A 56,561-nucleotide genomic window follows, 5' to 3' on the forward strand; every position below is an offset into this window, starting at 1 on the left:
CTTGCGGCTGGACCCCCGCCACACCCGCACCCTCGCCCGCCCGCTGCGGGGCCCGCGCCAGATCCCCACCCACACCAGCCAGCCGCTGGACCCCCGCCACACCCGCACCCTCACCGCGCCCCGCCGACCGCCGCGCGTCCGCCGGCTTCGCCGTCGCGGACGGCAGCCGGGCCGCCCGCGGCGCGGCCTCCGCCCTCCCGGCGCCCCCCGCCCAGCGCGGATCCACGGCCCGCGCACGCGCCCAGCGCCGGTCGGCCGCGGCCGGGCTCGCGTCCGGGCCGGGACGGGACGCCGTGACGTCGGCCGTGGTCTCCACCGGTTCGCCGTCCACGGCCCACACCGAGCCGTCGTCGGCGTAGAGGCGGGCCGTGACCTGGTGGGTGCCGGGCGGCACGAGACGGGCCGGCAGCCGGTACTCGGGGGTGCGCAGCCGGGCGACGAGGCGGCCGTCGACGTAGAGGTGGGCCAGGCCGCGCCCGGCGACCGCCCGCGCCGGCGACCCGGGCGGCGAGAAGCGGAAGCCGCGTACGGTCAGGCGCACGTTCCAGCCGCCGCCCGCGTCGGGCTGCACCTCGACGCCGACGTCGGGGGCGCCCTCGCGCCCGACCTCGCGGTAGGGCCGCCCGTCCTTGTCCCGGTCCTCCAGGAGACTGCCCACGGGTGAGGGCGACGCCTCGCCGCCCGGGGCGTCGCCGGAGCCGCAGCCCGCGGTTCCGGCCAGAGACAGGACACAGGCCGCGAGCACGGCGACAGGTCCGCGTGTCCACGACATGCCGGGGAGCCTAGAACACACGTCCGGCCCGGCGGATCGTCCTCAAGTCGGGTTCCGGTCATCCCACGAGAGGAGGGCCGCGTCCCTCTTGCGCCGGGGTAACCGCAATCCTACGGTGATACATAGGAATCGAACGCAAGGGAGCAGTGGACATGGGCGATGGGGGTACCTCCCGCACGAGCGGGTCCGAGCCGGGGGAAGCGCGGAAGACCGCCGAAGGGCTCACCTATCTCTCCGGCTTCGGCAACGAGCACAGCTCCGAGGCCGTCCCGGGCGCGCTGCCCGAGGGCCGCAACTCGCCCCAGCGGGCCCCGCTGGGGCTGTACGCGGAGCAGCTGAGCGGCACGGCCTTCACCGAACCGCGGGCCCACAACCGCCGCTCGTGGCTGTACCGGATCCGCCCCTCGGCCGCACACCCGGCGTTCACCCGCACCCACAACGGCACACTGCGCACCGCCCCCTTCACCCAGACCGTGCCCGACCCCAACCGCCTGCGCTGGAACCCTTTGCCCGACCCGGCGCCCGAGACGGACTTCCTCGCGGGCCTGTGGACCCTCGGAGGCAACGGGGACGCCACCCAGCGCACCGGCATCGCCATCCACCTCTACACCGCCAACGCCTCCATGGAGCGGGTGTTCAGCGACGCCGACGGCGAGCTGCTGATCGTCCCGGAGCGCGGCGGACTGCTGCTGCGTACGGAGTTCGGTCTGCTCCATGTGGAGCCGGGACACATGGCGCTGATCCCCCGTGGTGTCCGCTTCCGTGTGGAACTGCTCGACGGGTCCGCCCGCGGCTATGTGTGCGAGAACTACGGCGCGCCCTTCCGCCTCCCCGACCTGGGCCCGATCGGCGCCAACGGCCTCGCCAACCCGCGGGACTTCCGGGCACCGGTCGCCGCCTACGAGGACGTCGAGGGCCCGGTGGAGGTGGTGAACAAGTTCTGCGGCAACCTGTGGACCGCCACCTACGACCACTCTCCCCTCGACGTCGTCGCCTGGCACGGCAACCACGTGCCGTACGTCTACGACCTGCGCCGGTTCAACGTGATCGGCAGCATCACCTACGACCACCCGGACCCGTCGATCTTCACCGTGCTGACCTCCCCCTCGGACACCCCGGGCCTGGCCGGTGTCGACTTCGTGGTGTTCGCGCCGCGCTGGCTGGTGGGCGAGGACACCTTCCGGCCGCCGTACTTCCACCGGAACGTGATGAGCGAGTACATGGGCCTGATCGAGGGCGCCTACGACGCCAAGGCCGAGGGCTTCGTGCCGGGCGGCGGCTCGCTGCACAACATGATGTCGGCGCACGGCCCCGACCGGGAGACCTTCGACCGGGCGAGCGCCGCCGAGCTGAAGCCGCACAAGATCGACGACGGCCTGGCCTTCATGTTCGAGACCCGCTGGCCGGTGACCCTCACCCCGCACGCGGCCCGGGCCGAGCACCTGCAGGAACGCTACGACGACGTGTGGCAGGGCCTGCAGCGGCACTTCCGCCCCTTGCACTGATCATTTCCTGACGGTACGGATGGCCCGTGACCTCCTTCGCCCCGGACTCGATCGTCCTGAACCGCAAGCTGCCGCTCTGGTACCAGGTGTCGCAGTCGCTGCGCGCCTCGATCCTCGGCCGCTCGCCCCGGGACCCGCTGCGCCTGCCCACCGAGGAGCAGCTGGCCGGGCACTACGGCGTGAGCGTGCTGACCATGCGGCAGGCCCTGAAGGAGCTGGAGGACGAAGGGCTGATCTCGCGCCACCGGCGCCGGGGCACGTTCATCGAGCCGGACGCGCTGCGGGGTGCGCCGGTGCGGCTGCTCGGCTCGGTGGACGCGATCGTGGCCCAGCAGTCCGGCATGACGACCCGGCTGCTGGACCACGGCACGGCGCCCGTGCCGGGTGAACTCGCCGAGTTCTTCCCGGACCTGGCGCAGGTCGCCACGTACCACCGGCTGCGCAGCGACGAGAAGACCGGCGAACCGACCAACCACGCCCGCAACTACGTGCGTCCCGAAGTGGCCGCGCGGATCGACCTGGACGATCTGGTGCGGTGGCCGATGACCAAGGTGCTGCGGGACGTGGTGGGCGTGGACATCAGCCGCATCACGGACACGGTGGAGGCGCGGCTGGCCGACCCGGAGACGGCCCGGCTGCTGGAGGTCCCCCTGCTGAGCCCGATCCTGCACTACACGGGCGTCACCTACGACGCCGAGGGGCGCCCCCTGGACGTGGCCGTCATCCACTACCGCGGCGACCGTTTCTCGTTCACGGTGACCCTGGAGGCGACGTGAGCGCAGCGCGCCGGCGGGGTCCCCTCACGCCGTTCCCCACGCCCCTGGGCAGTCCGGGACACGTCGTACGATGCGGGGCGTGACGCACGACGACGCTCCGCTGCTGGCGGACCTCATGCCGTGGTCCGTCGCACCGCCGCGGCTCGGCCGGGGCTGGCCGGCGGGACCCGACGCGGCGTCCCTGAAGGCCCGCTGGGACGCCCTGGTGAAGGCCGAGGGACCCGACCGCGAGGCCCTGTTCGAGCCGAGCCGCTCGCGCACGCTGCACACCGCGGTCGGCCAGCTGCCCGGCCGGGCGGACAGCGGCACCCAGAAGCTGGCCCGCGCCTCGGGGCCGTGCCCGGAGCCGGTGCGGGTGCTGTCCGCGCCCTTCGACGAGCAGTGGCTCATCCCCGACCAGCGGCTGATCGACGCGGCCCGCCCGGAGTTGTGGCGGGTGGCGGACGAGCGTCAGGTCTTCCTGGTGGAGGCGCCGGAAGCCCTCCTGGCCACCTCGCTGCTCCCTCTGGTCCGCCCCGGCCGCGTCCGCCCGCTGTTCCGGCGCCCCGGCGGGCTGGAGCCCAATCTGGCCCCGGGTCTCCTGGAGCACCTGGGCACTCGCCTGGGCGGCGTCCCGGCACCGCTCGACGTCCTGGCCTGGATCACCGCGAGGGCCCGCCCGGACCTCACCGTCCCGCTCACCGGGGACGCCGGGGCGTGGCAGCGGGGTGTGGAGCACGGCCACCGGCTGCTGTGGCTGATGCGCCGCGACGGCGAGCGCCCGAAGCTCCCCGGCGGCCGCCGCCCCTACGTCCGCGCCCCGCTGCCCGCCCGGCCCGTCGCCCTGCGCTACGACCGGGACGAAGAGGCCCTGCTGCTGGACGAGGGCCGCATCTCCCCGGTGCCGCCCGAGGCGTGGGACCACGAGGTGGGCGGCGTGCGCGTCCTGGAGCAGTGGTTCGCGGCCCGTGTCGCCCCCGCCGAGCCGGGCACGCTGGCGGCGATCCGCCCCGCGACCTGGCCGCAGGCCTGGACCTCGGAACTCCTGGAGCTGATCACGGTCCTGGCCCTCCTGGCGGACGTGCGGACACCGGAGGAGCCGGAGGTCCCCGACCCGGTCACGGTGGCGCACCTGCGCACGGCGGGCGTACTCCCGGTGCCCGCGACGGCCCGCCGCCCCGCCTCCGTCCTGGCCGGCCCGGAGGAAGGCCCCGAGGGGCAGCTGGCGCTGCTCTAGTGAGGTGCGACTGGCGCCGCTCCAGCAAGGAGGAGGGCGCACCGAGCGGGGCTGGTCCGCGGACGGGCCGGGGCCGTCGGGCTGTCCCTGTCGTTCCGCCGCGCGTGCGCCTGGGCCGGGATCCACCCCGGCCCGCTCACCCGGAGTGAGGACGCGGGCGGTGAACTCGGCCGGGTGCCCGACGGGGCGGTCTGGCCGGTGGCCCTCCCGGTCACCGGGGCACTGCTGTGGTGCGCCGTACTGCTGGGGGTGATCGTGGCCCTGGCCGTGCGTCGGTACGCGCACGGCGAGCGACGGGCGGTCGGTTCGGGCACCGGAACCGCGCGGAAGCCCCCGGTCACTGCCGGGCGGGGTCGGGACACCGACAGGGGGCGTACCGCGCTCGGCCCCTACCTGCTGCCGAAGAGCGAACGGCGCAGCCGGCGCAGCGGCGCGAAGAGCGAGACGCGACGCACGCGCGCGCCCCTGCCACTGCGGTCGTGCGGCTGACGCGCGGTCAGTTCACGCATCAGCGAGGTCGCCTCGACCGTCTCCCGCTGGGGGACGGCGGGGCCGCCCAGCACCGAGAGGTGGCGGTCGAGGCGCGAACTGGTCGCGCTGCTCCCGCAGGTGATCGCAGGGACCCTGGCCCTGCTGCGCACTGTTATCTGTTCCATGTCACTCCCCACCCGTACGAGTCCACCCGGCCCGGGCAGGTTAACCCTATCGCCCCGTCCGGGCACACGTGTATCGCGGTCACAGGATTCACCTTCCCCATAAGGGGGTTGACGATGTATCCCCGGTCACTCTCCGAATCCGACAGATTTCAGGGCGAGTTGGACGATCGGCTGCGTAGTGGGCTGCGGCGATCCGCCCGCGGGCTCGACGGTCACCGCCAGTGACGTCGCCGAGGTGCCCAGACCCGTCGCGACCAGCGGCGTGTCGCCCTCGAAGAGGCCCAGGGAGCGTGGTTGCGCGCCCGGGCGCATGAGCCACAACTGGTGTACTCGGCCGCCCGCCGGGGCGCCGTATCCGCCGAGGGTGACCACCGCGCTCCCCTCCGTGGCGGAAGCGATCACTCCGATGGTGCGGCCCCGGCCGTCCCGGCCGCTGCTCGTACGGGCGTCCGGAGCAGCGAGAACGTGGGCGATCTCACGTGCCCGGTCGCGCTCGGCGGCCAGTTCGTCGCGGGTCCGGTCGGCCTGCACGGCGAACAGCGAGGCGACGACGAGGGCGGCGGCGGCCGTGGCCGTGGCGAAGGGCACGAACAGCGGGATCCGGCGCCGGGCGCGCTGCCGGGGCGGCGGCTGGGCGCCCCACACGTGCGGCGGCAGCTGCGGTGCCCGTGCGCGGGCCGTCTCGCGCGTCTCCTGCGGCGGCGGGTCCTGCGGGGTCGTCCGGACGGCCGCCATCACCCGGTCGCGCAGCGCGGCCGGGGCCGGGGCGGCGGTGGACCAGGCGAGCCGGACGGCGTCCTCGGACAGGGCGCGCACCTCGGCGGCGCAGCGCTCGCAGTCCTTGAGGTGCTTCTCGAAGCGGATCCGCTCGGGAGGTTCGAGAGCGTCCAGGGCGTAGGGCGCGGCGAGCGAGTGCAGGTCCTCGCGGCGGAACAGGCTCATGCCGCGCCTCCCAGGCACTCGCGCATCCGGGTCAGCCCGTCGCGCATCCGCGTCTTGACCGTGCCGAGCGGCAGGGAGAGCTGCTCGGCCACCTCACGGTAGGTGTAGCCCTCGTAGTAGGCGAGGGTGACGGACTGGCGCTGCAGGACCGTGAGCCGGTCCAGGCAGCGGCGCACCCACTCGCGTTCCAGGCCCGCCTCGACCTCCTCGGTGACGTGGTCGAAGGCCGGCTGGCCGGAGCGCAGTGCCTCGCGCTGCTCGCGCTCCCCGGCCGCGCGGGCGCTGCGCACCCGGTCGACGGCCCGGCGATGCGCCAGGGTGAGGACCCAGGACATGGCGCTGCCGCGCCCCGGGTCGAACTTCGCGGCGGACCGCCACAGTTCGAGCAGCACCTCCTGAGCCACCTCCTCCGACTGGGCGGGGTCGCGCACCACACGCCGTACGAGCCCGAACACCGGGCCGGACACCAGTCCGTACAAATCATCGAACGCCCTCTGATCCCCGCTCGCCACGAGCAGCAGCAGTTCGTCCGCCTCCACTCGGTCCCCCTCTCCGAGGCCGCACCGGGCCTGTCCCCTCACTCGAGGCATTCGCAACGCACACACCTCCGGATGGGGTTACGGATCAGCGCGCCGAAAACGCGGGTCGCCGGCGATGAAACAACTTTTCAGACGCGCCGTAAGAACGTTTGAGATTCGACCAATCCGCTTCGCCGACCGCTCCGAAGGGTGTGTGTCAGGCAAGTTGGCACGGAGGACGGACGGCATGACACCTATCTCCAGGACCGGTGCGGGACGCAGGAGCATCGCGACCGCGATCTGCGGTGCGCTGGCCGCCGGCGGGCTCGCGGCCGCCGGCGTGACCGCGCTGGAACCTGAGGCGGCCTCCGCCTCCAGTCACCGGGAGGCCCCGCTGATCTCGGGGACCCCGCAGTACGACAACACGGACGTGTACGCTTTCGTCAGCCCGGACAAGCCGGACACGACGACCATCGTCGCCAACTGGATCCCCTTCGAGGAACCGGCCGGCGGCCCCAACTTCTTCACCTTCGCCGAGGACGCGCAGTACGACCTGCGCATCGACAGCGACGGGGACGCGCAGGAAGACCTGCTGTTCCGCTACACCTTCAAGACGCACACCAAGAACGACAAGACGTTCCTCTACAACACCGGCCCCGTCGAGAGCCTCGACGACCCGGATCTCAACATCACGCAGACGTACGACCTCGAACTGATCAAGCTGCGCCACCTGAAGGCGGTGTCGAAGACCAAGGTCGCCGACGACGTGCCGGTGGCGCCGTCGAACGTCGGCAAGGCGTCGATGCCCGACTACGCCGCCCTGCGCAAGCAGGCGGTGCACAAGCTCGCCGGCGGCGCCCAGACGTTCGCCGGTCAGGCCGACGACCCGTTCTTCCTGGACCTGCGCGTCTTCGACCTGCTGTACGGCGGGAACCTCTCCGAGGTCGGCAACGACACCCTCAAGGGCTACAACGTCAATTCCATAGCCCTGCAGGTCCCCAACAGCTTCCTCACCACATCGCACGACCAGCCGGTCGTCGGCATCTGGTCCACCACGCAGCGCAAGAACGCGCGCGGCTACTTCTCGCAGGTCTCGCGCCTGGGCAACCCGCTGGTCAACGAGGTCGTCAACCCGCTGAAGGACAAGGACACGTTCAACGCGTCCGCGCCGCGCGACGACGCCCAGTTCCTGAAGAACGTCACCAACCCGGAGCTGCCGAAGCTCATCGAGGCCATCTACAAGATCCCGGCCCCGGACGAGCCGCGCAACGACCTGGTCGACGTCTTCCTCAAGGGCGTCAAGGACCTCAACCAGCCGCCGCACGTGACGCCGTCGGAGCAGCTGCGGCTCAACACGTCCATCAAGCCGGCCGCCGAGCCCAAGCGGCTGGGTGTCCTGGACGGTGACAACGCGGGCTTCCCGAACGGCCGCCGCCTCACCGACGACGTGATCGACGCCTCGCTCCAGGTCGTCGAGGGCGAGCTGCTGGGCGCGAAGAACGACCTGGGCGACGCGGTCGACAAGAACGACAAGGAGTTCGAGAAGTCCTTCCCGTACGTCGCGCTCCCCACGGAGGGTTCGCGCGGCCCGCTCGCCAAGGGCGTGGACGGCGGCAACGACGTCCGCAGCCAGCTGGGCGACGCGCTGCAGCCGGCCGGTGCGCAGGGCTCGGACGACATGCGCCTGATCGCCGCGTCCGCCGGTGCGGGCGCGGGCGGCATCGTCCTGATCGGCGCGGCCCTGATGTGGTGGCGCCGGATGCGGAACCGGGCGTACTGACCCGCTCCGCCGACGACCGGCGCGGCCCGTTCCCCGTTTCCCCACTTCCCCCGCGGCACGGGCCGCGCCTCCCCCTCCCCGCATCCCACCCGCACTTCCGACCGAGGAGAGGTCATGCCTCCGCGTACGACCGACAGCACACCCGGCAGGCGCGACGACCGGCCGCCGTCGCCGGACCCGGACACCGGGACCGGCGGACGGGGCCTGGGCGGCACGGGGTCTGCGGAACGGGCCGGGGACGCCGCTGACGGGACGTCGGATGCGGACGCGGGGAGGGCGACGGCACCCTGCACCGACGGCACGGACGGCACGGACGGCACCGACAGCACCGGCAGCACCGGCAGCACCGGCAGCTCCGGCAGCGGCCCCGACAGGACCGGCGGCACCGGCAGCCCCGGCAGCCCCGACAGGACCGGCAGCACCGGCGACATCGAAAGCCCCGGCGACGGCGCCGACGCCGGCCGGCGGGTGGCCGTGCTGCGGCGGGCCGCCGAGCGCGGGCGGCGCTGGCGGGCGGCCCACCTGGCCGGCTGCGCCGCGCTGCTGGCCGTCGCGCTCACCGGCGGGGCCGTGGCCTTCGGCGGCGCGGGGGACGAGGACGGCGGGGTCGCCGCCGTCTCCGCCGCCGGGGCCCTGTCGCCCGGCGATCTCGCCCGGGGCGACCTCGACTCGGGCATCGCGTCCCTGCAGCGCCATCTGCGGGCCCAGCCCCGGGACTTCGTCGGCTGGGCCACCCTCGGCGTCGCCTACGTCGAGCAGGCCCGCACCAAGGGCGACCCCTCGCGCTACCCGCAGGCCGAACGCGCGCTGCGGCGCTCCCTCGCCCTCTCGCCCGGCAACGACCAGGCCCTCGCCGGCCGGGCCGCCCTGGCCGCGGCCCGGCACGACTTCCCCGGCGCCCTGGCCCACGCGGACCGGGCCCTGGAGCAGAACCCCTACAACGAACGCGCCCTGTGCACCCGAATCGACGCGCTCGTCGAACTCGGCCGGTACGACGACGCCGCCGACGCCGCCCGGGACGCCGACGACCGGCGCCCCGGTGTGCCGGTCTTCACGCGGTACGCGTACGTGCACGAGCTGCGCGGCGACGTCCGCACGGCCCGCGAGGTGCTCCGGCGCGCCCTGGACGCCGCGAGCGCCCCCGCCGACGTCGCGTACGTGGCCACCGCACTCGGCCAGCTGGACTGGAACCAGGGCGCGTACGAGTCGGCCCTCGGCCACTACGCCCGCGCCCTCGCCGCCGACGACGAGTACCTCCCCGCCCTGGAGGGCCGGGCCCGCGCCCAAGCCGCGCGGGGCGACCGGGCGGCCGCCGTACGAGGACTGGAGCAGGTGGTCGCGCGCGCCCCGCTGCCCGGCCCGCTCGTCGCGCTCGGCGAGCTGTACGAGGACCGCGGCGGCGACGGGGACCGGGCCAGGGCCGGCGACCAGTACGCCCTCGTGGACGCCTGGACGTCCCTCGCCCGGGCGGGCGGTGTCAACGCCGACCTCGACGCGGCCCTGGCCGCCGCCGACCACGGCGACCGGAAGGCGGCCCTGCGCGCCGCACGCGCCGAGTGGGACCGCCGCCGCAGCGTGCACACCGCCGACGCCCTCGCCTGGGCCCTGCACGTCAACGGCCGGGACGAGGAGGCCCTGCCGTACGCCCGCCGGGCCACCGCCACCGGCTACCGCAACGCGGCCTTCCTGTACCACCGCGGGATCATCGAACGCGCCACCGGCAACGAACGCGCGGCCCGCGCGCACCTGAAGGCCGCGCTCGACCTGAACCCCGGCTTCTCGCCCCTCGGCGCGCGCGAGGCCCGCACCGCACTCGACGACCTGGAGGGGAACCGGTGACCGTGCGCCGGCTGTTCGCGTCCGTCGCCGCCGCCCTGACGGCCGCCTGCGCGCTCACCCTGCTGCCCGCCGCCACGGCGAGCGCCCACCCGCTGGGCAACTTCACCGTCAACCGCTACGACGGCCTGGTCGCCGCGCCCGGTGAACTGCGCGTCCGGCACGTCGAGGACCTCGCGGAGATCCCGGCGACCCAGGCGAAGCCGGAGATCGAGCGCCTCGGCATGGCGATGTGGGCCCGGGAGCGGTGCGCCGCGGCCACCGGGGACAGCCGCGTCACCGTCGACGGCCGCGCGGTTCCCCTGACCGCCGAGCGCAGCCGCGCGCGCGTGCGGCCCGGGCAGGCGGGACTCGACACGCTGCGCCTGGAGTGCGCGCTGACCGCTCCCCTCCCCCCGGACCGGGAGTCCGTGTCGCTCGGCTTCCGCGGCGCGGGCGCCTCGTCCGGGCCGGGCTGGCGGGAGATCACCGCCCGCGGCGACCGTATGACGCTCACCGCGTCGGACGTGCCGAGGACCTCCGTGTCCCACGAACTGACCCGCTACCCGGAGGAGTTGCTGTCCTCCCCGGCCGACACCGCCACCGCCGCGCTGCGGATCCGCCCCGGCGGCCCGGCCCTGGCAGGTGCGGAGTCCGATGCTCCGGCCGCCTCGGTGCTGCCGCGCGGCGCCGACCGCTTCACACGCGCCCTGGACGAGCTGGTCGCCCGGCACGACCTCACGCCGGGCTTCGCCGCCCTGGCCCTCGCCATCGCCGTGGTGCTGGGTGCGATGCACGCCCTCGCCCCGGGCCACGGCAAGACCATCATGGCCGCGACGGCGGCGGCCCGGGGCGGCCGGGCCCGGATGAAGGACGTCCTGCCGATGGCCGCCTCGGTGACGGTCACCCACACGCTCGGCGTGGTCGCCCTCGGCCTGCTCGTCACGGCCGGTTCGGCCGCCGCCCCGTCGGTGATCGCCTGGCTCGGCGTGGCCAGCGGCATCCTGGTCACCCTGGCGGGCGCGAGCCTGCTCCGCCGCGCCCTGCGCAACCGCGCTCACCCCCACACGCACGCCCCCGAGCAGGGGCACCAGCATGGGCACGAGCACGGGCCCGACGGGCACCACGACCCTGACCACGACCACGACCACGACCACGACCACAGCAGCCACCATCACCACGGCCACGGCCACGGCCACGGCCACGGCCACGACCACACCCACCCGCACGACCACACCCACCCCCACTCCCACCCCCACACGGTCGAGCACACCCACGGCGGGTTCACCCACAGCCACCCCGTCGCCCCCACCCTGCGCGGCACGATCCTCATGGGCTTCGCGGGCGGGCTCGTGCCCAGCCCCTCGGCCGTGGTCGTGCTGGTCGGCGCCGCCGCGCTCGGGCAGGCCTGGTTCGGCCTGCTGCTCGTCGTGGCCTACGGCGTGGGCCTGGCCCTGACCCTCACCGCCGCCGGGTACGCCGTCGTCAAGGCCGGCAGCGGCATGACCCGGCTGCTGGACCGGCGCCCCCGCTGGACGGCGGGTCCGGCGGCGGCCCTGGTGCGCCGGACCGCCCCGCTCGGCTCGGCCTTCGCCGTGGTCGTTCTCGGGGCAGGACTCGTGTTCAAGGGGGCGGCATCCGCACTGGGCTGAGTTACGTTCGTGAGGAGATCCGACGTTCTGGGGAAGACGGACCCCAGGGAGATTCCGCCCGGCAGCGAATGGGGGCGCCGTGTCCGAAGAACCGGGCCATGAGCGGGTGATCGCGGGCCGCTACCGGCTGCTGGCACCGCTCGGTGAGGGCGGCATGGGCACGGTCTGGCGCGCCCGCGACGAGCTGCTGCACCGCGAGGTCGCCGTCAAGGAGGTGCGCGCCCCGGCCGGTCTCGGGGGCGACGACGTGCAGCGGATGTACGCGCGGCTGGAGCGGGAGGCGTGGGCGGCGGCCCGGGTCACCAACCGGAACGTGGTCACGGTGTACGACGTGGCGACGGACGAGGGCCGGCCGTGGGTCGTCATGGAGCTGGTGCGGGGGCTGTCCCTGGCCGAGGTCCTGGACGCCGAGGGCCCGCTCCCGCCGCAGCGGGCCGCGCACATCGGCGCCGAGGTGCTGTCCGCGCTGCGGGCCGCGCACGCGGCCGGGGTGCTGCACCGGGACGTGAAGCCGGCCAACGTGCTCATCGCCAACGACGGCCGGATCGTGCTCACCGACTTCGGTATCGCCATGGTGGAGGGCAGCTCCGCGCTGACCATGACCGGGGAGGTGATCGGCTCGCCCGAATTCCTCGCCCCGGAGCGGGCGCTGGGGCGCACGCCGGGCCCCGAGTCCGACCTGTGGTCGCTCGGTGTGCTGCTGTACGCGGCGGTGGAGGGCCACTCCCCGTTCCGCCACGACACCCCGCTGAGCACGCTGCGCGCGATCGTGGACGAGGAGCTGCCGCCGCCGTACCGGGCCGGTCCGCTCGCCCCGGTGATCGAGGGGCTGTTGCGCAAGGATCCCGAGCAGCGGCTGCCGGCCGAGCGGGCCGAGCAGGAACTGCGGGTGATCGGCGCGGGCGGCACACCCCGCGCGGACACCGTCCGGGCGGTCCCGTTCCCGCCGACCGTGGCGGCCCACCCGGAGCCCTCCCCCACTCCGCCGATGCCCTTCCCCGGGCGGCCGGCCGCGTCCGGCTCCGGTGCGGCGACGACGGCCACCCGGCAGGACCGCGACCGGCGGGCGGGCCGGGTGCTGGTCGCGGGCGTGGTCGCGCTGGCGCTCGCGGTGGGCGGGCTGACGTACGCGCTGCTGAACGGCGGGGGCGACGACGGGGAGGGCGACCGGGGCGCGGGGGCGAGTTCGCCCGCCGAGACGAAGAACCCGCCGCGCAACACGGGCAGCGGGAAGTCCAGCCCTTCCCCGTCCCCGACGCCCAGCGAGAGCGAGAGCGAGCGGAGCAGTCCGCCGCCGCAGTCGGTGCGGGTCGCGCTGGAGGGCTCGCGCACGGACTACGCGGGCCCGTGTCCGCCGCCGGGCGCGCAGGCGCCGAGGTTCACGGCGACGCTCACGGTGGGGCGGCTGCCGGCCGAGGTGCGCTACCGCTGGGTGACGGGGGACGGCTCGGTGCTGGAAGGCGGGTGGAAGACGCTGTCGTTCCCGGAGGGCGGCGGCCGGGCGAAGCAGGACGCGGTGACGGTCACGACCCGGGCGGAGTCCGGCACGATCGAGAACGAGATCGCCGTCGAGGTGCAGGAGCCGGTGCGGACGACGTCCGAGTCGGTGCCGTTCTCGATCACGTGTGAGACGGAGACCCCGACGGGCGGGGCCTCCTCTCCCTCCGGCACGCAGGAGGACCCGGACGAGGGGTCCGGGTCCGGCTGAGCGGTCAGTCGTTGGCGTTGAGCACGGGCAGGTAGCCACCGGACTGGCCGGGGGCCTTCGGGTGGTAGGACTCGCCGATGCTGAGCCAGTTGACGCTGTGCAGCCACGAGTCCCCGGAGCAGATCTCGTGGCCGGTGAAGGTGGAGCGGACGTCGCCGAAGACGAAGCCGTGGTTCGCGGCGCGCTTGCCGATGGCGGTGTTCAGGTGGTCGGAGGCGTCGTTGATGGCCTTGCGCTTGGCCTCGGACAGACCGAGGCACGTGGTGCCGAGCTGGTAGAAGCGGGGGTAGCCGAGGACGACGACCCGGGCGCTCGGCGCCTTGGAGCGGATCGCCGAGTACACGCTGTCGAGCTTGCCGGGCAGCGTGGAGTCGACGTACGCGCGGGCGGTGTTGATGCGGGACAGGCAGGCACTGTCGGACTGGGTCACACAGGTCGTCATGACGTCGGCGAACCCGGCGTCGTTGCCGCCGACGCTGACGGAGACGAGGGTGGTGGCGGAGCTGAGCGGGCCGAGCTGTCCGGACAGAACATCACCCGTTCGGGCGCCGGAACAGGCCGTGAAATCGAAGGACGAGGGTGCGTTGGCGGCGGCCCAGAGGTAGGGATAGGCCTTCGTGCTGCGCTTGCAGTCGCCACTGGAGCTGATGTAGCTGCCGGCTCCGACTCCGGAGGAATAGGAGTCACCGAGGGCCACATAGCCGCCAGTTGCGGCCGGTGAGGACGCCTGCGCCGTGGCAGCCCCGGTGAGGGCGGTGCCGGCGGCGAGGAGGAGCGAGCTCACGAGGACGACAAATCGGGAACGTCTCATGGAACCTCCCTTTAGCAGGATCTCTGCCACAACCGTCGTAGCAGCTACGCGTGTTGACAGGAAGTGTCCATGCCAAGTCTTTCGGCCCTTTTCACGACACATGGCGTGTTCACTGCGCCTGTGGCCACGTATCCGGCCACTCGTGTTGCGTGTTCATGTCAGATTTGTTGATGGCTGTTCAACTCCCTTGTCCTCCCCCGGTAGATGGTCGACGCTTTACCTCGGCCGGGAGCGGAACGCGACGCTCCCCCGGCCGTGTGCGCGAGCACGCGCACTCCCCCACATGACGCGCGCCCCACCCAGGCGCGCGCCGCCTAGAGGAGGACCCCCTCGTAATGGCACAACTGCGTAGCAAGAGACTCGGACTGGCCGCCATCACTCTGTCGGCGACCGCCGCCCTCGTCGGCGGGCTCACCGCCCTCCCCGCCCAGGCCGCCCCGGCCGAGGGCCGGGTGCTCGCCGCGGACTCCCCGGCCGCGATCAAGGACAGCTACATCGTCACGCTCAAGAAGAGCGCAGGGCTGAAGGCGTCCTCGGCCGCGGGCAAGGGCCTCGTCAAGGAGTACGGCGGCACGGTCGAGAAGACGTTCGGCACGGCTCTGAACGGCTACTCCGCCGAGCTCTCCGCCGCCGAGGCCCGGCGACTGGCCGCCGACCCGGCCGTGGCCTCCGTCGAGCAGAACCAGCGCGTGTCCCTCTCGGCCACCCAGACCAACGCCCCCTGGGGCCTGGACCGCATCGACCAGCCTTCGCTCCCGCTCTCCGGCACCTACACCTACCCGGACAGCGCGGGCAGCGGCGTGACGGTCTACGTGATCGACACCGGTGTGCGCATCACCCACCAGCAGATCAGCGGCCGTGCGGCGCACGGCTACGACGCCGTCGACGGCGACACCAACGCCTCCGACGGCAACGGCCACGGCACCCATGTGGCCACCACGATCGCGGGCTCGACCTACGGCGTCGCCAAGAAGGCGAGGATCGTGGGCGTGCGGGTGCTGAACAACAGCGGCTCCGGCACCACGGCCGGCGTGATCGCGGGCATCGACTGGGTGACGCGGAACCACTCCGGCCCCTCGGTCGCCAACATGTCGCTCGGCGGTGGCGCCTCCACCAGCCTCGACACGGCCGTCCGCAACTCCATAGCCAGCGGCGTCACCTACGCCGTCGCCGCGGGCAACAGCAGCACCACCGCCTCCTCGTCCTCCCCGGCCCGCGTCGCCGAGGCGATCACGGTGGGCGCCACCACCAGCACGGACGCCAAGGCCAGCTACTCCAACTACGGCTCGGCCCTGGACATCTTCGCGCCCGGCTCGTCCATCACGGCCGGCTGGCACACCAGCGACACCGCCACCAACACCATCTCCGGCACCTCGATGGCGACCCCGCACGTCGCGGGCGCGGCGGCGGTCTACCTGGCGGGCCACACCGCCTCCACCCCGGCCCAGGTCGCCTCGGCCCTGGTGGGCGGCGCCGTCACCGGCAAGGTCACGAGCGCGGGTTCGGGTTCGCCGAACCGGCTGCTGCAGCTCGCGCCGTAAGCACGAACACCTGAACGATCGTTCCCCGGCAGGCATGACACGCCTGCCGGGGAACGGCCGTTTATGGGGCGGGAACCTGTCAACTTGCGCCCCACAAAGCGCCTGACGCAACGACCAAACCAACAAAAACGTGAGCGGCCGTTCCAGGTCTTGCCATACGGGTTCAATCGTCAATACCGTCATACATCTCACCCGCATCGGTCCGTCAGTAAGCGGCTCTAGGGGAGGGCTCAAGGACCGCGACGTACCGGCGCGGGGCGCGGTAGGGGGGTGCCGTGCTCGGTGACCGCACCGGTCTCCGGGCCGTGCCGCGCGGTCGGCTGCCGTTTTCCGGGGCCGGCCAGCTTTGCCAGCTCACCCGGCGTGCCGAAGCTCCATGTCGGCGTGCCCCCGGGTGAGAACCCCCCTTTCGAACCGGACTGGATCCGGACTGCCCTGGGGGGGCGGTCCACCGGACGAGAGGGACCAGACTCATGAGTTCAGTTCTGCAGCCGGCCGTGACGGACGAGCATCCGCCGACCGCTGCCAAGTACCGGCCCGTCTCCTCGCACCTGGCGATAGCCCCGCCGGTGAGCGTGGTCATCCCGGCCATGAACGAGGCGGAGAACCTTCCGTACGTCTTCAAGACACTGCCCGGCTGGATCCACGAGGTGGTCCTGGTCGACGGCAACTCCACCGACGACACCGTCGAGGTGGCCCGCGCGCTGTGGCCCGAGGTGAAGGTGGTCGGGCAGCGCGGCAAGGGCAAGGGCGACGCCCTGATCACCGGCTTCCAGGCCTGCACCGGCGACATCATCGTGATGGTCGACGCGGACGGCTCGGCCGACGGCGGCGAAATCCTCTCCTACGTCTCCGCCCTGGTCTCGGGCGCCGACTTCGCCAAGGGCTCCCGTTTCGCCAACGGCGGCGGCACCGACGACATGACCTTCATCCGCAAGATGGGCAACCGGGCGCTGTGCGCGGTCGTCAACCGCAAGTTCGGCGCCCGCTACACCGACCTGTGCTACGGCTACAACGCCTTCTGGCGGCACTGCCTCGACAAGATCGACCTGGACTGCACCGGCTTCGAGGTCGAGACCCTGATGAACATCCGGGTGGTCAAGGCCGGTCTCAAGGTGCAGGAGATCCCGAGCCACGAGTACCTGCGCATCCACGGCACCAGCAACCTGCGGGCCGTGCGGGACGGGCTGCGCGTGCTGAAGGTGATCCTGCGGGAGCGCTCCAACCGCCGCGCGCTGCGCCGCCGTTCCACCCCGTCGCCGATGCTCGACGCCGTCCGGGGAGAGGTGTCTTGAGCGGTCCCGACGTCTCCGTCGTGATCTGCGCCTACACCGAGGACCGCTGGGAGGACATCCTCGCCGCGGTCTCCTCGGTGCGGGCGCAGTCCCGGCCGGCGCTGGAGACGCTGCTGGTGATCGACCACAACCAGGCGCTCCTCGACCGTCTCGGCAAGGAGTACAAGGAGGTCGACGACGTGCGGGTGCTCGCCAACGCGGGCCCCCGCGGCCTGTCCGCCGGCCGCAACACCGGCATCGCCGCCGCGCGCGGCGAGATCGTGGCGTTCCTCGACGACGACGCCGTGGCCGAGCGCGACTGGCTGCGGCACTTCGCCGAGGCGTACGACGACCCGCGCGTGCTGGCGGTCGGCGGGCGCACGGTGCCGGTCTGGGCGTCGGGGCGGCGCCCGCACTGGTTCCCGGAGGAGTTCGACTGGGTGGTGGGCTGCACCTACCGGGGCCTGCCGCGCGGCCGCGTCCGGGTGCGCAACGTGCTGGGCGGCAACGCCTCGTTCCGGCGCAGCGCCTTCGACGCGGCGGGCGGCTTCGCCACCGGCATCGGCCGGGACGGCGACAAACGTCCGCTGGGCTGCGAGGAGACGGAACTGTGCATCCGCCTCAGCCGCGCCCGGCCCGACGCGGTGCTGCTGATCGACGACCGGGCGGTCATCCACCACCGGGTGCCCGAGGTCCGCGAGCACTTCCGCTACTTCCGCACCCGCACCTACGCCGAGGGCCTGTCCAAGGCCCTGGTGGCCCGCAGTGTCGGCGCGGACAAGGGACTGGAGTCCGAACGCCGGTACGCCACCCGGGTCCTGCCGGCCGGGGTGGCCCGGGGGCTGCGGGACGCCCTGCTGGCCCGGCCCGGGGGCGCGGGGCGGGCGGGCGCGATCGTGGCCGGGGTGCTGACGGCGGCGGGTGGTTACGTCGTCGGCAGCGTCCGGGCACGCCGGGGCGGCACCACGTTCCGGGTGCCCGCCGTGGAGGGGGCGGCCCGTGCGTGACTCCCGCGTCCCGATCCTCATGTACCACGCGGTCGCCACCGACCCGCACGAGGCGACCCGCGCCCTGTCCGTGACCCCGGAGGCGTTCGCCGAGCAGATGGCGGTGCTCGCGGACCGGGGCCTGACGCCGATGACCACCGCCGGCCTCGCGGACCGCTGGCGCACCGGCCGCCCGCTGCCCGACCGGCCGGTCCTCATCACCTTCGACGACGGCTACGAGGGCGTGCACCGGCACGCCCTGCCCGCCCTCGCCAAACACGGCTTCCCGGCCACCCTGTTCGTCGCGACCGGGTGGCTGAGGGGGCCGTACGACACCGGGGGCGGCCTGGACACCATGCTCGACTGGGACCAGGTCCGCGACCTCGCCGCGGCGGGCGTCGAGATCGGCGGGCACAGCCACAGCCACCCGCAGCTCGACCAGGTCTCCGACGCCACCCTGCGGTTCGAGCTGATCCACTGCAAGGAAATCGTCTCGGACCAGCTGGGCACCGTCCCGGCGTCGTTCGCCTACCCGTACGGCTACTCCAGCCGCCGGGTCAGGCAGGCGGTGCGCGAGACGGGGTACGCCCAGGCCCTCGCCGTCGGCAACGCCCTGGCGCGCCGGGCGCAGGGGCCGTACGCCCTGCGGCGGGTGACGGTGCGCCGCAGTACCTCCCCCGACGAGTTCGAGCGGGTGGTCCAGGGCCGTGCGATCGGGCGTACGTTCGCCAGGGACCGGGCCCTGACCAAGGGGTACGCGATGGTCCGCAGGACCCGGCAGGTGCGCCGGCTGGCCGCCCGCTCCGGCGGCTGACCGGGCGCGTGCGACATGCCGCGTGCACCCGGAAACCGGGTGCGCGCGGCCCGCCCGTGCCGGATCATGGCGGCATGTCTGACAACCCGCACGAGGCGCTGCCGATCCGGCTCAACGTCGACGACTCCGACTCCCCGTCCGACGTCGTCGACGCGCTGTTCCTCGGCCGCTTCGCGACGGGCGAGCAGCCGTACTCCCACGCGGCGAACATCGACCGCGTCCGCTCCGGCGCGACGCTGATGCCGTCCGGCGCCCGGGTACTGCGTGCCGCCCGGGACGACGACCGCAGCGCGACCCTGGCCGAGGGCGACGGCTGGACGCTGCTGGTCTCCCGCTGGAACCGGGGCGCCGACGTCACGGTGACGGCGACCAGCGCGGAACTGGCCGAGGAGGTCCTCGGCCAGGCCACCGACGGCGCGGCGGACGAGCCCGAACCGCAGCCGGAGAACGTCACGATGGGCTTCTGGTACGTCTCCCCGCGCCGCGGCCCGCACCGCACGACCCGTCAGATCGCCGCCGGCACCTGGGACGAGGTCCGGCCCAACTACACCGCGCCCGTGGCGGACGCCATGGACCGGCTGATGAAGACGACCCCGGAGGACATCGCCGGCCGGCTGCTCCTGCTGCACGGCCCCCCGGGCACCGGCAAGACGTCGGCGCTGCGCACGCTCGCCCGGTCCTGGCGCGACTGGTGCCAGGTGGACTGCGTCCTGGACCCCGAGCGGCTCTTCAGCGACGTCGGCTACCTGATGGACATCGCCATCGGCGAGGAGGACGCCACCGGCAAGGGCCGCTGGCGGCTGCTGCTCCTGGAGGACTGCGACGAGCTGATCCGCGGCGAGGCCAAGCACACCGCGGGCCAGGCCCTGTCACGGCTGCTGAACCTGACCGACGGTCTGCTCGGCCAGGGGCGCAACGTCCTGGTGGGGGTCACCACCAACGAGGACCTGGAGCGCCTGCACCCCGCGGTCGTCCGCCCGGGCCGCTGTCTGGCCCGGATCGAGGTGGGCCCGCTGACCCGCGCGGAGGCGGTCGGCTGGCTGGGCCGCGAGGACGGCGTCGGCCGTGAGGGCGCGACCCTCGCGGAGCTGTACGCGCTGCGCCGGGGCACGTCCCCGACCTCGCTGCCCGAGCCGCGCGGGAACGCGGACGCGGGCCTGTACCTGTAGGGGGCCCACCTGTAGGAGGTCCGTGCCCTCCGGTGTTTCCATGGGGCTATGACCCTGTTCGTCGGCACGTCCGGATGGCAGTACAAGGACTGGCGGGACGTCCTCTACCCGTCCGGGCTGCCGATGCGGCTCTGGCTGGAGGAGTACGCGGGGCACTTCGCCACCGTCGAGATCAACAACGCCTTCTACCGGCTGCCGGCCCGGGAGACCTTCGAGGACTGGCGCGGCCGGGTGCCGCCCGATTTCGTCGTGGCGGTCAAGGCGAGCCGCTACCTGACCCACATCAAGCGGCTGAAGGAACCCGAGGAGCCGGTGCACCGCCTGATGAGCCACGCGGCGGGCCTCGGCGACCGCCTCGGCCCGGTCCTGCTCCAGCTGCCGCCCACCCTGCGCGCCGACCCCGGACTGCTCGACGCCTGCCTGGCCTGCTTCCCGGCCTCGACCCGGGTCGCGGTCGAGCCGCGCCACGACTCCTGGTGGACGCCGGAGGTCCGCGCGGTCCTGGAGTCCCGCCGCGCCGCCCTGTGCTGGGCCGACGTCCTGGCCCGCCCCGCCACCCCGCTGTGGCGCACGGCCGACTGGGGTTACGTCCGCTTCCACCAGGGCCGCGCCCACCCGTGGCCCCGCTACGGCCGCCGCTCCCTGGCCACCTGGCTCGACCGCATCGCCACGACCTGGCCGGGCGGCGAGGACGTCCACGTGTACTTCAACAACGACCCGGGCGGCGCGGCGGTGGTGGACGCGAGGGCGTTCGCACGGGCGGGCAGATCGGCGGGCCTGGACATCACCCGCACGCCCGAGCACCTGGTCCGGACCTGAGGGGCATGCCGCGCGGCCCGGAGCACCTGGTCCGGGCCTGAGGGGCACGCCACCCGGCGCGGCCGGGACCGTGTCCGCGCCGTCCCTTCGTCCGCCTGCGGGGCCCGGGCCCCGCAGGCGGGCCGTCCCGGACCGGGCCTAGGCCCCGGAGGCGGCCCGCAGGGCGTCGCGTACCGCGGCGAGTGCCGCGTCCTCCCCCTGCCCCAGCCGGCGGGCCCGCTCCACGTACGCCTGGGCGGCGGCCGCCAGTTCCCGGTCGGCGGCCGCACCGGCGGCGGCCACGAACGTGCCGTTGCGGCCGCGCGTCTCGATCACCCCGTCCGCCTCCAGCGCCCGGTACGCCTTCGCCACCGTGTTCGCGGCGAGCCCCAGGGACTCGGCCAGCCCCCGCACGGTCGGCAGCCGGTATCCCACCGGCAGTTCGCCCGACCGCGCCTGCTCGGAGATCCGCGCCCGCACCTGCTCGTACGGCGGGGCGCTGTCGTCGATGTCGATCTTCAAGGTCACAGGGCCGATTGTCCCGCACGGCACGGAAAATGAGAGGCACCCGGGACGGGCCCCACGTAACGTGCGCCTCCATGCCCGTGATCGTGCGCGACCTGCGACCCGACGTCCGAGCCGACGCCGAGGGGTTCTCCACCACCCGCCGGCTCGCCCTCCCCTACATGCTGTCCACGCCCGAGTCCGTGGTGCACACCCTGACCCACGCGCACCCGGACGCCCACTTCACCCAGCTGGTCGCCGAGGAGGACGGGGAGATCATCGGCACGGCCCAGGTCAGTGTCGCCCACGACAGCCCGGAACCGGGCCAGGGCTCCGCCAACATCTACGTGCGGCCCGGCCGCAGACATCGCGGCGCCGGTTCGCTCCTGCTGCGCACCGCCGAGGAACGCCTCGCGGCACTGGGCGTCACCAAGCTGTTCGCCTGGGTGCTGGACGAGCCGGAGAACCGCGTCTTCGCCGAGCGGAACGGCTTCCGGGCCAGCCGGTCCGCCTACTTCCTCCGCCTGGACCTGGCACGCGCCCTGCCGGCCCGCCAGGATCCGCCGGCCGGTGTCGAACTGCGCACCGCCGCCGACTTCGCGGACGACCCGCGCCCGCTGTTCGACCTGGACGCGGAGGTGGTGGCGGACGAACCGAGCGACATCGACGTCGAGTTCACCGACTACGAGGCGTGGCTCGAGGAGAACTGGCGTCACCCGCTGCTGAACCGCGACCTGACCACGGTCGCCGTCGTCGACGGCAGGCCGGCCGCCTTCAGCGTGGCCCACACCGACGGCACCCGCTACGGCACCGCCATGACCGGCACCGCCCGGGAGTTCCGCGGCCGGGGCCTGGCGAAGCTCGCCAAGAACGACTCCCTGCACCGGGCGCGCGCCGCCGGGTACACGGAGGCGTTCACCGGGAACGACACCGGCAACGAACCGATGATCGCCATCAACACGTGGTTCGGCTACGAGATCGCCGCGACGGAGGTGCGCTATGTCCGCGAGCTCGGCTGACCGCCCCGCACGGGTCGACGTCGTGCTCGTCAAGGCGGGCCGCACGAAGATCCGTTACGCCGCCGAGCTCCTGGCCGACGACGGCACCCGGGTCGCCGTCCGCGCCCCGTGGGCGGGCTCCGGCGTCCGCGACTTCGGCTTCGTCCGCTTCGAGCCCGGGGACGTCTTCACCGAGTACTACTGGCGCGACCGCTGGTACGCGGTCAAGGAGGTCCGCTCCGCCACGGGCGCGCTGAAGGGCTGGTACTGCGACGTCACCCGGCCCGCCGTGCTGTCCGGGGCCGAACTGGTCGTGGAGGATCTCGACCTGGACCTGTGGCGCTCCGCCGACGGCACGGACGTGCGGCGCCTGGACGAGGACGAGTTCGCGGCGAGCGGCCTCGCCGAGAGGGACCCCGAGGCGGCACGGGCCGCCCTGGCCGCGCTCGACGAGCTGGAATCCCGTGCCCTCGGCGATGACTTCGCCGCCGCGTTGCCGGTCTGACCTCGGCTCGACCGCGTCGGCGCGACCGGCCCCGACCCGGCTGTCCGCGGTCCACGTCCGCGAGAACTCCTCGTCCGTCACCGCACCTGCGCGACCACCGTGCACCGCTCGTCCGTCACCGCACCTGCGCGACCACCGCGTACCGCTCGTCCGTCACCTCGCCGCCCCACAGCAGCGCGTCGTCCGACAGTCGCTCCACGCGCACCCGCCCGGCGAGCGGGGCCAGGAGGCCGGTGAGCCGCTCCGCCGGTATGCCCACCGGGGCGACACCGCCCCACACGCCCTCCACCAGCACGAGCCGCCCGCCCGGCCGCACCAGCCCGTGCCAGTGCCGCAGGGCGCGGGCGGGGTCCGGCAGGGCCCACAGCACGTGCCGGACCAGCACGGCGTCGAAGCGCTGCTCGCCGACCGGCGGCGCCGCCGCGTCACCGACGAGGAACACCGCGTCACGGCCGGCCGGTTTCTCCCGGGCGAGCCGGACCATGGCCTCGGAGAGGTCCACGCCCGTCACCCGGTGCCCCTGCTCGGCGGCGAGGAGTGACAGGCTGCCCGTGCCGCAGCCGAGGTCGAGGACGTCGCCCGGGCCCGGGGGCAGCCAGCCGTGCAGCCGCTCGGCCCAGGCGCGGCGCACCGCGGGGTCGCGCAGCCCGTGGTCCGGTTGCTCGTCGAAGACGGCGGCCTGCGCGTCCCAGTCCACGACGCCGCCGGTGTTCGCCGAGGTCATGCCGTCACTGTGGTGCGTCATGGGCCCAAGAGTGACACCCGCCACTGACACTCGATTCGTGACTGCGGCCACAGACAGACCAGGAGCGATGAGGAACTCTCCCCCGAAAGGTCTACCTCCGTGAGAACGCGGAACCCGGTAGATCCTGAAGGAGGCAGCCATGCGCCGTGTGACCGTGCAGAAGCCCCTGAAGAAGACGGACGTCCGCCGGATCCGCGAGGAGGCCGACGAGCGCCCTGCCGGGCGCCCCGAGGTCCGCAAGGACATCGCACGCACGTGGTGGCCGGACAGCTGAGCTGCCGGTGCCGTCATGACACGTCCGGGAGCAGCCGCTTGCGGCAGTGTCGCGGTCGTACGGTCCGTCGACGCGGCGCTCCTCCAGGATCACGTCCGCCACGGTCCGGACGTGAGGGGCGCCGGCCGGCTGGATCTCCTCGTCCGCCCTGCCGTGCCGGTACCTACCTGATGCCAGTCTGAGCACTCCCTTAACGCGACCATAAGGATCTCCTCCACCCGCCCCCAGCAGGCGATTCCCCGCCGCCGGGGGGCTAGCTTCGGAGCACCCCACGGGATTCGGCCCACTCGGGCCCGGCCCTGTTCCCCGCACCGTTTCGAGGAGTTCCCGCATGCCCGCACGCCGCACGGTAGCCAGCGTCGCCACCCTCGGCGCCCTCCCGCTCGCCCTCACGGCGCTGACCGCCACGCCGGCTGCCGCGCACGGTTCGATGGGCGATCCGGTCAGCCGGGTCGCGCAGTGCTTCGGCGAAGGTCCCGAGAGCCCCAAGTCGGCCGCGTGCAGGGCGGCGGTGACGGCCGGAGGCACCCAGGCCCTCTACGACTGGAACGGCATCCGCATCGGCGACGCGGCCGGGCGGCACCAGCAGCTCATACCGGACGGCAAGCTGTGCAGCGCGGGCAACGAGCAGTTCAAGGGGCTCGACCTGGCCCGCGCCGACTGGCCCGCGACCACCGTGCGGAGCGGCGCGCACACCTTCAAGTACCGCGTGACGGCCCCGCACAAGGGCACCTTCAAGGTGTACATCACCAAGCCGGGCTACGACCCGTCCGCGCCGCTCGCCTGGAGCGACCTGGACCTGCAGAACCCGGTGGCGACGTCCACCGACCCGGCGGCGGCGGGCGGCTTCTACACCTTCTCCGGCAGCCTGCCCGAGCGTTCCGGCAAGCACCTGCTGTACGCGGTCTGGCAGCGTTCGGACAGCCCGGAGGCGTTCTACTCCTGCTCGGACGTCAGCTTCGGCGGCGGTGCCGCGGCCGGCGGCGAGGGCGCGGCCGTCGACGACGGCGCCGCCGGGAACGACGGGCCGGCCGGCGGCGCCGCACCGGCACCGTCCGCCTCCGCCCCCACCGAGGAGCAGATCGAGCAGGGCAACGACAAGTCGACGATCGAGCACGGCGGGCACGGCGACGACGACCCCAGCACCTCGGCGGAGCCCGCCGCCGCGCCGCAGGACGGCACGCCGGACGAGCCGGAGGCAGCCGGTGCCGCCGCCGACGAGCCGAGGACGGCCGCCAACGAGCCGAAGGCGGCCGGTGCCGCCGCGAACCTCGCCGAGACCGGCGGTGACGGCAGCACCCCGTACGTCGCGATCGGCGGCGCGGCGGCGCTCGCACTGGGCGCGTCGGCCCTGTTCCTGTCGGTCCGGCGCCGGACGGTGACCGGCGGGCGGCACGGCCGCTGACGCAGGACTCGGGGCCTGTCCGGCGGCTCAGGCCGGACAGGCCCCGAAACGTTTCTCTGACACGTGTCAGTCGAACGCCGAAGCACAGGTGGTGGGTGTGGCACGGGCCGGGTCGAGGGCGTTGGCCACCTCGTGGAAGGCGATCCGGTCGAACAGCCCGACGGCCACGTGCTCGGACAGGTCCAGGGGGCACAGGTCCTGCAGCAGGACGTTGCGCACGTCCGGCCCGCTCAGGTACTGGCTGCGCCACGGCGTGACGACCTCGTCGTACCGGGTGGCGATGACGGTGTAGCGCACGCCGGGGACGGTGTCGCCGCCGGCGTTGAGCTTCGTCAGGAAGTCGGAGCCGGCGACCTGGTCGGCGAGGGCGGGCGTGTTCCTGGACAGCAGGCCGGCGGCGCCCGGGAAGTAGGGCAGCAGGTGGGTGAAGCCGTTGAGGTCGGTGCCGTGGTTGCTGGGCGCGATGCCCACGAGGGCGTTCACCTTGGCGGCCCCGCCGAGGAAGCGCAGGTACCAGCGGGGCATCATGCCGCCCTGCGAGTGCCCGACGAGGTCGGCCTCGGCGGCGCCGGTCGCGGCGAGCACCCGGTCGACGTGGTCCCTCAGCTGCGCGGCGGACTTCTCGACGGGTCCGAGGCCGTGGAAGAAGGGGACGCCTTCCAGCTGGCCGTAGTCGAGGGAGAAGACGCAGTAGCCACGGACCGTGAGGTAGGGGGCGAGGCCCAGCCAGTTGTCGACGGAGTTCCCGAGGGTGCCGTGGACCAGGACGACGGGGCGGGGGTGGGCGGCGGAGGGCTTGCAGGAGTAGTCGTTCCAGCCGGAGCTCGAAGCACCGGCGGCCTGGGCGGTGGTGGCGGGGACGGTGACGGCCGCGGCGGTCAGCAGCAGCGCGGCCAGGGGTCTGAGCACTCGTTTCCAGGGCAGCATCGGGTGATCTCCTTGCGGCTCAAGGGAGGTGCGACGGCACGACGCCCTGTGATCCGGATCACGGGAAGCTGTTCATTCGTCAAGTTACGGGCGGGTAGCGGAACTGGGAAGTTACGCGTCGGTAAAACTTGCGGCGCCAACCGGCACCGGCGGCACCGGTCCTGGCCCTCGCCCCGGCCGACCATCTGACGACCCCTCACGGACCTGACGGACTGAAAGCAGCTTCCTTGCCGCTGTCGGCACGGCATCGCCATGCTCGTGGCCATGGGATCTCACTTATCCGCCGAGGCAACGGAAAGCGACCGTCCCGTCATCGAGGTCCCAGTCCGCAGGAGCGTGCACACGGACACATACTTCCGTCGCGCCTCCCGCCGCCCTCCTTGCCGACCACTCGTGGTCGGACTGTGCGAAATCCCCTCGGCGACCGTCGGCGGCCCGGCCGACCGCTGCTGATTCCGCGCAGGGAACGGAATGCCCGGCACCGGGCTTCCCGTTCCCGGTGCCTGCTCAGCGGATACGGCAGCCTCGTCCTTTCATCACTGGTTTCCTCCCCACTCGGAAGGGATTTCCTGCATGCACGGCAACCTTGAGGTGTGCATCGTCGGTGCGGGCCCGCGCGGGCTGTCGGTACTTGAGCGGCTGTTGGCCAACGAGCGCAACGCACCGACTCATTCGGCTGTGACCGTGCATGTGGTGGATCCGGCCGCCCCGGGTGCGGGTGCCGTATGGCGCCCCGAGCAGTCCCAGCACCTGCTGATGAACACGGTGGCTTCACAGATCACGGTCTTCACCGACGACAGCGCGCACATCGACGGGCCCATCGAGCCGGGCCCCACCTTGTACGAGTGGGCCAAGTCCCTCGCGCTGCTGGGCGACCCGGCTGACTTCGGCACGGAGGTCATGGAAGAGGCGCGGAAGCTGGGGCCCGACTCCTATCCGACACGTGCCTTCTACGGCCACTACCTCAGAGGCTGCTTCGAGCGGATCGTGGCATCGGCCCCGCACCATGTCACGGTACGGGTGCACCGTTCTCGCGCGGTGGCCGCCGCCGACACCCACGGCGTGCCCGGTGGGCCGCAGGGTGTGCGGCTCCAGGACGGCACGCGGCTGGACACACTGGACGCGATCGTGCTGGCGCAGGGGCACGTCCCGGCGCGCCTGTCCTCGCGCGAAGCACGTACGGCGAGCCTGTCCCGCATTCACCACCTGACCTACATCACCCCCGCCAACCCTGCCGACCTGGACCTCAGCGGCATCAAGGCGGGCGAGAACGTACTGCTGCGGGGGCTGGGGCTGAACTTCTTCGATCACATGGCGTTGTTCACGGTGGGCCGTGGCGGCCGGATGGTACGAGAAGGCGACCGGTTGGTGTACCGACCCTCGGGCCAGGAGCCGCGTCTCTTCGCGTTCTCCCGTCGCGGAGTGCCCTACCACGCGCGCGGGGAGAACGAGAAGGGTGCCACCGGTCGCTATTTCCCACGCAAGCTGACCGCCGAGTACATCGCCGGTCTGCGGCAACGCGCTTCGGCCGGACAGCCCGTCAACTTCACCGACGACCTGTGGCCGTTGATCTCTCTGGAGGTGCAAAGCGTTTATTACAGTACGCTGCTGGCCTCCCGCGGAGACGCCGCGCTGCGGGAGGAATTCACGCAGGCGTTCCTCACCGCGGAAACCGAAGGGGATCGGCGGGAACTGCTGGACAAGTACGGTATCCCGGCCGACCAGCACTGGAGTTGGGAGCGGCTTTCGCGACCGTACGGGGAGCGCGAGTTCACCGACCGACAGGAATTCACCGCCTGGCTGCTGGACTACCTGCGGCGCGATGTCGCCGCGGCCCGGCTCGGCAATGTCAGCGGTCCTCTGAAAGCCGCCCTGGACGTGCTGCGTGACCTGCGCAACGAGATCCGTCTCGCCGTCGACCACGGAGGTCTGGAGGGAAACTCCCACCGGGACGACCTCGAGGGCTGGTACACGCCGTTGAACGCCTTCCTGTCGATCGGGCCGCCGGCGTCCCGCATCGAGGAGATGATCGCACTGATCGAAGCGGGTGTGCTGACCGTGACGGGTCCGGGCACTCAGGTGCGGATCGACACCACCGCCCAGGTGTACGTGGCCCACTCGACGGCTGTGCCCGGTGAAGCGGTACGCGCCCGCGTCCTGATAGAGGCACGGTTGCCCGAGCCCGACCTGCGCCGCACGGAGGACCCTCTGCTCAAGCACCTGCTGGACACGGACCAGGCGGCGCCGTACCGGATCGCGACCACGGATGGCACCGGTTACGTGACCGGAGGCCTCGCGGTCACCGAACGGCCCTACCGGCTGCTGGACGGGCGAGGCCGCCCTCACCCCCGCCGGTTCGCGTACGGGGTGCCGACGGAAGCGGTGCACTGGGTGACGGCAGCGGGCATCCGGCCCGGGGTGGACTCGGTGACGCTCGGCGACTCCGACGCGATCGCCCGGGCCGTTCTCGCCCTGCCGCAGGCGGCTCGTGTACCGGCGGAAGTGCGTCGGGTGGACGCCGAAGGGGAGCTGTCCGGGGTGATCGTGTGACACTCACGCATGCGACTGCGGCCACCGCGGCGCATCTGGCGGATGCCGGCCTGCTCGCACCGGTGCGAGCAGGCACGCGGGTGGAGGCCGTCACCAGTGACCTGGCCTGGGTACAGGCCATGCTGGACGCGGAAGCGGCGCTCGCCCGCGCACAGGCAACGGTGGGCACGCTCCCTGCTTCGGCGGCCGAGGTGATCACACGAGCGGCTCGTGCCGACCGGCTCGACGTCAGAGCCCTGGCGCTGGCGGCGCGGGAGACGGCCAACCCGGTGGTCGGCCTGGTGCAGGCGTTCACCGAGGTCGTCGCGGCCGAGGACCTCGAGGCAGCCGAGTTCGTACACCGGGGTTCGACCAGCCAGGACGTGCTCGACACCGGCACGATGCTCGTCGCGAGGAAGACACTCGACCTGATCCTCGCCGATCTGCGGCGTACGGTCGATGCGCTGACAGCGCTGGCAACGGCACACCGGCGGACTCCCGCCGTCGCACGTACCTTGGCGCTGCACGCCGTACCGACCACGTTCGGGCTGCGCGCCGCCGGTTGGCGGGAGTTGGTGCTGGACGCGGAGGAGCGCGTCGCCCGCGTCCAGCGGAACCTCCCCGTCTCCCTGGGCGGAGCGGCGGGCACGCTGGCCGGATACCTGGAGTACGCGGCACTCGCCGAGGGGGGCACCCTGGCCGACCCGGACGGCTACGTGACACGGCTGGTGGACGCCTATGCCGGCGAAACGGGACTGGCCCGGCCGGCACTGCCCTGGCACGCGCTGCGCACACCTGTGGCCGACCTGGCCGCTGCACTGGCCTTCGCCGCCGGGGCGCTCGGCAAGATCGCCGTGGACGTTCAGGCATTGACCCGTACCGAGGTGGGTGAGGTCACCGAACCGGCCGTGTCCGGACGCGGTGCCTCTTCGGCCATGCCTCACAAGCGCAACCCGGTGCTCGCGACTCTCGTTCGCAGTGCCGCGCTGCAAGTGCCCGCCCTCTCGGCGGCACTGGCACAGTGTCTGGTCACCGAGGACGAACGATCCGCCGGGGTGTGGCACGCGGAGTGGCCGCTGCTCCGGGACTGTCTACGGCTGACCGGCGGCGCCGCGCAGACCGCTGCGGAACTCGTCGAAGGGCTGACGGTGCGGCCGGACCGCATGCGCTCCAACCTGGACATGACGGAAAGTCAGGTGGTGTCCGAGCGGCTGGTCGCACATCTGGCACCGACCTTGGGCAAGGCCCCTGCCAAAGCGCTGCTGACGCGCGCCGCGCAGGAAGCGCAGACCACGAGGCAACCCTTGGCCACGGTGCTCGCCCGCATGCCGGAAGTGCCCCGCTCGCTCGTGGACCGGCTGGTCACGCTGTGCGACCCGACCGACTACACGGGCGCTGCGGCCGTGCTGGTGGAGCAGGCCCTGCGGCGCTGAGAAGCCGTTGTCCCTACGGACCTCGTGCGGGTGCCTGCCGGCCGGACCTGGGATCGCAACTGCCACGGACGCCCTGGTCGTTCGTCGGGCGAGACGTCGTGGGGCCGGTGGCTGCTGTCGATGCGGGCGTTCGGGAAGCGCAGCGGAGGTGCGCGTGGGCTCGTCCGCCGCCGGGGCCCTCTCCGCGGGCTCCGGCGGCGCGCTTCGTCGCGGACCCGGACGTGCTCCAGCAGCACGGGCCACAGCGTCGGGGCGGGTCCCGCCCCGGCTCGCCGCGACACGCCTTGCCGGCCTGCCCGTGATCCTCGCCCCAGGGTTGCCCGCGACCATCGGTGTCCGGCGGCATCGGAGCCGCTTAGCGGCCGGCCGCGCCACAACCTGCCCGAACTGCACCCCTACGCCGCCACCCCGCCCAGCCCCCCGGGCATCACCGCCCGCGGCCCGAACTTCGCCCGCGCGCGGTCCGCGACCTCCTCGATACGGCGGACCTTCTCGTCCACGGGGTCGAAGGTCAGCTGGTGGGAGGCCTGTTCGGCGGGGTCGAGCCCTTCGGCGCGCAGGGCGATCGCCCGGACCCGGGCCCGCTGCAGCCCGAGCGCCTCGTACATGCCGTACGCGGTCCTGGTCAGCGCCGGCGAGTGCGCGGTCGGTTCGGTCAGGGTGCGGCTGCGGGTGGTGGCCGAGCGGTCGGCGTAGCGCACGGTCAGGGTGAGCGTGCGGCAGACCTTCTCCAGGGCGCGCAGCCGGGCGCCGATCTCCTCGGCGGCCGAGAGCAGCGCCCGGCGGTGCCGGTCGGGGTCCAGTTCGTCGCGCCCGAAGGGGCGTTCCGCGGCGAGGGACCGGGAGACGGCGTTCGGTACGACCCGGCCGCGGTCGACGCCGTTCGCCTTCTCGCGCAGCTCCCGGCCCGCCTTCGCGCCGATCAGCCGCTGGAGCGTGGACAGCGGTGCGGTGGCGACCCGGCCGAGGGTGTCGAGGCCGTAGTCGGTCAGGGTGCGTGAGGTCGCGGCGCCCACGCCGGGCAGTGCGGCGACGGGCTTGTCCGCGAGGAACTCCGCGATGGCGTCCGGCTCCTCGGGCACCGCGCAGGTCACCCCGGGTGCGGCGTGGCGCAGCGCCACCCGGGCCAGCATCGGCCCGGGGCCCGCGCCGATCACGCAGTCCACGCCGTACAGGGCGAGCGCGCGCACCCGGATCACCGAGGCCAGTTCGACGGCGTCCCGCCCGAAGTACCGCTCGGCGCCCCGCAGGTCGGCCAGCGCCCCGTCCGGCGGCAGGGCCTGGACGACGGGTGTGAACTCCTCGAGCATCCCGAGCAGCTGAGGCAGCCCGTCTTCGCTCGTCGGCGGCAGCTGGAAACGTACGCAGAGGATGGTCATCCCGCACTCCCCGGACTCTGGTGCCACAACTTCCTTCCCACCGCGGGCCCTTCACCCGCGGGGCGCAGATCGGCCCAGGGGTGCATCTCGTACCCCGTGGCCATGCGGATCTTCCGCCGCTCCATCGGGTCCTGGGCCGCGGAACCCGTCGGCGCCGGCGCGCCCTCCGACCCGGCGAGCCGCCGGCGCGCGGCGCCCTCGCCGTCGTCGCCGTCGCCGGAATCCCCGGAGCCGCCGCCACCGGCCAGCCGGGCCGCGACCCCCTCAAGACCTTCCTCCCGGCGCACGTCGAGCAGGTCGGCGAGGTTCCAGACGGCGGAGCCGACCACGCTGAAGCTGCGCGGGCCCCGGCGCTGCACCACTCCGCGCACCAGCAGCAGCCAGGAGTGGAAGACGGTGTGGGCGCAGGCGTCGTGGGAGTCGTCGAAGAAGGCGAGGTCGACCAGGCCCGTGCCGTCGTCCAGGGTGGAGAAGATGACCCGCCTGCCGGACCGGATCGGCGGCGTCTGCGTGGCCGCCTTGGCGCCCGCGACCAGCACCGTCTCCCCGTGCCGCACCTCGCGCAGGCGGCGCGCCGACACCACGCCCAGCTCGTCGAGGAACTGCCGGTGGTCGTCCATCAGATGGCGCGAGGCGTCCATGGAGAGCACCCCCAGCTCGGCGCTGAGCCGCTCCGAGGAGGTGAGGTCGGGCAGCCCGGCCGGGGCCGTCTTCCGCCCGCCGGCCAGCGGCAACTGGCCGCCGCCCCCGCCCCGCGCGCCCCGGTGCAGCTCGGTCAGATGCAGTTGCAGATCCCGGCGGTTGGCGCCGAACGCGTCCAGCGCGCCCACCTGTGCCAGCCGCTGGGCCAGCGGACGGCTGGGCCGGCCCCGCTCCCAGAAGTCGACCAGTGAGGCGTAGGGCTGCCCCTCCGCGATCCGCGCCGCCTCGGCCTCGCTGATGCCGTGCACATCGGAGAGCGCCAGCCGCAGACCCCATTTACCGGACACCAGTTCGATACGGTGTGCGACTCCCGACGCGTTCACGTCCAGCGGCAGCACGGGCACCCCGCGCCGCCGCGCGTCCGCCAGCAGCAGCCGCTTCGGGTACATCCCGGGGTCGTGCGTGAGCAACCCCGCGTAGAAGGCGGCCGGGTGGTGCGCCTTCAGCCACGCCGACTGGTACGTCGGCACGGCGAAGGCGACCGCGTGCGCCTTGCAGAAACCGTACGACCCGAAGGCCTCGACGATCTCCCAGGTCCGCTGAATCGTTTCCGCGTCATAGCCGTTCGCCGCCGCGTGCTGGGCGAACCACACCTTGATCCGCGCCTGCGACTCGGGATCGGACAGCCCGCGCCGCACCCGGTCGGCCTCACCGCGCCCACAGCCGGTCATGATGTCGACGATGTCGATGATCTGCTCGTGGAAGACGACGACCCCGTACGTCTCCTTCAGCGGCCCTTCCAGATCCGGGTGCGGATACCGGATGGGCGCCCGCCCGTGCCGCGCCTCGATGAACGGCCGCACCATGTCGGCGGCGACCGGCCCGGGCCGGAACAGCGAGATGTCGACCACCAGGTCGTGGAAGGTGTCCGGCTGCAGCCGCCCGACCAGGTCACGCTGCCCGGGCGACTCGATCTGGAAGCAGCCGAGCGTCTCGGTGGACCGGATCAGCCCGTAGGTCTCCGGGTCCCCCGCGGGCAGGGCGTCCAGGTCGACCCGCTCCCCCGACACCCGCTCCACCTCCCGCACCGCGTGCGCCATGGCCGACTGCATCCGCACACCCAGCACGTCCAGCTTCAGCAGCCCGAGGTCCTCGACGTCGTCCTTGTCGAACTGCGACATCGGGAAGCCCTCGCCGCTGGTCGGCACGACCGGCGTACGCGCCAGCAGGGAGGCGTCGGACAGCAGCACCCCGCACGGGTGCATGGCGACCCCGCGCGGCAGGGCGTCCAGCGCCTCGACCAGCTCCCACAGCCTCCCGTACTTCTCCTTCTCCCCCGCCAGCGCGCGCAGCTCGGGCAGTTCCTCCAGCGCGGCCCGGGCGTCCCGCGCCCGGATGTGCGGAAAGGACTTGGCGACCCGGTCGATCTCGGCCGGGTCCATGGACAGGGCGGCCCCCACGTCCCGGATCGCGTGCCGGACGCGGTACGTCTCCGGCATCGCGACCGTGGCGACCCGCTCGGCACCGAACCGGTCGATGATCTTGCGGTAGACCTCCAGCCTGCGCGCGGACTCCACGTCGATGTCGATGTCGGGCAGCACGACCCGCTCCTTCGACAGGAACCGCTCCATCAGCAGCCGGTGCTCGATGGGGTCGGCGTGCGCGATGCCGAGCAGGTGGTTGACGAGCGACCCGGCACCGGACCCCCGGGCGGCCACCCGGATGCCCATCTCCCGGACGTCGTCGACCACCTGGGCGACGGTGAGGAAGTAGGAGGCGAACCCGTGGTGGGCGATGATGTCCAGCTCGTGGTGCATCCGCTCCCAGTACTCCCGCCGCCGGTCGTACCCGCGCAGCACCATCCCCGCCGCCGCCCGTGAGGCCAGCGCCCGCTGGGCGGTGCGGCGCCCGGCGCCGACCAGGTGCGGCTCGGGGAAGCGGACGGTGCCGATCCCGAGATCGTCCTCGGGGTCGACCAGGCACGCGGCGGCGGTGGCCGCGGTCTGCTCCAGCAGCCGGTGCGCGAGTTCCCGCCGGAACCCGGCGGCCTCCACGATCCGCTCGGCCGCGTGCACCATGGCCTGCGGGTCCTTGAGCCAGGCCTCACCGGAGTCCAGCTCCTTGGTGGGGTCGATGGGCACCAGGCGCCGGGCGGCGTCCAGGACGTCGGCGACCGGCCCCATCCCGGGGTCGGCGTACCGTACGGCGTTGGTGAGCACGGGCCGGACGCCCTGCTCGGCGGCGAACCCGACGGTGCGGGCGGCCAGCCGCAGCGATCCGGGCCCCGTCCCGTTCCGGCCGTGCCAGACGGCCTCCAGCCGCAGGTCGTCGCCGTAGGCCTCGCGCCAGGGCGCCAGCAGCCGGGCCGCCCGGTCGGGGCGTCCCGCGGCCAGGGCGCGCCCGACGTCGGAGTCGGGCCCGAGCAGCACGGTCAGCCCCTCGCCGCGGTTGTGCTCCCAGGGCAGCAGGGGTGTGGCCCCCTGACCCTCGTGCGCCGCCGAGACGAGCCGGCACAGCGCGGCCCACCCCCGGGCACCGTCCCGGGCGAGGAAGACCGCGCGGGGGGCGGACTCGTCGACGAAGGCGCCTCCCCTTACCGGGGTCCGGCGCCGCTCCTGCTTCCCGGCGCCGAGCCCGACCGCCAGGTCCGCCCCGAACAGCGGACGGATCCCCTGCCTGACGCAGGCCTTGGCGAACCGGACCGCACCGGCGACCGTGTCGCGGTCGGTGAGGGCCAGGGCTGCCATGCCCCGCTCGGAGGCACGTTCGGCCAGCCGTTCCGGGTGCGAGGCTCCATGGCGCAACGAGAATCCGGAGACGGTGTGCAGATGCGTGAACCCCGGCACACGCACCTCCCGCACTCGTGAGCACTCTGCTCTCGAACATCTGTTCCCAGCTACCTCACCCCCACCATACCCCCATCCTCGAATGTATGTGCGACATCCGTTCGGCCCCGCCCCACCTGCGGAAACACCCGGCGGCACCCGACCGTGGAGACATGCCGCACCGCACGTTCCGCGCCGAGGTGACCGACGCCGTCACCCCCCGGGCCACGCTGCTCGTCCTCGGCGTGATCGCGCTCCAGCTGCTCTTCATCGCCTCCTACGTGGGCGCGCTGCACGACCCGGAACCCCGGGACGTGCCCTTCGGCGTGGTGGCACCCCGGGCCGCGGCCGAGCAGACGACGACCCGCCTGGCACGGCTCCCCGGCACCCCCCTGGATCCCCGCACCCTGCCGGACGAGAGGACGGCCCGGGACCGGATCCGGAACCGCGACATCGACGCCGCCCTGATCGTCGACCCGTCGGGCACCACCGACACGCTCCTGGTCGCCTCCGGCGGCGGCCGGGTCCTGTCCACCACGCTGACGGCCCTCGTCACGAACCTGGAGAAGTCCGAGCGGCGCACCCTCCGCACGGTCGACGTGGTCCCGTCCGCGCCCCACGACCCCAACGGCCTGTCGTCCTTCTACCTGGTGGTCGGCTGGTGCGTGGGCGGCTACCTGGGTGCCGCGGCCCTCGCCGTCAGCGCCGGCGCCAAACCCTCCAACCCCGCCCGCGCCGCCGTCCGCCTGGGAGCGACGGCCCTGATCGCGATCGTCGGCGGCCTCGGCGGAGCCCTCATCGCCGGCCCGGCCCTAGACGCCCTCCCCGGCGGAACAACCGCTCTCTGGGGCCTGGGCGCCCTGATCACCTTCGCCGTGGGCGCGGCCACCCTGGCCCTGCAGGGCCTCTTCGGCACGATTGGCATCGGCCTGGTCATCCTGCTGGTGGTGATCCTCGGCAACCCGAGCGCGGGCGGCGCCCTGCCCCCACCGCTCCTCCCCCCGTTCTGGCAGGCGATCGGCCCGGCCCTGCCCCCGGGCGCCGGCACCTGGTCGGCCCGCTCGATCGCGTACTTCGACGGCAACGCGATGACCGGCCCGCTCCTCGTACTGGCGGCCTGGGCAGCCGTCGGCACAGCCCTCACGCTGACAACGGCGACGCGCCGCAGAACGTGAGCCACGACGCTCCCGCACCCGCCGTCGTACGCAAGGGGCCGTGCCGGGGGGTGTCCGCCCGCAGCGGTTGGCGCGTCAACGCGAGCGAGCCGGTAAGTGGGTCCATCGCGCCGTTCCGAGGACGGACACCCCCCGGCGCGGCCCCGACCCACCCCCCGGCGTGAGCCGCGCACCGAACAGTCGCACCCACGCACGAGAGCCCCGCCCCCCGGAAACAGAGGGGCGGGGCTCACCGGCCGATCGATCAGCCGATCTGCGTCCCCGTGGCGGACAGCGCCTCGGTCACCGGCTGGAAGAACGTCTCCCCACCGGAGGTGCAGTCACCACTGCCACCGGACGTGAGGCCGATCGCCTTGTCACCCGAGAACAGCGAGCCGCCGCTGTCCCCCGGCTCCGCGCACACGTCGGTCTGGATCAGCCCGTTCACGATGTCGCCGTTGCCGTAGTTCACGGTCGCGTCCAGCCCCGTGACCTTCCCGTCGTGCACCTGCGTGGTCGACCCGCTCCGGGTGACCTGCATGCCGACGGTCGCCTCCGCGGCGCCCGAGATCTTCTGGGTGGACCCGTCGTAGAGGTTCACCTCGCTCGGGTGCGCCACGTCCGCGGTGTACTCGACCAGCCCGTAGTCGTCGCCCGGGAAGCTGGAGTCCGCGTTGGTCCCGATCTCCTTGCCGCTGGAGTCGGACCACGTGGAGATGCCCTCGGTGCAGTGCCCGGCGGTCAGGAAGAAGGGCTCGCCGCCCTTGACCACGTTGAAGCCCAGCGAGCAGCGGCCGCTGCCGCCGGTGATCGCGTCGCCGCCGGCGATGAAGGGCTTGTACTCACCCTGCGTCCGCTTCAGTTCGGCCTTCGCCCCGAGGCCGTCCACGACCTTCGTCAGCGTCGCCCACTCGGCCTTGGAGACCGTGCGGTCGGCGGTCACCACGACCTTGTTCGTCGTCGGGTCGGTCACCCAGGAGGTGCCCGGGATCGTCGCGTCCTGCTTCAGTGTGCTGCGGGCGCTCCTGAGCTCGGCGAGGGAGTTCGCCACGACTCTCGCCTCGGCGCCGGCCTTCTCGACGGCCTGCGCGGCGGCCTCGTCGAGCACGTTCACCACGAGCGTCCGGCTCTCGGTGTCGTAGTACGTCCCGGCCGCGTCGGCGCCCAGGTCCGCCGCCAGCGTGGAGGCGAGCTTTCCGGCCGCCGCGAGGGACAGGGTGCGGGGTGCGGACGCCTCAGGGGTCTCACTGGCGTTCGCGGTCTGGAACGTCACTCCCGCGGCTACCAGTGCGGCGATGCCCGCACCTGCCACGGCTGCACGCCGCCTGGGTATGCGTCGGTGCTTCAACTTACGTCCTCCTGTGGGGGGTCGGCCCGGGAGGTTGTGGGGACCTCGTCGGACCGGAAGGCCTCGTTGACGAGCGCCCACTATTCCGACGACAACGGGGAGCACACAAGGGTGAGTTCGAGACGCGCGTAGACAGCGCTTCGCGCGCCCCCTTATTTTGACCGTCCATGGTCAAATCGGACCCAATCAACTCCCGTTCCCACTGCAAACATTACGCGTGAGTAATATGTGCGCACTCTGTGAGGTCTGCGCCTGGCTGATTTTCGCCCCTGTCCGGCGACAGAAAAGCCCCCGCGCGCCGAAGCGCACGGGGGCCCAGGATGCTGCGAACTGCGAGCCGGACCGGCCTAGTAGACGCTGACGCCGTAGGCGCTCAGGGCCTCGGTGACCGGCTGGAAGAACGTCGTACCGCCGGAGGAGCAGTTGCCGCTGCCGCCGGAGGTCAGACCGTACGCGGTGCCGTTGCTGCCGTAGAGCGGACCGCCGGAGTCACCGGGCTCGGCGCAGACCGTGGTCTGGATCAGGCCGGAGACGACGTCGCCGCCGCCGTAGTTGACGGTGGCGTTGAGGGCGGTGACCCGGCCGCTGTGCGTACCGGTCGTGGAACCGTCGCGGATGACGGTGGTGCCCACACTCGGCGTGGCCGCGCGCGTGATGTCCACGCCGTTGGCGGTGCCGGGCCGGCTGACGGAGCCGCTGTAGCGGACGATGCCGTAGTCGTTGCCCGGGAAGCTGGAGCCGGTCGTCGAACCGATGACCGTGGTGCGGCCGGAGTTGGAGTACCAGGTGCCCGCGCCGTCCGTGCAGTGGCCGGCGGTCAGGAAGAACTGCTGGCCGCTGCTGTTCTGCACGTTGAAGCCGAGGGAGCAGCGCCAGCTGCTCGCGTAGATGGCGTCGCCGCCCTGGATGAGCTTGTTGAACTTGCCCGGCGTGCGCTTGATCGTGAGCGCGTCGGCGTTGCCGCCGGCCTGCTGCTTGATCTTCGCGATCTCGGCCTGGCTGACCGTGCTGTCGACCGTGACGAGCACGCGGTTGGTCTTGCTGTCGACGGCCCAGGCGGTGCCCGGGATGTCGGCCTTCAGTATGGAGCCGCTGGCGCTCTTGAGCTCCGCGGCACTGAAGGTGCTGGGCGTGTCGGACGCGTTCGCGCTGGGGATCGCGATCGCGGCAGCGGCAACGAGGCCGGTGGAAACGGCGATCAGCCGGGTCCGTCTCGAGATGCCGCTCCGGGGGGTGGTGCGCTTGATCCTCACTTTTCGTTCCTCCACAAAGGAAGTCGGGGGCCCTCGTGGGGTTTCGGGCCCGTGAGGCGCAGTCCGGGCGCGGACTGTCCGGATTCCGAACAAGCCGTGTCCCTGACAAGCGCTGAGGGGGAGTATTCGGCCGAACGGCCGGTCGGCGCAAGGGTGCCTTTCGGCCGTCAACCTTTGAACGATCTTTACGTTCGGCCCCTCCCACCCCATCCGTCACGCAAGTGTCCGTTCCCCCGCGGCAATTGCGACATCCAGGGTGTTCCCCGGCGGCGGGAAGGGGCAGACGAAGTGATCGGCGAAGGCGCACGGCGGCAGCAGGGCCCGGTTGAAGTCGACCGTCGTGCGCCCCTCGGCGTCGGGTGCGCCGGGCCGCAGGAACCGGAAGGGGTAACTGCCGTTCCCGCTGGTGGCATCGGCGAAGACGGCCCACAGCGAACCGTCCTGCTGGACCGTCACCTGGAGGCTCAGCTCCCGGCCGTCCAGCTCGAAGGCCAGCTCGCCACCGAGCCCGAGCCCTCGTTCCCGGCCGTCGGCGTTCGGCACCCGAACGGTCCGGTCGCCGGCGCCGTAGGGCGTGAAGCGCCCCGGAACCGCCCAGCGGGGGGCGTACGGCGTGACGCGCACGCCGCGGAAGGCCCGGCGTGCGGAGGACTCGGGGTCGTAGTCCCGTACGCCCCACACCCCCTCGCGCACCAGCACCACCAGTCGCCGCTCGCCGTACGCCACACGCGCCCGGTGCGCCGGTCCCGGGTCGGCCGCGAGCCGCACCTCGCCGGTGAACGGCCGTTCGTCCACCGTGAGACCGTCCGTTTCGGCGGCGACCAGCACGACCGCGTCACCGTCGGCCCGCCAGAGCCCGGGGATGTCCGGAAGTCGACCATCCGGATAGTCCTCGATCCAGTGCGTGCCGACGAGAGCGAGCGGCCCGTAGGGAGCCGACACCGTCTCGACGCGCCGCTCGTGCCACCGCCGCCAGTCCTCGGATGCGTCCGTCGTCGTCATACGGGCGACCCTGCCACAGGGGCCCCGTCAGCCGTCGCAGGGGCAGCAGCAGTCGCACCCGTCGCAGTCGCAGTCCCGGCAGCAGCCCTCGCGCTTCTTGCGCGACCACGGCCCCTCGTACTCCTTGGCACAGCACAGCTTGCAGGTGCAGCACAGCAGCCAGAACATCCCGCAGCCGGCCCAGAAACCGCGCCGGCCCCGCGGCGGCTGGGGCACCGGCCCACCCTCACCGAATCCGCCCCCGCCGAAACCACCGCCGCCGTACGCCCCTCCCCCACCGGCGTACGGATTCCCGCCCCCGCCCGCGTAGGGATGCTGCGGCGAACCGTGCGGCCCCTGCTGCCCGTACGGCCCTTGCTGCCCGTAGGGCCCCGGCGGCTGCTGTCCGTACGGTCCGCCGCCCTGGTGCGACGCGCACACCGGCACCGTGCCGAACGCCCGGTCCACCGAGCGCCGCAGTTCGTGCACGAGCAGCAGGTGGACGAGCTTGCCGTCGGCGAACTCGGCGTCGCGCAGCGCGAGCCGCACCCCCTGGAGCGCGTCCTCGGCGAGCCGCCGGACCTCGGTGAGGGGCGTGCCCGTCGCGGCGATCGGGTTCCAGGCGCCGGACGCGGCGTCGGCGTGCAGGTCCTCCACGGCGTCCAGGAGATGGGCCAGGCGCCCGAAGAGGCGTCCGGCCTCGGCGAGCGGCCCGGCGTTGTGCGGCCGGCCGGCGAGGACGGCCGTGTGCGCGAAGGCGGCGGCGGTCGCGGTCTCGGTCGGCTCGGTGACCGTCAGCAGCGGCGTCCCGGGCCCGGCGAGCGCCTCGACGCCGCCCTGCCGGTCCACGGCGTCGACCAGGACGGCCGTGTCGAACCCGACGGCGGAGCCGGTGCGCGCCCCGGCGCGGTCCCAGCCCGCGGCGACCCGGCGGGCCGCGCGGGCGACCGGCGCCCGGGCCAGCAGCCCGTCACCGTCGACGACGTGGTCGCGCACCTTGGCCGAGGCCAGCACCAGCGAGACGGCCGCGGCGAGCCGGGCGCCCTCGCCGTGCGCGACGGAGGCGGTGCGCATGCCGCGCAGCGGGCAGGGCCCGGCCGTGCGCCGGGCGGCGCCGGGCAGCTCGGTCTGAGCCTCCGTCAAAACCGATATGAGGAGACCGTCATAGTTCGTCACGATGCGCGCGAACTGTCCGTGATCTCCGCGCAGTGCGAGACACAGTCCGCACAGATGCGCCATCCACTGGCTGGTGAGCTTCTCCCCGAGATGGTGCCTGCAGGGCCTGACGATTCCGAACACGGCGCTCCCCCGAGCTTCGTTGCGACGCTGAGCTGCGGCATCGTATCGGCCCGCGCATTCACCCGTACGCCCCGGCCGTCACCCGGACGCCGAGAAGAATCATATTTCACTCACAGTCAGCAGCCGTTTGGGAAACGACCCTTGGGACATACGGACTCTCGACGGATTCGCTGTGCACCAGTACCGTCACAAACCCCCCGCGCGGCGTCTATCCACTTGGCGCGCCATCCGCATCATGGACGACCATAGGGATGCGGAAAGCAGAAAGACCGCTGTGAGAGGAGGCGTCCATGGGATCGGTACGCAAGGCAAGTGCCTGGCTTGGCCTCGTCGACGACAACGAAGACGAGCGTTACTACGACGACGACTACTCCGACGGGACCGAGCCCGGGGAGGCCTGGGTCACCGATCCGCGCGTCAAAGTGGCCTCGGACGTCGCCGAGGAGAAGGGCCGCCGCATCGGCACGGTGACCCCGGACAGCTTCCGGGACGCCCGGGCGATCGGCGAGCTGTTCCGCGAGGGCGTGCCCGTCATCATGAACCTCACGGCCATGGACGCCGCCGACGCCAAGCGCGTGGTCGACTTCGCGGCCGGCCTGATCTTCGGCCTGCGCGGCTCGATCGAGAGAGTGTCGAACCGCGTGTTCCTGCTGACCCCCGCCCACACGGAGATCGTGAACGGCGACCCGGCCGCGCACCGCGCGGACGGCTTCTTCAACCAGAGCTAGGGCAGGGCCGCTCACCGGCCCTGCCTCCGCGCAGGGTGTACCGGACCTGGTCTACCGGAAGGCGTCGAGTCCGGTGAGCGCCTTGCCCAGCACGAGCTGGTGCATCTCGACGGTGCCCTCGTAGGTGAGCACCGACTCCAGGTTCGTCGCGTGCCGCATGACGGGATATTCCAGGGAGATCCCGTTGGCCCCGAGAATCGTGCGGGCCGTACGGCAGATCTCGATCGCCTCCCGTACGTTGTTGAGCTTGCCGAAGCTGACCTGCTCGGGTCGCAGGCGGCCGGCGTCCATCCGCCGCCCCAGATGGTGGGCGAGCAGAATTCCCTTGTGCAGTTCCACCGCCATGTCGGCGAGTTTGGCCTGGGTGAGCTGGAAGCCGCCGATGGGCCGGCCGAACTGCTCCCGTGACTTCGCGTAGTCGACCGCGGCCTCGAAACAGCTGCGGGCCGCGCCCATGGCGCCCCAGACGATCCCGTACCGGGCGTGGGACAGGCAGCTGAGCGGGCCCTTCAGACCGGTGACCTCGGGCAGTACGGCATCGGCGGGCAGCCGTACGTCGTCGAGGACCAGCTCGCTGGTGACGGAGGCGCGCAGGGACCACTTGTGCTTGATCTCCGGCGCGGAGAACCCGGGGGTGTCGGTGGGCACGGCGAAGCCCCGGATCCCTTCGTCGGTCTGCGCCCACACGACGGCGACACCGGCGACGGAACCGTTGGTGATCCACATCTTGCGCCCGTGGAGGACCCAGTCGGTGCCGTCGCGCTTGGCGTACGTCCGCATGGAGGCGGGGTCGGATCCGTGGTCGGGCTCGGTGAGCCCGAAGCAGCCGATGACCTCGCCGGCGGCCATCCGGGGCAGCCACCGCTGCTTCTGCTCCTCGCTGCCGAACCGGTGGATCGCGTACATGGCGAGGGAGCCCTGGACGGAGACGAGGGAGCGGATGCCGGAGTCCGCGGCCTCCAGCTCCAGGCAGGCCAGGCCATACTGCACGGCGCTCGCACCGGCGCAGCCGTACCCCTCCAGGGACATGCCGAGCGCGCCGATGCTCCCGAGTTCCCTGGCCAGTTCCCTGATCCCGGGCAGCTCGCCGCTCTCGTACCACGCGGCGACGTGGGGCAGCACCCGGTCCGCGGCCCAGGAGCGCACGGTGTCCCTGATGCCGAGGTCCTCCGGCTCCAGCAGATCGTCCAGCCCGAGGGGGTCGGCGGGATCGAAGGGAGGCAGCTTGGACGAACCGGACATGATCGACATCCCTCCGAGAGTCTTTAACTAGCAGCGCTAACCAAGACGCTACGGCCTCGGCCCACCCGGGCACCACCCATAGCGGCAAGCCGCCGCCGACGGGCAACCCCCGCGGGCGACCTCAGCGACTCGGCCGGCAGTCACGGACGGCGCGTGGGTGGGCGAAGGTCACACCGAGACGCGCGACTCCGTCGACTCCCGCGGCGCGGGCACCTCCGCCGGGCCCGCGTCACACTGCATGGCGCGCGGCAACCGCAGTGCCATCGCCGCCCCCAGCAGCAACAACCCGGCACTGACCAGCAGCGTCACATGCAGCCCGTGCACGAACGCGTCCCGCGCGGCGTGCCGCAGAGCCGTCCCGGCCGCCCCGCCCAGCTGGGCGGCGACCTCGTAGGCCTCCCCCAGCGAGTGCCCCGCCGCCGAGGACGCCGAGTCCGGAACGCCCGGCACGCCCGACAGCCCCGGCGCGTACGCCGCGTTCATCACCGTGCCCAGCAGCGCGATCCCGATCCCCGCACCCAGCTGGTACGACGTCTCCCCGATCGCCGCCGCTCCACCGGCCTGCTCCGGCGGCGCCTCGCTCAGCATCGACTCGTACGCCCCGAACAGCGTCGTCTCCAGACCGAAGCCCAGCAGCACGAACCCGCCCAGCATCAGCGCGCAGTCGTCGGTCCGCCCCAGAGCCGTGAGCAGCACCACCGCGAACGCCGTCAGGCAGAACCCGGCGCACACCATCCGCCGCGGCCCGAACCGGCGCAGCATCCGCGCCCCGGCCAGCCCGGCCGCCATCGCCGCGAACGTCAGCGGCAGCAGTCGCAGCCCCGTCTCCAGCGGCGACAGCCCGAGCACCAGCTGCAGGTACTGCGCCGCGATCAGTTCCAGTCCCACCAGGGCGAGCATCGCCAGCACGATGCACCCGACGGACGTGCTGAAGGCGGGCCGCCGGAACATCGTCAGGTCGACCAGCGGATGCGTGCGCCGCCGCTGCCGCCGCACGAAGGCGACCAGCAGCGCCGCGCCGACCACCAGCGGCAGCACGGTGGCCGGGCCCCCCACCGACTCCCCGCTCCCGAGCCGCTTGACGCCCAGGACGACGCCGAACAGCCCGGCCGCCGCCATCAGCGCGCCGACCACGTCCCAGGGCCCGTCGCGCTCGCCCTTCGACTCGGGCAGCAGCAGGCGGCCCACCGGAAGGCTGACCAGCATCAACGGAATGTTGACGAGGAAGACCGAGCCCCACCAGAAGTGCTCCAGCAGGAAGCCGCCGAGCAGCGGCCCGACCGCCGCGCCGACCGCGGCCACGGCGCTCCACACACCGATCGCGAGCGCCCGCTCACGCCGGTCGGGGAAGACCTGCCGCAGGATCGACAGCGTCGCGGGCATGATCATCGCGCCGCCCACACCGAGCAGCGCCCGCGCCACGATCAGCACCTGGGCGTTGTCGGCCAGGGCGGCGAGGCCCGAGGCGACGCCGAACAGCGCGTAGCCGAGGAGCAGGATCCGCCTGCGGCCGACGCGGTCGCCCAGCGTGCCGAAGAGGATCAGCAGCGAGGCGCAGACGAGTGGGTAGACGTCGACGATCCAGAGCAGCTCGATCCCGCCGGGCCTGAGGTCCTCGGTGACGGCGGGTACCGCCACGTGCAGCACGGTGGCGTCGACGGCGACCAGCAGCAGGCTGACGCAGAGGACGACCAGGACCACCCAGCGGTTGGCACCGGCCCCGGCCGCCCGACGGCGCAGCGCAGCGGCGGCCGTGGTCGTCCCGGACATGTACGTACCTCCAAGATGTTCCTCGCGATCGGCGGGCTCACGGGGTGGGGGACGCCCCCGCGACTCGGCCGGAGAGGAGCGGTGGTCTCCGGCCCGCGCAAACGAAAAGCGAGTGACACGTCAGCGTACGCGAGTCCGCGCCGGTGCCTAGTGGCGGACCTCTCACACATCCGGCGGAAAGCTGTGGCGTACGCCACTGCCCTCTCCGTCGAGCACGCCCCCGCCCGGCCGGCCGGTTCCCGCTGCGGTCGATAATCGGGCCCGTGACCGATCTCGAGACGCGCGCGGCCCCGCCCCGCGCCGGTGCGCTGCGCCGGGCGGCTCCGGCGCTCCTCGGGTACGCGGCCGTCCGTGCCCTGGGGCTGCTCGTGCTGTTCCTGTGGAGCGCGGCGCGGGACAAGAGCGCGTACACCCTGCTGACCGCCCGCTGGGACGCGCTCTGGTACGTCCGGGTCGCCGAGCTGGGTTACGGCTACGAGGTGCGCCTGGCCAACGGGGACGTGCACTCGAACCTGGCGTTCTTCCCGCTGCTGCCCTGGCTGGAGCGGCTGGTGGCGGCCGTGTCGCCGCTGTCGTACGCGGACGGCGGGTTCGTCGTCGGTCTGCTGGCGTCGTTCGCCGCGGCCTGGGGGATCTTCGCGGTGGCGGACCGGGTCCACGGCCGCCGGGCGGGGGTGTGCGCGGTGCTGCTGTGGGCCGCGCTGCCGGTGGGGATCGTGCAGTCGATGGCGTACAGCGAGTCGCTGTTCACCGCTCTGGCCGCGTGGTCGCTGTACGCGGTGCTGACCGGCCGCTGGGTGACGGCGGGCGCGCTGGCCCTGTCGGCGGGGCTGACCCGGCCGGTGGGGGTGGCGGTGGTCGCGGCGGTGTGGGTGGCGGCGATCGCCTCGTTCCTCGCGGAGCGGCGGGAGCTCGCCGGTGCGGCACCCGGCGGAGCGGGCCCGCCGGCCTCCGCGGCCCGTCGCGTCACCGGCCTGCTCCTGGCTCCCCTCGGCACGGCCGGGTACGTGCTCTGGGTCGGCCACCGCACCGGCGGGGGCCCGCTCGGCTATCTCGATGTCCAGGCGGGGTGGCGCAACGGCTTCGACGGCGGTTACGCCTTCGCCCGGTTCGTCGCCGAGAAGTTCACGTCGTTCCCGTCGGCCCTCGCCGGTGCGGGGCTGCTCGCGGGGGTCGTGTCAGTCGTCTGGCTGTACGGGGTCGGCGTACGTCGGCGCCAGCCGCTTCCCCTGCTGGTCTACAGCGGGGTCGTCACCGCGCTCGCCCTGTGCGCGTCGAGCTACTTCGGCTCGAAACCGCGGCTGTTGATGCCCGCGTTCCCTCTGCTGCTGCCCCTTGCCGTGGCCCTGGCGGGGCAGCGTTCGCGCAGGTCAGCGTGGGTTCTGGGGATCCTCGCCGTCGCTTCAGCGGTGTACGGGGCGTTCTGGCTGAACGGCTCCGGTCCCCCCTGACCCGCTGTGAGCGCCCGGAGAATTCCGCCCCATCCTCCGGTGAACGAATTCAAAAGCGCAATAAAACCCGCACCGGAATGATCAAAGGAATTGAAGGCCACAGCGGCCGGCGATTGTGGATTCGCTGGAAATAAACCTGCTGCTGAGAGGAATCCCACATCACATCGTCATCACAAAGCCGTTGATTCGACCGGGATCCGAGCTCACTCGCTGTAACGTCGATTGGGTGCGTACCGAACCGAAGCTCACCCGTCTGGACCGGGTGTTCGCCCGGCTGGACCGTGAGCCGGAACGACCGGCCCACCTCGATGTGCCGAAGACGAGCAGACACCGCGTGGTGCTGCTCGCGGCGACGCTCGCCTTCTACGGCGCGATCGTGTGGGCCGTGGTGATCACGTCCTGGCTGGTCCGGCTCGACTGGCAGGTGATGTTCTTCCGGCCGTACCAGCAGTGGTCGGAGATCCACTGGTTCGTCGACTACTACGTGGTGCTCGGCCAGCGCGGCCCGACCGCCGTGATGGTCGCGGCCTGGCTGGGCTGGCGCTCCTGGCGGCAGCACACCCTGCGCCCGCTGCTCGCCCTCGGGGTCTCCCTGCTGCTGCTGAACGTCACCGTCGGTGCGGCGAAGTACGGCATGGGCCGCCTGGGCCCGCACTACGCGACCGTGATCGGCTCGAACGAGATGTGGCGCGGCGGCGATATATTTCCGAGCGGTCACACCGCCAACGCCGTGGTGACCTGGGGGATCCTCGCCTACATGGCCTCCACCCCGAGAGCGCGCCGCTGGCTGTCCGCCGTGTCCGCCGTGACCTCGCTCGGCGTCGGCATGGCCACCGTCTACCTCGGTACGCACTGGCTGAGCGACGTGCTGCTCGGCTGGGCCGCCGGGCTGCTGATCCTGCTCGCGCTGCCCTGGTTCGAGCCGCTGATCGCCCGGAGCGAGGCCCGGATCTTCGCACTGCGCGACCGCTGGCGGGACCGCCGTGCCGGCGCCGCCACCGCCCCGGCCGGCGTGCCGCCCGTGGTGGTCACGCCGCTGCCCGTCGACCGGGACGACGTACCGGCCCGCTCCTCCCGGGCTCCGGTCTATCTGGCGCCGGGCCCGCACACCGCCCGCTCGGAGCGCACGCCGATCACCCCGGCCGGCAGCCGCCGCCCGCACCCGCCGGAGCGGCACCCGCGCGGCTCCGCCTCCTCGGCCCGCCCCCTCACGGGCGGCTGACGACGGTCCGGTGCGCACCCCGACCGGCAGCACGAAGGCCCCGGTTCCGCTCGGAACCGGGGCCTTCGCCGGGTCTCAGCCCTTCCAGGCCCGGGCCACGCGGCCGCCCTCGACCTCGAAGTTCAGCCGGCCCACCCGGTACTCCATGGTGATGATCGTGCCCGGCGGCAGGGAACGCACCGTGGGCCAGCCTCGCTCACGCGCGAGGCGTTCGGCCCGGTCGGCCTCCAGGCCGACGTAGGCGTCCGGGCTGTCGTCGGGTTCCGCGGAAGGTGTCGGTGCCATGCCGCCACGCTATGTCCTGCCCGCCCGGCACGGAAGTGCGGGCCCGCCCCCGTGGTCACTGTCCGCGCCCGGTCACGCTTCTGTCACAAGATCACGACAGGCGTTTCGGCCCACGCCGGTCACACGGACGAGCGGTTCCCTAGGCCTTCCGCAGGCATTCGCTCGTAATTCCCGCGCGTTCCGTGAGCTCCTGGAAAAGACCGGCGAAAGGGCCCTCGGAAGGGCTTGTGGGGCCTGCTTCCATTCCGGCGCCCAACCGGCCGGACAGCGCCGGCGCCGCACGGGAAATGCAGGACTCCGGCACGGAAGAGGCCGGTACGCGCCCTGTCCGGGTGCGGGGTGACGCGAGCATGATGGCGTGAGCTCGCGGGTACGTGAGGCGCGGGCTGTGGCGGGCCCGGCACGCGAGGAGCGAAGGGGCGAGCGAGCGATGGGGACGCAGACCGTACAGGCGACGGTGCCGCCCGAGCAGCGGACGCGCCACGGGCGGGTGGTGGTCGACTGGCTCACGACGACGGACCACAAGAAGATCGGCCACCTCTACCTGATCACGGCGTTCGTGTTCTTCCTGGTCGCCGGGGTGATGGCGCTGCTGATGCGGGCCGAGCTGGCCCGCCCGGGGCTGCAGGTCGTGAACAACGAGCAGTTCAACCAGTTGTTCACGCTGCACGGCACGATCATGCTGCTGCTCTTCGCCACCCCGACCTTCGCGGGCTTCGCGAACGAGCTGATGCCGTTGCAGATCGGCGCGCCCGACGTGGCCTTCCCGCGGCTCAACATGTTCTCGTACTGGCTGTTCCTGTTCGGCGGGCTGATGGTGCTCGGCTCGCTGCTGGTGCCCTCGGGGCCCGCGGACTTCGGCTGGACGGCGTACGCCCCGCTCAACAGCGCGGAACGCACCCCGGGTGTCGGGGCCGACCTGTGGATCATGGGGCTGGCGCTGTCGGGCTTCGGCACGATCCTCGGCGCGGTCAACTTCATCACCACGATCATCGGGATGCGCGCCCCGGGCATGACGATGTTCCGGATGCCGATCTTCGTGTGGAACACCCTGTTCACGTCGATCCTGATCCTGATGGCGTTCCCGGTGCTGGCGGCGGCGCTGCTGGTGCTGGAGGCGGACCGGCGGTTCGGCTCGCAGGTGTTCGACGCGGCCAACGGCGGGGCGATCCTGTGGCAGCACCTGTTCTGGTTCTTCGGCCACCCCGAGGTGTACATCATCGCGCTGCCGTTCTTCGGCATCATCACAGAGATCATCCCGGTCTTCAGCCGCAAGCCCCTGTTCGGCTACCTGACGCTGGTCGGGGCGACGATGGCGATCACGGGCCTGTCGATGATCGTGTGGGCGCACCACATGTTCGCCACCGGCGCGGTGCTGCTGCCGTTCTTCTCCTTCATGAGCTTCCTGATCGCGGTCCCGACGGGCGTGAAGATCTTCAACTGGACCGGCACCATGCTGAAGGGCTCGCTGTCGTTCGAGACGCCGATGCTGTGGGCGACGGGCTTCCTGGTGACGTTCCTGTTCGGCGGGCTGACCGGGGTGATCCTGGCGTCGCCGCCGCTGGACTTCCACGTGACGGACACGTACTTCGTGGTCGCGCACTTCCACTACGTCGTCTTCGGCACGGTCGTCTTCGCGATCTTCGCCGGGTTCTACTTCTGGTGGCCCAAGTTCACCGGGAAGATGCTCGACGAACGGCTCGGCAAGATCCAGTTCTGGACGCTGTTCACCGGCTTCCACACCACGTTCCTGGTGCAGCACTGGCTGGGCGCCGAGGGCATGCCCCGCCGGTACGCCGACTACCTCGCGGCGGACGGCTTCACGGCGCTCAACACGGTGTCGTCGATCGGCGCCTTCCTGCTCGGCATGTCGACGCTGCCGTTCCTCTACAACGTGTGGAAGACGGCCAAGTACGGCGAGAAGGTCGAGGTCGACGACCCCTGGGGCTTCGGCCGTTCCCTGGAGTGGGCGACCTCCTGCCCGCCGCCGCGGCACAACTTCACGACCCTGCCCCGGGTCCGGTCGGAGTCGCCGGCGTTCGACCTGCACCATCCGCAGTACGCGGCGGTGACTGCGCAGCCCGAGCCAGAGCGGCATCAAGCCGGTCCCGAGTCCTCCTGACCGCGTCGACGAGCTCGGCCGGCTCCAGCACCTCGAACTCGAAGCCCAGCATGACGACGTGGATCACCATCACGTCGAGGCTGCCGGCGCCGCAGCGCAGCAGGCAGGTGTCCGGGCCCTCGGCCTCCAGCACCCCGGCGGAGGGCGAGATGTGCGCGGCGGCCTCCTCCAGGGGCGCCAGGAGCCGGACCACGGCATGGGTGGCGTAGACACGCGTGGAGACGCCCTGGGAGACGTAGGCGGCCAGGTCCCCGGCGGGCGGGTCGCGGGGGACGAAGCGCGGGCCGTGCGGCGGTTTCGGGGTGATGCGGTCGACGCGGAAGGTGCGCCAGTCCTCGCGGTCGAGGTCCCAGGCGACCAGGTACCAGCGGCGCTCGGTGCACACCAGCCGGTGCGGTTCGACGCTGCGGCGGGACGGAGTGCCGTCGTGGCCCTCGTAGGCGAAGCGGAGCCGCTCGGCGTCCCGGCACAGGTAAGCGAGCTCGGTCAGCACGGCCGGGTCGACGGAGGAGGGCAGTGAGCCGCGCAGCATCGGCACGGTGACGGCGTTGAGGGCGCCCACGCGGCGGCGCAGCCGGCTGGGCAGTACCTGCTCCAGTTTGGCCAGGGCCCGCACCGAGGTCTCGCCGATGCCCTCGATGCCCTGCCCGGCGGCGGTGCGCAGTCCGACCGCCACGGCGACGGCCTCGTCGTCGTCGAGGAGCAGCGGCGGCAGCTGGGCGCCGGCGCCGAGCTGGTAGCCGCCGCCGGTGCCGGGGCTCGCGTTGACCGGGTAGCCGAGCTCGCGCAGCCGGTCGACGTCCCGGCGCAGGGTGCGGGCGCTGACGCCGAGCCGGTCGGCCAGGTCGGCGCCGGACCACTCGCGGTGGGCCTGGAGCAGGGACAGCAGGCGCAGCAGGCGTGCCGAGGTCTCCAACATGGAGGCGAGTCTGCCAGTCCTTGCGGACAGCCACTGTCCTCAAGGGGTGTAGGCCAGTTGCGGGACGGTGAAGCAGGTGCGGTTCATGTCGCCCTGGGCGACCCAGCCCTCGCCGTCCCGCCAGCGGGCCACGGACAGGCAGGTGTCCCTGGTCCTCGGCGGCTCGGGCAGCCGGGCGAAGTCGACGGGCAGGAGCAGCCCGCCTGCGGTGTAGCCCCGGCTGCGGTCCATCCAGGCGTCGACGCACGCGCGCGTGACGCCGCCGGGGGCGCAGGACCGCGCGGCGTCGGTGAACCAGCGCGCGGCCGCCCAGCCCTCCAGCTGCCACTGGGAGTGCGTCTTCAGGTCCTTCGTCGCCTCGCGGAACTCCCGTACGGCCGGGTGGCCGGTGTCCTCGAAGTTGCGGCTGGCGCCGGTGGCCCACAGGGCGTTGCGGCAGCGCGGGGCGTCCGCGTAGGCGTCGGCGACGGCGGACGTCCAGTTCTGCACGTTGGTGACCTTGGCGGTGACGTCGGCCCCGGCCTCGTCCATGGCCCGGCACAGGCGGGCGTTGCCGTGCCCGTCGATGGCGTCGAACACCAGGTCGGCGCCCTGTTCCTTCAGGTCCGCCGCGGCCGCGCGGAAGTTGGGCAGGGCGAAGTCGACCTGTTCGGTGACGACCCGGTAGCCCTCGGCGCGCAGGCCCCGCTCGACCAGCCGGGCGTAGGCGGCCGAGGCGGACTGGTTGTAGGAGACGACGGCGGCGGTGCGGGCGCCGTGCTCGCGCTTGAAGTAGCGGTAGACCTCGGTGCCGCCGTACAGCTTTCCGTCCCAGCCGGTGGTGCCGTCGCGGGGCGCGAAGCTGCCGTAGATGCCGTAGAGGTGGGGGTGGGTGTCGTAGGCGGCGCCGATGGGCTGGCCGCCGATGTCGGGCACCCGCGCGCGGGAGACCCGGGAGGCGCCCGCGTAGTCGAGGGCGGTGGTGGCGACCAGGGCGACGACCTTCTCCTGCTCGACGAGCCGGTCGACGCACTCGTGGTTGCCGACGCCGCTGCCGCCGTCGTCGCACAGGCGCACCTCGACCCGGCGCCCGTCGATGCCGCCGCGCGCGTTGAGCCGGTCGAAGAAGGCCTTCGCCCCGTCGCGCGGGCCGGTGAACGCGGTGCCGCCGACGGGGCTGGTGGCGCTGGTGATGATGCCGACCCTGAGGGGCGCGGTGCCGCCGGGCGGTGCGGGCGTGCGCGCGTCGCGGGTGAAGTCGCTCTCCGGCAGCCGGCTGCCGCAGGCCGCGCTCAGGGCGAGCAGCAGGACCGCGGCGAACGCCTCAGCAGCCCGGGACGGGCGACCCATTGCCGCTCATCTGGACCAGCGAGCACAGGGCCTTGACGGACACCTTCCAGGTGCCCTCCTGCTCGACGGCCGTGCCGGAGGCGTCCGGCAGCGCGGTGGCGCCCTTCAGCGTCAGTGTGTACGTCACGGTCGCCTCGGTCGCCGAGGTGAACTCGACCTTGGTGACCTGCGCCCGGACCTGGCCGCCGCGTTCGTCGCCGCTGAAGGCCTGCAGGACGGGGCCCATCCGGTCGCCGTTCTCCAGGACGGCCTGCTTGTCCTCGGTCGAGGTCTTCGGGTCGAAGAACTTCTGCCAGTTCTGCCTGATCTCCGCCTCCGCCGCGGCCCGGTCGGCCGGTGCGGTGGCCGGTGCGCTCGTGGTGCGCTCCGCCGTGGGGGTGGCAGGCGTGGAGTCGCTGCCGCCGCCGCTGTCGTCGCTGCAGGCCGCAAGGGCCGGGGCGAGGCACAGGAGCAGGGCGGCCGCGAGCGCCGTGCCCCGGCCCGCGGTGCGTGGACCCCCCGTCGCGTTCCCCCGCTTGAGGTCGCTGCCGAGAACCATCTGGCTCACCACCGGGTGTCGGTCCGGGCCATGTGCGCCCGGTGCTTTCAGGGTCAGCTTCCACAGGGCATAGTGCAAGCGATCGGCGGACTTGAACAGGCAGCCAGACACGTGCACAGCCGGAACCGACGTGTGGGAGCCAGCGATGCGGACGAGCCGACTGCGGACCGTGCATCCCGTCCTGTGGGCCGGCTGGGCCGCGCTGGCCGCCGGCGCGGTGCTGTGCGTCGTCGGCTGGTACGGCGTCTCCGGCGAGCGTCACGCCGAACGGCAGCTGCCCTACCTGGCGTCCTGCACGGTCCCGGGGGCCGCGCTGATCGTCGCGGGCGCGGTGCTGCTGGCCCACGGCCGGGGCGCGATCGCCGCCGCGCGCGTGGAGGAGCTGTACGGCCTGCTGGTGGCGGCCGGGCCCGACGACGCGCCGGACGGGACCGGGACCGGCCCGGGCGCGCCCGCGCCGCTCGCGGTCAGCGGCGAACTGCGGATGGTGCCGGGCGGCACCCTGTGGCACCGGGCGGACTGCCCGCTGGTCGCCGGGAAGGCCGAGGCGGTCCCGGTGGACTCCAAGCTGGTGGCCGGCGGTGAGCTGGGCCCCTGCCCGATCTGCGAGCCGGCCGAAGAAACCGACTGATGTCCTCGCTGACGTACGACCTCACCCTGGCCGGCCTGTCGGTCGGCAGCGCGGCGGCGCTCACCGGGATCGGCCTGATCGTGACCTACCGCGCGACCGGCGTGCTCAACTTCGCGCACGGCGCGATCGCGATGGTGTGCGCCTACGCGCTGCGCCAGTGCGTGGTCGAGTGGGGCTGGCCCCTGTGGCTCGGGGCGGCGGCGACCCTGCTGGTCCTGGCGCCGGGACTGGGGGTGGTGCTGGAACGGTTCGTCTTCCGGCCCCTGTCGGTGCTGGGGTCGGACCCGGCGCAGACCCTGGTGGCGTCCATCGGGGTGTTCGTGCTCCTGGTCGGCGGGGCGGCGCTGCTGTGGGGGCAGGGAGCCCGGGACGACGCGCCGGAGCTGGTCCCGGACGAGCCGTGGGGACAGCTGGCGGTGGTGCTGGTGCTGGCGGCCGGGGTCGCCGCGGTGGTGCGCCGGACCCGGTTCGGGCGGGAGCTGCGGGCGGTGGTCGACGACCGGCGGCTCGCGGTGCTCGGCGGCATCGACGCGGACCGGGTCGCCGCCACGGGCTGGGCGTTCGGCTCCTTCACGGCGGGCCTGACGGGCGTGCTGCTCGCGCCGTACGTACGGCTCGACCCGTACGGGCTGCCGCTGCTGGTGATGGAGGTCGTGGCGGTCGCGGTGGCCGCGCGGATGCGGAGCCTGCCGGTCGCGGTGGTGGTGGCCCTGGGGATCGGGGTGGCGCAGAGCCAGTTGACCCGGCTGCACCCGCCGGGCTGGGCCGAGCCGCTGCTGCAGGCTCCCGTCACCAACCTGTTCGTCGTGGCGCTGCTGGTGGCGGCGCTGGTACTGCCCGGCGTCGGGACGCGGGACGCGCTGCCGCGCTCGGCGACCGCGCGGGTGCCGACGCCGCCCGGCGCGTGGATCGTCGCGGGCGTGCTGTTCCTGCTGCCGCTGGGCCTGGCCGGCCGCGACCTGCACACCTCGGTGCAGGTGCCGGCGCTGGCCGTGATCCTGCTGTCCCTGGTGGTGGTGACCGGGCGCGGGGGCCAGATCTCGCTGGGACAGGCGGCGTACGCGGGGCTGGGCGCGCTGTTCACCGCCCTGCTGGCGGCCGGCCGCTTCCCGGGGCTGCCGCGCCTGCCGGAGCTGGCGGCCCTCGCGGTGGCGGTCGTCCTGGTGGCGCCGCTGGGGCTGCTCACCGGCTGGCCGGCGATCGGCCGCCGGGGCCTGGCGCTGGCGCTGGCGACGTTCGCGGTCGGCGTCGGGGTGAGCCGCTTCGTCTTCGCGCAGCCGTACGCCACGTCGGGGCTGACGCTCGGCCGTCCCGCGGGCTTCGAGGGGGACCGCGCGTACTACGTCCTGGAGCTGCTCCTGCTGGCGGTCGCGCTGCTGGTGGCGCACGGGCTGCGCCGGGGGCGGACGGGCCGGGCGCTGGCCGCCCTGCGGGACCACGAGGCGGGCGCGCAGGCGGCGGGCGTGCGGGTGCCGTCCCTGAAGCTGCTCGCGTTCGTGGCGGGCGCCGCGCTCGCCGCGCTGGGCGGCGGCATGCTCGGCATGGGCCTGCGTGCCTTCGACGCGGCGGCGTACGACCCGGTGCGGGGCCTGCTGTGGTTCGCCGCGGTGGTGGTGCTGGGCGCCGACAGCACGCTCGGCGCCCTCGCCGCGGCGGCCCTTCTGGTCGGCCTGGACGCGGGCACCCGCGGTGGGGTCGCCGCGGCCCTGATCGGCGTCCTGGCGGTCCTGGTGGGCCGCTTCCCCGGCGGCCCGTACGAGGCCTGGCGCGCCGCCGCGGAACGGCTGCGCCCGCGCCGCACCCCGGTCCTGACACCGCTGGGCACCGCGGCACGCGACCTGCTGCGCCCGCGCCCGGGCGAAGTGCGGAGAGCGAGGGGGGCGCCGGTACCGACCGGGGCCACGGGGGTGTCGGGCGCCGCCGCGGGCCGGGGAGCCACACGCGTGCCCCCGGCACCCCCGCACCCTCACCCGCGCCCGGCCCCACTCGCACGCACCATCCACCGCCCCGCCCCTCACCGCACCACGCGTCGCACCGCCCCGGCCACCCCGGCCACCCCCGCCGCTCCCCTGCTCACCGCCCGCCGCCTGCACGCCCGCTACGGCGGCTTCACCGCTCTCGACGGAGTCGACCTGGACCTCTTCCCCGGGCGGGTCACCGCGGTCGTCGGACCCAACGGGGCCGGGAAGAGCACCCTGTTCCACTGTCTGGCCGGGACCCTGCGGCCCGCGCGCGGGGCGGTGCTGCTCGGCGGGCGGGACGTCACCGCGCTGCCGGCCCACGCCCGCACCCGGCTCGGTGTCGCGCGCACGTTCCAGCAACTGGCCGTCTTCCCCTCGCTGACGGTGGCCGAGAACGTCCGGGTGGGTGCCGAGCAGGGCCGCGTGGCCGATCCGGGCGCCGTGGAGCGGACCCTCAGGCTGCTCGGGCTGGACGGGCCGGTGCGGGCGCGGCCCGCCGCCGGGCTGCCGACCGGGACGCTGCGCCGCGTCGAACTCGCCCGGATCCTCGCGGGCGGCCCCCGCGTGCTGCTGCTCGACGAACCCGCGGCCGGTCTGGACACCGCGGAGGTCGACGCCCTGGCCCGGGTGCTGCGGGCCCTGGCCGCCGACGGCACGGCCCTCCTCGTCGTCGAGCACGACCTGGACCTGGTCGCGGGTCTCGCCGACGTCGTCCACGTGATGGTGGCGGGCCGGATCGTCGCCTCGGGCCCGCCCGGGCGGGTGCTGGACGCCCTGGGGACGGGAGCCGGCCCGTGACCACCGTCTCCCTGCGCCACGCGCGCGTGCGCTACGGCCCCTTGGAGGCCCTGCACGGTGTCACCCTCGCCGCCGCCGGCCCGGGCCTGACCGTGCTGCTGGGCCGCAACGGCTCCGGCCGCACGACCGCCCTGCGCGCACTGGCCGGGACGGTGCCCCTGGCGGGCGGCGCGGTGGTGTGGGACGGCACCGACGTGACCCGCGTACCGGCGTACGAGCGGGCCCGGCGCGGGATGTGCCTGGTGCCCGAGCGGCAGGCGGTGTTCGGCTCGCTCACCGTCCGCGAGAACCTCGGCCTCGTCGCCCCGGACCACGGCCCGGCCCTGGACGCCTACCCGCAGCTGCGTCCCCTGCTGGGGCGGCGCGCCGGCACCCTCTCCGGCGGGGAGCAGCGCATGCTCGCCCTGTCCCGGGCGCTGCTGGCACGCGCGCGCGTGGTGCTCGTCGACGAGCCCGCCCAGGGCATGTCGCCGGCGGTGGCGGCGCGCACGTACGAGCTGCTGACCGGTCTCGGGGCGTGTGTGGTGGTCGCCGAGCAGCGGCTGCCGCCCCTCCTGCGGGGCACCTCAGCGCCGGTGTGGGAACTGCGGCGCGGCAGCGTGGTGTTCGCCGGGGAGGCGGGTGAGCTCAC

At 73.2% G+C, this 56,561-nt stretch carries 46 protein-coding genes and 1 pseudogene (1 of these 47 cut by a window edge); 27 read left to right on the forward strand and 20 right to left on the reverse strand.

Features of this window, described 5'->3' with window-relative positions; all coding sequences use genetic code 11:
* Positions 1-772 (reverse strand): hypothetical protein (locus ACPXCS_RS30735; protein ID WP_425971063.1); only part of this gene is annotated, 772 nt, incomplete at its 3' end.
* 152 nt (positions 773-924) lie between these two features.
* Between ACPXCS_RS30735 and hmgA the strand changes: the two genes are divergently transcribed.
* From hmgA to ACPXCS_RS30750, 3 genes are all read left to right on the forward strand, one after another.
* Positions 925-2,277 carry a homogentisate 1,2-dioxygenase gene (gene hmgA, locus ACPXCS_RS30740; RefSeq protein WP_425951630.1) on the forward strand — a complete coding sequence of 451 codons (1,353 nt, stop codon included), beginning with the start codon at positions 925-927 and terminating at the stop codon, positions 2,275-2,277.
* Between the two features lie 26 nt (positions 2,278-2,303).
* A complete protein-coding gene (locus ACPXCS_RS30745; protein ID WP_425951631.1) occupies positions 2,304-3,053 on the forward strand; it encodes a GntR family transcriptional regulator in 750 nt (249 codons plus the stop codon).
* 70 nt (positions 3,054-3,123) lie between these two features.
* Complete coding sequence (locus tag ACPXCS_RS30750; RefSeq protein ID WP_425951632.1) at positions 3,124-4,269, forward strand: type ISP restriction/modification enzyme; 1,146 nt, start codon at positions 3,124-3,126, stop codon at positions 4,267-4,269.
* A 389-nt stretch (positions 4,270-4,658) separates the two neighbouring features.
* Here ACPXCS_RS30750 and ACPXCS_RS30755 read toward each other — a convergent pair whose 3' ends face one another.
* From ACPXCS_RS30755 to ACPXCS_RS30765, 3 genes are all read right to left on the reverse strand, one after another.
* Positions 4,659-4,925, reverse strand: coding sequence for a hypothetical protein (locus ACPXCS_RS30755; protein ID WP_033312817.1), 267 nt, complete (start codon positions 4,923-4,925; stop codon positions 4,659-4,661).
* 126 nt (positions 4,926-5,051) lie between these two features.
* The gene (locus ACPXCS_RS30760; RefSeq protein WP_425951633.1) at positions 5,052-5,867 is read right to left on the reverse strand and encodes an anti-sigma factor; all 816 of its coding nucleotides are present in this window, start codon (positions 5,865-5,867) and stop codon (positions 5,052-5,054) included.
* Positions 5,864-6,406, reverse strand: coding sequence for a sigma-70 family RNA polymerase sigma factor (locus ACPXCS_RS30765; RefSeq protein ID WP_425951634.1), 543 nt, complete (start codon positions 6,404-6,406; stop codon positions 5,864-5,866). The genes ACPXCS_RS30760 and ACPXCS_RS30765 overlap by 4 nt, the downstream gene beginning before the upstream one ends.
* Positions 6,407-6,632: 226 nt before the next feature.
* Between ACPXCS_RS30765 and ACPXCS_RS30770 the strand changes: the two genes are divergently transcribed.
* The 4 genes from ACPXCS_RS30770 (at position 6,633) to ACPXCS_RS30785 (ending at position 13,340) form a co-directional block, all read left to right on the forward strand.
* Positions 6,633-8,165: a DUF4331 domain-containing protein gene (locus ACPXCS_RS30770; protein WP_425951635.1), complete on the forward strand. Its 1,533-nt coding sequence runs from the start codon at positions 6,633-6,635 to the stop codon at positions 8,163-8,165.
* A gap of 114 nt (positions 8,166-8,279) precedes the next feature.
* Positions 8,280-10,004: a tetratricopeptide repeat protein gene (locus tag ACPXCS_RS30775; protein ID WP_425951636.1), complete on the forward strand. Its 1,725-nt coding sequence runs from the start codon at positions 8,280-8,282 to the stop codon at positions 10,002-10,004.
* Positions 10,001-11,632 (forward strand): nickel transporter, encoded by a 1,632-nt coding sequence (locus ACPXCS_RS30780; RefSeq protein WP_425951637.1) that lies wholly within the window; start codon positions 10,001-10,003, stop codon positions 11,630-11,632. Before ACPXCS_RS30775 ends, ACPXCS_RS30780 begins: the two co-directional genes overlap by 4 nt.
* 79 nt (positions 11,633-11,711) lie before the next feature.
* Positions 11,712-13,340, forward strand: a complete 1,629-nt coding sequence (locus ACPXCS_RS30785; RefSeq protein WP_425951638.1) for a serine/threonine-protein kinase — start codon at positions 11,712-11,714, stop codon at positions 13,338-13,340.
* 4 nt (positions 13,341-13,344) lie between these two features.
* Here ACPXCS_RS30785 and ACPXCS_RS30790 read toward each other — a convergent pair whose 3' ends face one another.
* The gene (locus ACPXCS_RS30790) at positions 13,345-14,151 is read right to left on the reverse strand and encodes an SGNH/GDSL hydrolase family protein (RefSeq protein WP_425951639.1); all 807 of its coding nucleotides are present in this window, start codon (positions 14,149-14,151) and stop codon (positions 13,345-13,347) included.
* A 335-nt stretch (positions 14,152-14,486) separates the two neighbouring features.
* On the opposite strand from ACPXCS_RS30790, the gene ACPXCS_RS30795 reads away from it, so the two are divergent.
* From ACPXCS_RS30795 to ACPXCS_RS30820, 6 genes are all read left to right on the forward strand, one after another.
* Positions 14,487-15,692: a S8 family peptidase gene (locus ACPXCS_RS30795; protein ID WP_425951640.1), complete on the forward strand. Its 1,206-nt coding sequence runs from the start codon at positions 14,487-14,489 to the stop codon at positions 15,690-15,692.
* Positions 15,693-16,165: 473 nt separating this feature from the next.
* Positions 16,166-16,987, forward strand: a complete 822-nt coding sequence (locus ACPXCS_RS30800) for a glycosyltransferase family 2 protein (RefSeq protein ID WP_425951641.1) — start codon at positions 16,166-16,168, stop codon at positions 16,985-16,987.
* The gene (locus tag ACPXCS_RS30805; RefSeq protein WP_425951642.1) at positions 16,984-17,973 is read left to right on the forward strand and encodes a glycosyltransferase family 2 protein; all 990 of its coding nucleotides are present in this window, start codon (positions 16,984-16,986) and stop codon (positions 17,971-17,973) included. Before ACPXCS_RS30800 ends, ACPXCS_RS30805 begins: the two co-directional genes overlap by 4 nt.
* 19 nt (positions 17,974-17,992) lie before the next feature.
* On the forward strand, positions 17,993-18,766 hold the full coding sequence (locus ACPXCS_RS30810; RefSeq protein WP_425951700.1) for a polysaccharide deacetylase family protein: 774 nt from the start codon (positions 17,993-17,995) through the stop codon (positions 18,764-18,766).
* A 74-nt stretch (positions 18,767-18,840) separates the two neighbouring features.
* Complete coding sequence (locus ACPXCS_RS30815) at positions 18,841-19,935, forward strand: DUF5925 domain-containing protein (RefSeq protein WP_425951643.1); 1,095 nt, start codon at positions 18,841-18,843, stop codon at positions 19,933-19,935.
* A 48-nt stretch (positions 19,936-19,983) separates the two neighbouring features.
* On the forward strand, positions 19,984-20,754 hold the full coding sequence (locus ACPXCS_RS30820; RefSeq protein ID WP_425951644.1) for a DUF72 domain-containing protein: 771 nt from the start codon (positions 19,984-19,986) through the stop codon (positions 20,752-20,754).
* Positions 20,755-20,892: 138 nt separating this feature from the next.
* Here ACPXCS_RS30820 and ACPXCS_RS30825 read toward each other — a convergent pair whose 3' ends face one another.
* On the reverse strand, positions 20,893-21,261 hold the full coding sequence (locus ACPXCS_RS30825) for a GntR family transcriptional regulator (RefSeq protein ID WP_425951645.1): 369 nt from the start codon (positions 21,259-21,261) through the stop codon (positions 20,893-20,895).
* Positions 21,262-21,332: 71 nt separating this feature from the next.
* On the opposite strand from ACPXCS_RS30825, the gene ACPXCS_RS30830 reads away from it, so the two are divergent.
* Positions 21,333-22,256: a GNAT family N-acetyltransferase gene (locus ACPXCS_RS30830; protein ID WP_425951646.1), complete on the forward strand. Its 924-nt coding sequence runs from the start codon at positions 21,333-21,335 to the stop codon at positions 22,254-22,256.
* Positions 22,237-22,740 (forward strand): DUF402 domain-containing protein, encoded by a 504-nt coding sequence (locus ACPXCS_RS30835; protein WP_425951647.1) that lies wholly within the window; start codon positions 22,237-22,239, stop codon positions 22,738-22,740. Before ACPXCS_RS30830 ends, ACPXCS_RS30835 begins: the two co-directional genes overlap by 20 nt.
* A gap of 115 nt (positions 22,741-22,855) precedes the next feature.
* Here the strand turns inward: ACPXCS_RS30835 and ACPXCS_RS30840 are convergent, their stop codons facing one another.
* Positions 22,856-23,485 (reverse strand): class I SAM-dependent methyltransferase, encoded by a 630-nt coding sequence (locus ACPXCS_RS30840; RefSeq protein ID WP_425951648.1) that lies wholly within the window; start codon positions 23,483-23,485, stop codon positions 22,856-22,858.
* 139 nt (positions 23,486-23,624) lie between these two features.
* On the opposite strand from ACPXCS_RS30840, the gene ACPXCS_RS30845 reads away from it, so the two are divergent.
* A complete protein-coding gene (locus tag ACPXCS_RS30845) occupies positions 23,625-23,759 on the forward strand; it encodes a hypothetical protein (protein ID WP_425951649.1) in 135 nt (44 codons plus the stop codon).
* 331 nt (positions 23,760-24,090) lie between these two features.
* On the forward strand, positions 24,091-25,164 hold the full coding sequence (locus tag ACPXCS_RS30850; protein ID WP_425951650.1) for a lytic polysaccharide monooxygenase auxiliary activity family 9 protein: 1,074 nt from the start codon (positions 24,091-24,093) through the stop codon (positions 25,162-25,164).
* 66 nt (positions 25,165-25,230) lie between these two features.
* Here the strand turns inward: ACPXCS_RS30850 and ACPXCS_RS30855 are convergent, their stop codons facing one another.
* Positions 25,231-26,091, reverse strand: coding sequence for an esterase/lipase family protein (locus tag ACPXCS_RS30855; RefSeq protein ID WP_425951651.1), 861 nt, complete (start codon positions 26,089-26,091; stop codon positions 25,231-25,233).
* 573 nt (positions 26,092-26,664) lie between these two features.
* Here ACPXCS_RS30855 and ACPXCS_RS30860 point away from each other — a divergent pair.
* Together ACPXCS_RS30860 and pcaB are read left to right on the forward strand one after the other, a co-directional pair.
* Complete coding sequence (locus tag ACPXCS_RS30860; protein WP_425951652.1) at positions 26,665-28,641, forward strand: FAD/NAD(P)-binding protein; 1,977 nt, start codon at positions 26,665-26,667, stop codon at positions 28,639-28,641.
* Positions 28,638-30,053, forward strand: coding sequence for a 3-carboxy-cis,cis-muconate cycloisomerase (gene pcaB, locus ACPXCS_RS30865; RefSeq protein ID WP_425951653.1), 1,416 nt, complete (start codon positions 28,638-28,640; stop codon positions 30,051-30,053). Before ACPXCS_RS30860 ends, pcaB begins: the two co-directional genes overlap by 4 nt.
* Before the next feature lie 395 nt (positions 30,054-30,448).
* Here the strand turns inward: pcaB and ACPXCS_RS30870 are convergent, their stop codons facing one another.
* Positions 30,449-31,432 carry a DNA polymerase Y family protein gene (locus tag ACPXCS_RS30870; RefSeq protein ID WP_425951654.1) on the reverse strand — a complete coding sequence of 328 codons (984 nt, stop codon included), beginning with the start codon at positions 31,430-31,432 and terminating at the stop codon, positions 30,449-30,451.
* Positions 31,429-34,920: a DNA polymerase III subunit alpha gene (locus ACPXCS_RS30875; RefSeq protein WP_425951655.1), complete on the reverse strand. Its 3,492-nt coding sequence runs from the start codon at positions 34,918-34,920 to the stop codon at positions 31,429-31,431. The genes ACPXCS_RS30870 and ACPXCS_RS30875 overlap by 4 nt, the downstream gene beginning before the upstream one ends.
* A gap of 152 nt (positions 34,921-35,072) precedes the next feature.
* On the opposite strand from ACPXCS_RS30875, the gene ACPXCS_RS30880 reads away from it, so the two are divergent.
* Positions 35,073-36,074 carry a DUF3533 domain-containing protein gene (locus ACPXCS_RS30880; RefSeq protein WP_425951656.1) on the forward strand — a complete coding sequence of 334 codons (1,002 nt, stop codon included), beginning with the start codon at positions 35,073-35,075 and terminating at the stop codon, positions 36,072-36,074.
* 244 nt (positions 36,075-36,318) lie between these two features.
* On the opposite strand, the gene ACPXCS_RS30885 is transcribed toward ACPXCS_RS30880, so the two are convergent.
* The 4 genes from ACPXCS_RS30885 to ACPXCS_RS30900 all read right to left on the reverse strand — a co-directional run bounded on the left by ACPXCS_RS30885 (position 36,319) and on the right by ACPXCS_RS30900 (position 40,934).
* Entirely contained in the window at positions 36,319-37,401 is a 1,083-nt protein-coding gene (locus tag ACPXCS_RS30885; RefSeq protein ID WP_425951657.1) for a S1 family peptidase, read from the reverse strand.
* A 347-nt stretch (positions 37,402-37,748) separates the two neighbouring features.
* A complete protein-coding gene (locus tag ACPXCS_RS30890) occupies positions 37,749-38,654 on the reverse strand; it encodes a S1 family peptidase (protein WP_424874640.1) in 906 nt (301 codons plus the stop codon).
* Positions 38,655-38,867: 213 nt separating this feature from the next.
* A complete protein-coding gene (locus tag ACPXCS_RS30895; protein WP_425951658.1) occupies positions 38,868-39,656 on the reverse strand; it encodes a DUF1684 domain-containing protein in 789 nt (262 codons plus the stop codon).
* Positions 39,657-39,683: 27 nt separating this feature from the next.
* Positions 39,684-40,934: a DUF5685 family protein gene (locus ACPXCS_RS30900; RefSeq protein ID WP_425951659.1), complete on the reverse strand. Its 1,251-nt coding sequence runs from the start codon at positions 40,932-40,934 to the stop codon at positions 39,684-39,686.
* 290 nt (positions 40,935-41,224) lie between these two features.
* On the opposite strand from ACPXCS_RS30900, the gene ACPXCS_RS30905 reads away from it, so the two are divergent.
* Positions 41,225-41,662, forward strand: a complete 438-nt coding sequence (locus ACPXCS_RS30905; protein WP_425951660.1) for a cell division protein SepF — start codon at positions 41,225-41,227, stop codon at positions 41,660-41,662.
* Positions 41,663-41,713: 51 nt separating this feature from the next.
* Here the strand turns inward: ACPXCS_RS30905 and ACPXCS_RS30910 are convergent, their stop codons facing one another.
* Entirely contained in the window at positions 41,714-42,904 is a 1,191-nt protein-coding gene (locus ACPXCS_RS30910) for an acyl-CoA dehydrogenase family protein (protein ID WP_425951701.1), read from the reverse strand.
* A gap of 168 nt (positions 42,905-43,072) precedes the next feature.
* Complete coding sequence (locus ACPXCS_RS30915; RefSeq protein WP_425951661.1) at positions 43,073-44,674, reverse strand: MFS transporter; 1,602 nt, start codon at positions 44,672-44,674, stop codon at positions 43,073-43,075.
* 263 nt (positions 44,675-44,937) lie between these two features.
* On the opposite strand from ACPXCS_RS30915, the gene ACPXCS_RS30920 reads away from it, so the two are divergent.
* Positions 44,938-46,125, forward strand: a complete 1,188-nt coding sequence (locus tag ACPXCS_RS30920) for a hypothetical protein (protein ID WP_425951662.1) — start codon at positions 44,938-44,940, stop codon at positions 46,123-46,125.
* 226 nt (positions 46,126-46,351) lie between these two features.
* Positions 46,352-47,347 carry a phosphatase PAP2 family protein gene (locus ACPXCS_RS30925; RefSeq protein WP_425951663.1) on the forward strand — a complete coding sequence of 332 codons (996 nt, stop codon included), beginning with the start codon at positions 46,352-46,354 and terminating at the stop codon, positions 47,345-47,347.
* A gap of 75 nt (positions 47,348-47,422) precedes the next feature.
* On the opposite strand, the gene ACPXCS_RS30930 is transcribed toward ACPXCS_RS30925, so the two are convergent.
* A complete protein-coding gene (locus ACPXCS_RS30930; protein WP_425951664.1) occupies positions 47,423-47,632 on the reverse strand; it encodes an I78 family peptidase inhibitor in 210 nt (69 codons plus the stop codon).
* Between the two features lie 430 nt (positions 47,633-48,062).
* Between ACPXCS_RS30930 and ctaD the strand changes: the two are divergent.
* Positions 48,063-49,592: pseudogene (ctaD, locus tag ACPXCS_RS30935) on the forward strand (cytochrome c oxidase subunit I); the annotation flags it as partial.
* Positions 49,593-49,632: 40 nt separating this feature from the next.
* Here ctaD and ACPXCS_RS30940 read toward each other — a convergent pair.
* Genes ACPXCS_RS30940 through ACPXCS_RS30950 form a run of 3 tightly spaced genes read right to left on the reverse strand, consistent with a single transcriptional unit; the run spans position 49,633 to position 52,540 of the window.
* Complete coding sequence (locus ACPXCS_RS30940) at positions 49,633-50,673, reverse strand: helix-turn-helix transcriptional regulator (RefSeq protein WP_425951665.1); 1,041 nt, start codon at positions 50,671-50,673, stop codon at positions 49,633-49,635.
* Positions 50,674-50,712: 39 nt separating this feature from the next.
* A complete protein-coding gene (locus tag ACPXCS_RS30945) occupies positions 50,713-52,002 on the reverse strand; it encodes an ABC transporter substrate-binding protein (RefSeq protein WP_425951666.1) in 1,290 nt (429 codons plus the stop codon).
* A complete protein-coding gene (locus tag ACPXCS_RS30950; protein ID WP_425951667.1) occupies positions 51,977-52,540 on the reverse strand; it encodes a hypothetical protein in 564 nt (187 codons plus the stop codon). The genes ACPXCS_RS30945 and ACPXCS_RS30950 overlap by 26 nt, the downstream gene beginning before the upstream one ends.
* A 145-nt stretch (positions 52,541-52,685) precedes the next feature.
* Here ACPXCS_RS30950 and ACPXCS_RS30955 point away from each other — a divergent pair, with 145 nt between their 5' ends.
* The 3 genes in view from ACPXCS_RS30955 to ACPXCS_RS30965 are tightly spaced (each overlapping or abutting the next) and all read left to right on the forward strand, a layout consistent with a single transcriptional unit that may run on beyond the window.
* A complete protein-coding gene (locus ACPXCS_RS30955) occupies positions 52,686-53,171 on the forward strand; it encodes a hypothetical protein (protein WP_425951668.1) in 486 nt (161 codons plus the stop codon).
* Complete coding sequence (locus tag ACPXCS_RS30960; RefSeq protein ID WP_425951669.1) at positions 53,171-55,930, forward strand: ABC transporter permease subunit; 2,760 nt, start codon at positions 53,171-53,173, stop codon at positions 55,928-55,930. The genes ACPXCS_RS30955 and ACPXCS_RS30960 overlap by 1 nt, the downstream gene beginning before the upstream one ends.
* Positions 55,927-56,561: the 5' portion of an ATP-binding cassette domain-containing protein gene (locus tag ACPXCS_RS30965; RefSeq protein WP_425951670.1), read on the forward strand. It continues 7 nt past the right edge of the window; the window shows 635 of its 642 coding nt (coding positions 1-635); its start codon is at positions 55,927-55,929; its stop codon lies beyond the right edge, outside the window. Before ACPXCS_RS30960 ends, ACPXCS_RS30965 begins: the two co-directional genes overlap by 4 nt.

It is taken from the genome of Streptomyces sp. DT190 (genome assembly GCF_049846985.1).
Classification (GTDB): Bacteria; Actinomycetota; Actinomycetes; order Streptomycetales; family Streptomycetaceae; genus Streptomyces.

What these genes read in the sequence shown, in the direction of transcription:
- hmgA (WP_425951630.1), top strand. Translation starts at nt 925, where the DNA reads ATGGGCGATGGGGGTACCTCCCGCACGAGCGGGTCCGAGCCGGGGGAA.
- ACPXCS_RS30750 (WP_425951632.1), top strand. Translation starts at nt 3,124, where the DNA reads ATGCGGGGCGTGACGCACGACGACGCTCCGCTGCTGGCGGACCTCATG.
- ACPXCS_RS30755 (WP_033312817.1), bottom strand. Translation starts at nt 4,925, where the DNA reads ATGGAACAGATAACAGTGCGCAGCAGGGCCAGGGTCCCTGCGATCACC.
- ACPXCS_RS30760 (WP_425951633.1), bottom strand. Translation starts at nt 5,867, where the DNA reads ATGAGCCTGTTCCGCCGCGAGGACCTGCACTCGCTCGCCGCGCCCTAC.
- ACPXCS_RS30770 (WP_425951635.1), top strand. Translation starts at nt 6,633, where the DNA reads ATGACACCTATCTCCAGGACCGGTGCGGGACGCAGGAGCATCGCGACC.
- ACPXCS_RS30775 (WP_425951636.1), top strand. Translation starts at nt 8,280, where the DNA reads ATGCCTCCGCGTACGACCGACAGCACACCCGGCAGGCGCGACGACCGG.
- ACPXCS_RS30790 (WP_425951639.1), bottom strand. Translation starts at nt 14,151, where the DNA reads ATGAGACGTTCCCGATTTGTCGTCCTCGTGAGCTCGCTCCTCCTCGCC.
- ACPXCS_RS30795 (WP_425951640.1), top strand. Translation starts at nt 14,487, where the DNA reads ATGGCACAACTGCGTAGCAAGAGACTCGGACTGGCCGCCATCACTCTG.
- ACPXCS_RS30800 (WP_425951641.1), top strand. Translation starts at nt 16,166, where the DNA reads ATGAGTTCAGTTCTGCAGCCGGCCGTGACGGACGAGCATCCGCCGACC.
- ACPXCS_RS30810 (WP_425951700.1), top strand. Translation starts at nt 17,993, where the DNA reads ATGTACCACGCGGTCGCCACCGACCCGCACGAGGCGACCCGCGCCCTG.
- ACPXCS_RS30815 (WP_425951643.1), top strand. Translation starts at nt 18,841, where the DNA reads ATGTCTGACAACCCGCACGAGGCGCTGCCGATCCGGCTCAACGTCGAC.
- ACPXCS_RS30820 (WP_425951644.1), top strand. Translation starts at nt 19,984, where the DNA reads ATGACCCTGTTCGTCGGCACGTCCGGATGGCAGTACAAGGACTGGCGG.
- ACPXCS_RS30830 (WP_425951646.1), top strand. Translation starts at nt 21,333, where the DNA reads ATGCCCGTGATCGTGCGCGACCTGCGACCCGACGTCCGAGCCGACGCC.
- ACPXCS_RS30835 (WP_425951647.1), top strand. Translation starts at nt 22,237, where the DNA reads ATGTCCGCGAGCTCGGCTGACCGCCCCGCACGGGTCGACGTCGTGCTC.
- ACPXCS_RS30840 (WP_425951648.1), bottom strand. Translation starts at nt 23,485, where the DNA reads ATGACGCACCACAGTGACGGCATGACCTCGGCGAACACCGGCGGCGTC.
- ACPXCS_RS30845 (WP_425951649.1), top strand. Translation starts at nt 23,625, where the DNA reads ATGCGCCGTGTGACCGTGCAGAAGCCCCTGAAGAAGACGGACGTCCGC.
- ACPXCS_RS30850 (WP_425951650.1), top strand. Translation starts at nt 24,091, where the DNA reads ATGCCCGCACGCCGCACGGTAGCCAGCGTCGCCACCCTCGGCGCCCTC.
- ACPXCS_RS30855 (WP_425951651.1), bottom strand. Translation starts at nt 26,091, where the DNA reads ATGCTGCCCTGGAAACGAGTGCTCAGACCCCTGGCCGCGCTGCTGCTG.
- ACPXCS_RS30860 (WP_425951652.1), top strand. Translation starts at nt 26,665, where the DNA reads ATGCACGGCAACCTTGAGGTGTGCATCGTCGGTGCGGGCCCGCGCGGG.
- ACPXCS_RS30870 (WP_425951654.1), bottom strand. Translation starts at nt 31,432, where the DNA reads ATGACCATCCTCTGCGTACGTTTCCAGCTGCCGCCGACGAGCGAAGAC.
- ACPXCS_RS30880 (WP_425951656.1), top strand. Translation starts at nt 35,073, where the DNA reads ATGCCGCACCGCACGTTCCGCGCCGAGGTGACCGACGCCGTCACCCCC.
- ACPXCS_RS30895 (WP_425951658.1), bottom strand. Translation starts at nt 39,656, where the DNA reads ATGACGACGACGGACGCATCCGAGGACTGGCGGCGGTGGCACGAGCGG.
- ACPXCS_RS30905 (WP_425951660.1), top strand. Translation starts at nt 41,225, where the DNA reads ATGGGATCGGTACGCAAGGCAAGTGCCTGGCTTGGCCTCGTCGACGAC.
- ACPXCS_RS30910 (WP_425951701.1), bottom strand. Translation starts at nt 42,904, where the DNA reads ATGTCCGGTTCGTCCAAGCTGCCTCCCTTCGATCCCGCCGACCCCCTC.
- ACPXCS_RS30915 (WP_425951661.1), bottom strand. Translation starts at nt 44,674, where the DNA reads ATGTCCGGGACGACCACGGCCGCCGCTGCGCTGCGCCGTCGGGCGGCC.
- ACPXCS_RS30930 (WP_425951664.1), bottom strand. Translation starts at nt 47,632, where the DNA reads ATGGCACCGACACCTTCCGCGGAACCCGACGACAGCCCGGACGCCTAC.
- ACPXCS_RS30940 (WP_425951665.1), bottom strand. Translation starts at nt 50,673, where the DNA reads ATGTTGGAGACCTCGGCACGCCTGCTGCGCCTGCTGTCCCTGCTCCAG.
- ACPXCS_RS30945 (WP_425951666.1), bottom strand. Translation starts at nt 52,002, where the DNA reads ATGGGTCGCCCGTCCCGGGCTGCTGAGGCGTTCGCCGCGGTCCTGCTG.
- ACPXCS_RS30950 (WP_425951667.1), bottom strand. Translation starts at nt 52,540, where the DNA reads ATGGTTCTCGGCAGCGACCTCAAGCGGGGGAACGCGACGGGGGGTCCA.
- ACPXCS_RS30955 (WP_425951668.1), top strand. Translation starts at nt 52,686, where the DNA reads ATGCGGACGAGCCGACTGCGGACCGTGCATCCCGTCCTGTGGGCCGGC.
- ACPXCS_RS30960 (WP_425951669.1), top strand. Translation starts at nt 53,171, where the DNA reads ATGTCCTCGCTGACGTACGACCTCACCCTGGCCGGCCTGTCGGTCGGC.